This is a genomic window from Microbacterium oleivorans, assembly GCF_023715745.1.
Taxonomy (GTDB): domain Bacteria; phylum Actinomycetota; class Actinomycetes; order Actinomycetales; family Microbacteriaceae; genus Microbacterium; species Microbacterium oleivorans_D.
Window position 1 is genome coordinate 1 of sequence record NZ_JAMBOV010000005.1, and the last position, 56,774, is coordinate 56,774.

50 protein-coding genes, 2 tRNA genes and 1 other RNA gene (1 of these 53 running past the window's edge) are annotated in these 56,774 nt (G+C 70.6%); 30 read left to right on the plus strand and 23 right to left on the minus strand.

The genetic code is table 11. The features are described from left to right. Nucleotides 1-1,925, plus strand: a 1,925-nt coding sequence (locus tag M3190_RS12360; protein WP_251582099.1) for a serine hydrolase, incomplete at its 5' end; no start/stop codon positions are given. Nucleotides 1,926-1,938: 13 nt separating this feature from the next. Here M3190_RS12360 and M3190_RS12365 read toward each other — a convergent pair. After that, a complete protein-coding gene (locus M3190_RS12365; protein WP_251582101.1) occupies nt 1,939-2,562 on the minus strand; it encodes a helix-turn-helix transcriptional regulator in 624 nt (207 codons plus the stop codon). Between the two features lie 72 nt (nt 2,563-2,634). On the opposite strand from M3190_RS12365, the gene M3190_RS12370 reads away from it, so the two are divergent. Continuing rightward, nucleotides 2,635-3,132 carry a DUF427 domain-containing protein gene (locus M3190_RS12370; RefSeq protein WP_251582103.1) on the plus strand — a complete coding sequence of 166 codons (498 nt, stop codon included), beginning with the start codon at nt 2,635-2,637 and terminating at the stop codon, nt 3,130-3,132. 12 nt (nt 3,133-3,144) lie between these two features. Here M3190_RS12370 and M3190_RS12375 read toward each other — a convergent pair whose 3' ends face one another. Then, a complete protein-coding gene (locus M3190_RS12375; protein WP_251582105.1) occupies nt 3,145-3,969 on the minus strand; it encodes an HAD-IIA family hydrolase in 825 nt (274 codons plus the stop codon). A 37-nt stretch (nt 3,970-4,006) separates the two neighbouring features. Next, a complete protein-coding gene (locus tag M3190_RS12380; protein ID WP_251582107.1) occupies nt 4,007-4,657 on the minus strand; it encodes a dihydrofolate reductase family protein in 651 nt (216 codons plus the stop codon). A gap of 175 nt (nt 4,658-4,832) precedes the next feature. On the opposite strand from M3190_RS12380, the gene M3190_RS12385 reads away from it, so the two are divergent. Next, a complete protein-coding gene (locus M3190_RS12385; protein WP_251582109.1) occupies nt 4,833-6,455 on the plus strand; it encodes a DUF6119 family protein in 1,623 nt (540 codons plus the stop codon). Between the two features lie 53 nt (nt 6,456-6,508). Here the strand turns inward: M3190_RS12385 and M3190_RS12390 are convergent, their stop codons facing one another. Both M3190_RS12390 and M3190_RS12395 read right to left on the minus strand, forming a co-directional pair. Next, entirely contained in the window at nt 6,509-7,570 is a 1,062-nt protein-coding gene (locus M3190_RS12390) for an LLM class flavin-dependent oxidoreductase (protein WP_251582111.1), read from the minus strand. A gap of 73 nt (nt 7,571-7,643) precedes the next feature. Beyond that, on the minus strand, nt 7,644-8,504 hold the full coding sequence (locus M3190_RS12395; protein ID WP_251582113.1) for an SDR family oxidoreductase: 861 nt from the start codon (nt 8,502-8,504) through the stop codon (nt 7,644-7,646). A 129-nt stretch (nt 8,505-8,633) separates the two neighbouring features. On the opposite strand from M3190_RS12395, the gene M3190_RS12400 reads away from it, so the two are divergent. The 4 genes from M3190_RS12400 to M3190_RS12415 are packed head-to-tail and all read left to right on the plus strand — an operon-like array spanning nt 8,634 to nt 11,833. Then, nucleotides 8,634-8,975 carry a winged helix-turn-helix transcriptional regulator gene (locus M3190_RS12400; protein WP_285876372.1) on the plus strand — a complete coding sequence of 114 codons (342 nt, stop codon included), beginning with the start codon at nt 8,634-8,636 and terminating at the stop codon, nt 8,973-8,975. Nucleotides 8,976-9,010: 35 nt separating this feature from the next. After that, on the plus strand, nt 9,011-9,949 hold the full coding sequence (locus M3190_RS12405; protein ID WP_251582117.1) for an aldo/keto reductase: 939 nt from the start codon (nt 9,011-9,013) through the stop codon (nt 9,947-9,949). A gap of 40 nt (nt 9,950-9,989) precedes the next feature. Then, the gene (locus tag M3190_RS12410) at nt 9,990-10,721 is read left to right on the plus strand and encodes a sulfurtransferase (protein ID WP_251582119.1); all 732 of its coding nucleotides are present in this window, start codon (nt 9,990-9,992) and stop codon (nt 10,719-10,721) included. A 32-nt stretch (nt 10,722-10,753) separates the two neighbouring features. After that, entirely contained in the window at nt 10,754-11,833 is a 1,080-nt protein-coding gene (locus M3190_RS12415; protein WP_251582121.1) for a DNA glycosylase AlkZ-like family protein, read from the plus strand. Nucleotide 11,834: 1 nt separating this feature from the next. Here the strand turns inward: M3190_RS12415 and M3190_RS12420 are convergent, their stop codons facing one another. The 5 genes from M3190_RS12420 to M3190_RS12440 all read right to left on the minus strand — a co-directional run bounded on the left by M3190_RS12420 (nt 11,835) and on the right by M3190_RS12440 (nt 19,397). Then, entirely contained in the window at nt 11,835-14,831 is a 2,997-nt protein-coding gene (locus M3190_RS12420; RefSeq protein ID WP_251582123.1) for an alpha-mannosidase, read from the minus strand. 40 nt (nt 14,832-14,871) lie between these two features. After that, nucleotides 14,872-15,753 carry a carbohydrate ABC transporter permease gene (locus tag M3190_RS12425; RefSeq protein WP_251582125.1) on the minus strand — a complete coding sequence of 294 codons (882 nt, stop codon included), beginning with the start codon at nt 15,751-15,753 and terminating at the stop codon, nt 14,872-14,874. Then, on the minus strand, nt 15,750-16,694 hold the full coding sequence (locus tag M3190_RS12430) for a carbohydrate ABC transporter permease (RefSeq protein ID WP_251582127.1): 945 nt from the start codon (nt 16,692-16,694) through the stop codon (nt 15,750-15,752). The genes M3190_RS12425 and M3190_RS12430 overlap by 4 nt, the downstream gene beginning before the upstream one ends. Before the next feature lie 4 nt (nt 16,695-16,698). Continuing rightward, complete coding sequence (locus M3190_RS12435; RefSeq protein ID WP_251582129.1) at nt 16,699-18,057, minus strand: extracellular solute-binding protein; 1,359 nt, start codon at nt 18,055-18,057, stop codon at nt 16,699-16,701. Between the two features lie 107 nt (nt 18,058-18,164). After that, nucleotides 18,165-19,397 carry an ROK family transcriptional regulator gene (locus M3190_RS12440; protein ID WP_251582131.1) on the minus strand — a complete coding sequence of 411 codons (1,233 nt, stop codon included), beginning with the start codon at nt 19,395-19,397 and terminating at the stop codon, nt 18,165-18,167. A gap of 101 nt (nt 19,398-19,498) precedes the next feature. On the opposite strand from M3190_RS12440, the gene M3190_RS12445 reads away from it, so the two are divergent. Continuing rightward, nucleotides 19,499-20,017 (plus strand): GNAT family N-acetyltransferase, encoded by a 519-nt coding sequence (locus M3190_RS12445; protein ID WP_251582133.1) that lies wholly within the window; start codon nt 19,499-19,501, stop codon nt 20,015-20,017. A gap of 18 nt (nt 20,018-20,035) precedes the next feature. On the opposite strand, the gene M3190_RS12450 is transcribed toward M3190_RS12445, so the two are convergent. Beyond that, the gene (locus M3190_RS12450; protein ID WP_251582135.1) at nt 20,036-20,839 is read right to left on the minus strand and encodes a hypothetical protein; all 804 of its coding nucleotides are present in this window, start codon (nt 20,837-20,839) and stop codon (nt 20,036-20,038) included. A 145-nt stretch (nt 20,840-20,984) separates the two neighbouring features. Here M3190_RS12450 and M3190_RS12455 point away from each other — a divergent pair, with 145 nt between their 5' ends. The 3 genes from M3190_RS12455 (at nt 20,985) to M3190_RS12465 (ending at nt 22,434) form a co-directional block, all read left to right on the plus strand. Beyond that, on the plus strand, nt 20,985-21,431 hold the full coding sequence (locus M3190_RS12455) for an SRPBCC family protein (protein ID WP_251582137.1): 447 nt from the start codon (nt 20,985-20,987) through the stop codon (nt 21,429-21,431). A gap of 73 nt (nt 21,432-21,504) precedes the next feature. Further along, nucleotides 21,505-22,281, plus strand: a complete 777-nt coding sequence (locus M3190_RS12460; RefSeq protein WP_251582139.1) for an isocitrate lyase/PEP mutase family protein — start codon at nt 21,505-21,507, stop codon at nt 22,279-22,281. Nucleotides 22,282-22,342: 61 nt separating this feature from the next. After that, a tRNA-Ser gene (locus M3190_RS12465) sits at nt 22,343-22,434 on the plus strand. Nucleotides 22,435-22,488: 54 nt separating this feature from the next. On the opposite strand, the gene M3190_RS12470 is transcribed toward M3190_RS12465, so the two are convergent. The 3 genes from M3190_RS12470 to M3190_RS12480 are packed head-to-tail and all read right to left on the minus strand — an operon-like array spanning nt 22,489 to nt 27,011. Next, complete coding sequence (locus tag M3190_RS12470) at nt 22,489-24,729, minus strand: transglutaminase TgpA family protein (protein WP_251582141.1); 2,241 nt, start codon at nt 24,727-24,729, stop codon at nt 22,489-22,491. After that, nucleotides 24,719-25,966, minus strand: coding sequence for a DUF58 domain-containing protein (locus M3190_RS12475; RefSeq protein ID WP_251582142.1), 1,248 nt, complete (start codon nt 25,964-25,966; stop codon nt 24,719-24,721). The genes M3190_RS12470 and M3190_RS12475 overlap by 11 nt, the downstream gene beginning before the upstream one ends. 13 nt (nt 25,967-25,979) lie before the next feature. After that, complete coding sequence (locus M3190_RS12480) at nt 25,980-27,011, minus strand: AAA family ATPase (protein ID WP_251582144.1); 1,032 nt, start codon at nt 27,009-27,011, stop codon at nt 25,980-25,982. Between the two features lie 91 nt (nt 27,012-27,102). On the opposite strand from M3190_RS12480, the gene ffs reads away from it, so the two are divergent. From ffs to M3190_RS12505, 5 genes are all read left to right on the plus strand, one after another. Continuing rightward, nucleotides 27,103-27,199, plus strand: an RNA gene (ffs, locus tag M3190_RS12485) — signal recognition particle sRNA small type. A 51-nt stretch (nt 27,200-27,250) separates the two neighbouring features. Further along, nucleotides 27,251-29,389 carry a phosphate acetyltransferase gene (gene pta / locus M3190_RS12490; protein WP_251582146.1) on the plus strand — a complete coding sequence of 713 codons (2,139 nt, stop codon included), beginning with the start codon at nt 27,251-27,253 and terminating at the stop codon, nt 29,387-29,389. Beyond that, the gene (locus M3190_RS12495) at nt 29,386-30,609 is read left to right on the plus strand and encodes an acetate/propionate family kinase (RefSeq protein ID WP_251582148.1); all 1,224 of its coding nucleotides are present in this window, start codon (nt 29,386-29,388) and stop codon (nt 30,607-30,609) included. The genes pta and M3190_RS12495 overlap by 4 nt, the downstream gene beginning before the upstream one ends. A gap of 46 nt (nt 30,610-30,655) precedes the next feature. Continuing rightward, nucleotides 30,656-31,378 (plus strand): HAD family hydrolase, encoded by a 723-nt coding sequence (locus M3190_RS12500; RefSeq protein ID WP_251582720.1) that lies wholly within the window; start codon nt 30,656-30,658, stop codon nt 31,376-31,378. Between the two features lie 48 nt (nt 31,379-31,426). Beyond that, nucleotides 31,427-34,045, plus strand: coding sequence for a glycoside hydrolase family 65 protein (locus tag M3190_RS12505; RefSeq protein ID WP_251582150.1), 2,619 nt, complete (start codon nt 31,427-31,429; stop codon nt 34,043-34,045). 2 nt (nt 34,046-34,047) lie between these two features. Here the strand turns inward: M3190_RS12505 and M3190_RS12510 are convergent, their stop codons facing one another. After that, entirely contained in the window at nt 34,048-35,154 is a 1,107-nt protein-coding gene (locus M3190_RS12510) for an FAD-dependent oxidoreductase (RefSeq protein WP_251582152.1), read from the minus strand. Nucleotides 35,155-35,247: 93 nt separating this feature from the next. Here M3190_RS12510 and M3190_RS12515 point away from each other — a divergent pair, with 93 nt between their 5' ends. Further along, nucleotides 35,248-37,329: a DNA polymerase III subunit gamma and tau gene (locus M3190_RS12515; protein ID WP_251582154.1), complete on the plus strand. Its 2,082-nt coding sequence runs from the start codon at nt 35,248-35,250 to the stop codon at nt 37,327-37,329. 3 nt (nt 37,330-37,332) lie between these two features. After that, entirely contained in the window at nt 37,333-37,926 is a 594-nt protein-coding gene (recR, locus tag M3190_RS12520) for a recombination mediator RecR (protein ID WP_251582156.1), read from the plus strand. 1 nt (nt 37,927) lies between these two features. Here recR and M3190_RS12525 read toward each other — a convergent pair whose 3' ends face one another. Together M3190_RS12525 and M3190_RS12530 are read right to left on the minus strand one after the other, a co-directional pair. Beyond that, entirely contained in the window at nt 37,928-38,326 is a 399-nt protein-coding gene (locus M3190_RS12525) for a DMP19 family protein (RefSeq protein WP_251582158.1), read from the minus strand. Between the two features lie 30 nt (nt 38,327-38,356). Next, nucleotides 38,357-39,748 (minus strand): threonine/serine ThrE exporter family protein, encoded by a 1,392-nt coding sequence (locus M3190_RS12530; protein WP_251582160.1) that lies wholly within the window; start codon nt 39,746-39,748, stop codon nt 38,357-38,359. A gap of 141 nt (nt 39,749-39,889) precedes the next feature. On the opposite strand from M3190_RS12530, the gene M3190_RS12535 reads away from it, so the two are divergent. Continuing rightward, nucleotides 39,890-41,176, plus strand: a complete 1,287-nt coding sequence (locus M3190_RS12535; RefSeq protein WP_064003044.1) for an aspartate kinase — start codon at nt 39,890-39,892, stop codon at nt 41,174-41,176. Nucleotides 41,177-41,199: 23 nt separating this feature from the next. Here the strand turns inward: M3190_RS12535 and M3190_RS12540 are convergent, their stop codons facing one another. Beyond that, the gene (locus tag M3190_RS12540) at nt 41,200-41,943 is read right to left on the minus strand and encodes an SDR family oxidoreductase (RefSeq protein WP_251582162.1); all 744 of its coding nucleotides are present in this window, start codon (nt 41,941-41,943) and stop codon (nt 41,200-41,202) included. Nucleotides 41,944-41,995: 52 nt separating this feature from the next. On the opposite strand from M3190_RS12540, the gene sigJ reads away from it, so the two are divergent. The 4 genes from sigJ to M3190_RS12560 all read left to right on the plus strand — a co-directional run bounded on the left by sigJ (nt 41,996) and on the right by M3190_RS12560 (nt 46,434). Then, complete coding sequence (gene sigJ / locus M3190_RS12545; protein ID WP_251582164.1) at nt 41,996-42,910, plus strand: RNA polymerase sigma factor SigJ; 915 nt, start codon at nt 41,996-41,998, stop codon at nt 42,908-42,910. A gap of 121 nt (nt 42,911-43,031) precedes the next feature. Next, nucleotides 43,032-44,102, plus strand: coding sequence for an aspartate-semialdehyde dehydrogenase (locus tag M3190_RS12550; protein ID WP_251582173.1), 1,071 nt, complete (start codon nt 43,032-43,034; stop codon nt 44,100-44,102). 133 nt (nt 44,103-44,235) lie between these two features. Next, complete coding sequence (locus M3190_RS12555; protein WP_251582175.1) at nt 44,236-45,786, plus strand: malate:quinone oxidoreductase; 1,551 nt, start codon at nt 44,236-44,238, stop codon at nt 45,784-45,786. 9 nt (nt 45,787-45,795) lie between these two features. Further along, nucleotides 45,796-46,434 carry a thymidine kinase gene (locus M3190_RS12560; protein WP_251582177.1) on the plus strand — a complete coding sequence of 213 codons (639 nt, stop codon included), beginning with the start codon at nt 45,796-45,798 and terminating at the stop codon, nt 46,432-46,434. Nucleotides 46,435-46,440: 6 nt separating this feature from the next. On the opposite strand, the gene M3190_RS12565 is transcribed toward M3190_RS12560, so the two are convergent. The 4 genes from M3190_RS12565 to M3190_RS12580 all read right to left on the minus strand — a co-directional run bounded on the left by M3190_RS12565 (nt 46,441) and on the right by M3190_RS12580 (nt 51,004). Next, a complete protein-coding gene (locus M3190_RS12565) occupies nt 46,441-47,205 on the minus strand; it encodes an HAD-IIB family hydrolase (protein ID WP_251582179.1) in 765 nt (254 codons plus the stop codon). 86 nt (nt 47,206-47,291) lie between these two features. Beyond that, nucleotides 47,292-47,365 (minus strand) — tRNA-Pro (locus tag M3190_RS12570). A gap of 16 nt (nt 47,366-47,381) precedes the next feature. After that, complete coding sequence (locus M3190_RS12575; RefSeq protein WP_251582181.1) at nt 47,382-48,350, minus strand: metallophosphoesterase; 969 nt, start codon at nt 48,348-48,350, stop codon at nt 47,382-47,384. Further along, entirely contained in the window at nt 48,347-51,004 is a 2,658-nt protein-coding gene (locus M3190_RS12580) for a transglycosylase domain-containing protein (RefSeq protein WP_251582183.1), read from the minus strand. The genes M3190_RS12575 and M3190_RS12580 overlap by 4 nt, the downstream gene beginning before the upstream one ends. 97 nt (nt 51,005-51,101) lie before the next feature. Between M3190_RS12580 and M3190_RS12585 the strand changes: the two genes are divergently transcribed. Further along, nucleotides 51,102-51,320, plus strand: a complete 219-nt coding sequence (locus tag M3190_RS12585) for a DUF4177 domain-containing protein (RefSeq protein WP_064003053.1) — start codon at nt 51,102-51,104, stop codon at nt 51,318-51,320. Next, on the plus strand, nt 51,320-51,787 hold the full coding sequence (locus tag M3190_RS12590; protein ID WP_251582185.1) for a RidA family protein: 468 nt from the start codon (nt 51,320-51,322) through the stop codon (nt 51,785-51,787). The genes M3190_RS12585 and M3190_RS12590 overlap by 1 nt, the downstream gene beginning before the upstream one ends. Before the next feature lie 21 nt (nt 51,788-51,808). Here the strand turns inward: M3190_RS12590 and acs are convergent, their stop codons facing one another. Beyond that, a complete protein-coding gene (acs, locus tag M3190_RS12595; RefSeq protein WP_251582187.1) occupies nt 51,809-53,779 on the minus strand; it encodes an acetate--CoA ligase in 1,971 nt (656 codons plus the stop codon). 375 nt (nt 53,780-54,154) lie between these two features. Between acs and M3190_RS12600 the strand changes: the two genes are divergently transcribed. The 5 genes in view from M3190_RS12600 to M3190_RS12620 are tightly spaced (at most 43 nt apart) and all read left to right on the plus strand, a layout consistent with a single transcriptional unit that may run on beyond the window. Continuing rightward, the gene (locus tag M3190_RS12600) at nt 54,155-55,144 is read left to right on the plus strand and encodes a TadA family conjugal transfer-associated ATPase (RefSeq protein ID WP_251582189.1); all 990 of its coding nucleotides are present in this window, start codon (nt 54,155-54,157) and stop codon (nt 55,142-55,144) included. Continuing rightward, the gene (locus M3190_RS12605) at nt 55,141-56,028 is read left to right on the plus strand and encodes a type II secretion system F family protein (protein ID WP_251582199.1); all 888 of its coding nucleotides are present in this window, start codon (nt 55,141-55,143) and stop codon (nt 56,026-56,028) included. The genes M3190_RS12600 and M3190_RS12605 overlap by 4 nt, the downstream gene beginning before the upstream one ends. Before the next feature lie 43 nt (nt 56,029-56,071). After that, on the plus strand, nt 56,072-56,275 hold the full coding sequence (locus tag M3190_RS12610) for a DUF4244 domain-containing protein (protein WP_251582201.1): 204 nt from the start codon (nt 56,072-56,074) through the stop codon (nt 56,273-56,275). Then, nucleotides 56,272-56,610, plus strand: a complete 339-nt coding sequence (locus M3190_RS12615; RefSeq protein ID WP_285876361.1) for a TadE family type IV pilus minor pilin — start codon at nt 56,272-56,274, stop codon at nt 56,608-56,610. Before M3190_RS12610 ends, M3190_RS12615 begins: the two co-directional genes overlap by 4 nt. Further along, nucleotides 56,610-56,774: the 5' portion of an Rv3654c family TadE-like protein gene (locus M3190_RS12620; protein WP_251582205.1), read on the plus strand. The gene runs 162 nt beyond the window's last position; only the first 165 of its 327 coding nucleotides appear in the window; its start codon is at nt 56,610-56,612; the stop codon falls past the right edge of the window. Before M3190_RS12615 ends, M3190_RS12620 begins: the two co-directional genes overlap by 1 nt.

Consider the following 56,774-nt stretch of genomic DNA (forward strand, 5'->3'; position numbering starts at 1 on the left):
CCCCCACCCCGACCCCCACCCCGACCCCCGCGCCCAGCCCCGACGCGGGCGCGCGGCTCGCGGCGCCGGCCGCTCCCACGATGCCGTCCGGGAACCGCCTCAGCGCGGCCACCGCGGCCGACCAGACCGTCGCGGTCAGTAGGGCGCTCTTCCCCGACGGAAGCGCCGAAGTCGTCATCGCGGCGGCAAAGCGTCACGATGCGCAGATCGCCGCAGGGCTCGCCGGAGCCCGTCGCGCACCGATGCTCTACGTCGCACCCGACTCCATCCCCGCGGCGATCAAGAAGGAACTCGCCCGATTGAAGCCGACACGCATCCTCATCGTCGGTTCGACCGCCTCGGTAGGCAGCACCGTCGCACGGGTGCTCGGTCAGACGGCACCGGTCGAGCGCATCTCCGGCGGCGACACCTACGCGCTCTCCCGCGCCGTGTTGCGGTTCCAGGGGGAGGTCGAGCGCGTGTACGTCGCCGACGGACGCACGATGGACACCGCACCGATCGCGGCGGCGGCGGCTGCGGCCACGGGAAGCGGTTTCATGGCCGTCGACGGTCGCGGGACGGCGTCCGATGCCACCATGGCGGCGCTGAAGGACGTCGGTGCGAAGGAGGTGGTCATGATGAACATCGCCTCGATGATGGGCAAGGGCTTCGTCGACCGCATCCGTTCCGCCGGGATCAGCGTGCGGCGCATGGCCGGCGGCACGAGCGAGGCCGTGGCGATCTCCACCGCCGCCGACTATCCGAGCGCGACCACGCGAGGCGTCGTCGTCTCCGGCGTCGCGATCCCCAACCACGAGACCGGCACGGCGGCAGCCGTGGCCGGTGCGCTCCGGCAGCCGTTCCTCTACTCGCGCACAGAGTGCGTGTCGGATGCCACGGCCGCTCTGCTCGACAAACGCAGGGACAGCGTCCTCGCCGTCGGCCCCACCAGCCGCCTGCAGGCGGCCGTGCTCACGGGCGACGGCTGCACCGTCGTCCGCACGGCGGCGGCCGACAGTCTGCGCGACAAGATCGTCGCGACGATGAAGCGGCATCCCTCGTCGTCCTACGCCGTCACCGTGCGCCAGATCGGCGGTCTCGAGGTCCTGTCCGGCAAGACGGGTGCGACGCGGCGCGAACCGGCCAGCATGATGAAGCTCTTCGTCGCGTGGGCGGCGCTCGCACGCGTCGAGAAGAAGCAGGCGTCGCTGTCGACGAAGCTCTCGTCGGGTCTGACCGTCAAGGAATGTCTGCGCGAGCTCATCTGGATGTCCGACAACTACTGCCACACCGACCTCGTGCATTGGATCGGCATCTCGAACCTCAACAAGCAGATCGCCGCGGCGGGTTACTCGCAGACGTCGTACGGTCGTGTGCTGAAGGGGCAGGACGTCCTCTACGGCGGCAACCGCACCACCTCGAACGATCTGAGTCTCCTGGTCGCGCGCCTCGAGAAGGGGCAGATCCTCAACAAAGCGCACACGACGCTGCTGCGCGACCTCATGCACACGCAGTTGTTCCGGTCCCGCATCCCGAACGGCATCCCGGCCTCGGCGTACCAGGCGTCCAAGCCCGGGTCGCTCTGGGTGAAGGGTGGGCTCCTGCAGGCCGACACCGCCATCATCCGCGGCCCCAAAGCGACCTTCGTGCTTACGGTCATCGGCGACGCCGGATCGTCGAAGGCCGGCATCCGCGACATCGCGCGCACGGTGTACTCGCACTTCAACGGCTCCTTCGGAGCCGCGGCGAAGCACTCCGATCTGCACGTCCGCACGACGAAGAACGCGACGTGGCGCAAGACGGCGGGGGGTGCCGTGGGCGGCACGATCCCGAAGGGCACCGCCCTGCAGGTCTCCGACTCCAAGCGGCACTGGTACAAGCTGCACTACCGCGGCGGCTACGCCTGGGTCTGGTACTCATCCCTCCGCAGCAACCTGGCCTACTGAGACCGCCGCGGCGTCACGCCTCGGGGCGCCGCCGGAGGAGCTGGATGACGCACTGCTGCGGGTCGCACGACGAGCGCATGCCGTCGACCGCCAACGGTCCGCCGGCCTCGCTCAGAGCCCCCTGCATCAGTCCGAGGTGCACGTCGCAGAGCGTCTCGCGGTTGTCGGCCTGATCGGCGGCGTGCGCGCAGGGCGTCAGGTCGATCGTGAGGTGGTCCTCGTCGATCTCGGGGTCGAACCCGCCGTCGAGGAGCTGCTCGACCAGGGCGTCGAGCTGATGCTGTTCCTCGCCGGTCAGGGTGCCGGCCGTCTCGGGCATGACCCGACGCATGAGGTCGCCGCGCTCGACCGCGGCCCGCACCTTCCGCCGGTGCTCGGGGCTCGATACGCTCACGCCGTCGACGGCGCGGTAGAACACTCGCGGCCGGCCGCGGGTCGTGCGCTTCTCGATCTCGGTCGCGACGAAGCCGCGCTCGATGAGTCGCTGCAGGTGCTCCCGGACGGTGTTCGGGTGGAGGCCCGTCGCCGCGACGAGCTCGCCGACGGTCTGCTGCGGAGTCGTCTGCAGCAGGTGCAGGATCTCCACGCGCGATGACGTGGAGATCGCGTTGTAGGCGGTCGGGCGCCGGGCCGTCATGTCTTCATTATCGGGGGATCACGGATGCCGCGGGGCGGCCCCCGCTTATGATTCCGCCCGTAATCTGAGACCATGCGGCATCCCACCCCCGACCCCGTCGGACCGGGCCAGGAGAGCGTCTGGGACTACCCCCGGCCTCCCCGCGTCGAACCGGTCGCCGGTACCGTCACGATCACGCTCGGCGGTGAGCGCATCGTCACCACCGACCGCGCCCTGCGTGTGCTGGAGACGAGTCATCCGCCGGTCTACTATCTGCCGATCGACGACTTCGCCGTCGGTGCGCTGACGCCCGGGCAGGGCTCCTCGTTCTGCGAGTTCAAGGGCGCCGCCCGCTACCTCGATGTCCACGGCGGGGGAGTGGCGCGCCCCGCCGCGGCGTGGAACTACCCGCATCCCGAGCCCGGGTACGAGGCGCTCGCGGATCGGGTGGCGGTGTACGCGCAGCAGATGGACGAGTGCACGGTGGCGGGAGAGGTCGTCACGCCGCAGCCCGGACGCTTCTACGGCGGCTGGGTGACCTCTCAGGTCGTCGGACCGTTCAAGGGCGTGCCCGGCTCGATGGGCTGGTGAGGGTGCCGGCCGTCAGAGTCCGAGCGCGGCCTGCACGTCGGGCGAGTCGCTCTCGGTGGGCTCGTCGCGGACCAGGTCCGCGACGGAGCCCAGGATCTCGTCGGGTCGGAACGGGTACCGCTCGATCTCTGCGGCGTCGCTGATGCCGGTGAGGACGAGGACGGTGTGCAGTCCCGCCTCGATGCCGGCGACGACATCCGTGTCCATGCGGTCGCCGATCATCCCCGTGTTCTCGGAGTGCGCGCCGATGCGGTTGAGGGCCGACCGGAACATCATCGGGTTCGGCTTGCCGACGACGTAGGGCTCCTTGCCGGTCGCCTTCGTGATGAGCGCAGAGATCGCCCCCGTCGCCGGCAGCACCCCCTCGGTCGAGGGGCCGGTCGCGTCGGGATTGGTGGCGATGAAGCGGGACCCCGCGCCGATGAAGCGGATCGCCTTGGTGATCGCCTCGAACGAGTAGTTGCGCGTCTCGCCGACGACGACGTAGTCGGGCCGGGTCTCGGTCATGATGAAGCCTGCCTCGTGCAGCGCCGTCGTCAGACCGGCCTCGCCGATCACGAACGCACTGCCCCCGGGCATCTGCGACGCCAGGAAATCCGCCGTCGCGAGCGCCGACGTCCAGATGGCCTCCTCGGGGACGACGAGTCCCGACGCGCGCAGGCGGGCGCTGAGGTCGCGGGGCGTGAAGATCGAGTTGTTGGTGAGGACCAGGAACGGCGTGCCCTCGTCGCGCCACTGCTCGAGGAGCTCAGCCGCCCCCGGGATGGGGGTGTTCTCGTGGACGAGTACCCCGTCCATGTCGGTCAGCCAGCACTCGATGTCCGCGCGGGTCCGCATGCGACCACCCTACGCCCGGCGCGCACCGTGCCCGGGTTCAGGCGCCGCGGCGGAAGGTCGTGTGGACCACGCCGCTCTCGGCGGCTTCCGAGGTCACCGTGTAGTCCGTTTCGAGCCCGCGCAGGTCGTCCCACAGGCGCACCCCGCGTCCGAGCAGGATCGGCACGATGGCGACGTGGAGATCGTCGACGAGTCCCTCGCGCAGGAAGGCGCGCGCCGTCTCGGCGCCGCCTCCGATCCGGATGTCGCGGCCGCCCGCGAGATCGCGCGCGTGTGCCAGTGCCTCGGCCGGCGTCGCGGTGAGGAAGTGGAACTCGGTCCCGTTCGCGAACGCGAGGGGCCGCCGCGGCGAGTGTGTGAGGACGAGGACCGGGAAACCGAACGGCGGCTCGTCGCCCCACCATCCGCGCCAGTCGGGATCGTCGGGGTTCGCGTGCAGACCGAACATGCCGGCGCCCATGATCTCCGCGCCGAGTTCTGCGAAGTACCGCTGCGCGTAGGTGTCGTCGACACCGGTCGTGCCCTGCCCGGAGGTGTCGTGCAGCACGCGCTCACGGAAGGTCCGGGTCGCCGTGTAGTCCCTCGTGAGTTTGCCCCAGTCCTCGCCGAACGGGTTCTCCGGCGTCTGATCCGTCGTCGTGGCGAAGCCGTCGAGCGAGATGTTGAGGTCGACGCGGACACGTGTCATGGCGATCCTTCCGGAGAGGGCCGAGCGCGATCGGCCGCTCCAGTGTCCCGCATACACGGGCCCGCGTCGACGCGTCGGTTCAGGCTGTGGCGACCTCGTACGCCGGTTCGCGCTACTAGGCTTACCCGCAAATGCTAAGGGCCGCGACTTGGGGGAGTACGTGACTACGCGATCAATGTCGATCTACGCGCTAAAACCTGGACTGACCGTCGAAGATTCACTGCGGGATGATCACGGCTACACCGAGACCGCTGCCCACGTAGGTGCTTTACCGGAGCTCCGCGTGTTCATCAAACGGGGCTCTCACGGTCCTCCTTGGTGGAAGGAGTATCTCGATCTGGGCGACGATCTCCTTCAGGGGACTAATTCGGCCGCGGCGTTCGTGCCGTCAGGCAAACGAATCATGGTGCTGACCTTTGGAGCGGGTCAGTTTTTGTTGCGGGATGACTCTTACGAGCACGACTTCGGCACGCGTGTGGTTTTGAATGCGGTGGACCCACGCAAGCTGAAGAGCACGGAGACCCTCGACCCTGACTCGTCGCAGCGGCGTAGAACGCAGATTCCGTACGACGGGGACCTGGCGCTGCTGAGCTTCGCCGGAGACGCGTCGGTACTGAAGAGCCTCACCGGCAAAGCGCGACCAAAGTACAACGACCTGGTCAGGAGCGTGACCGGCTCCAGCAGCCTGCGCGTCACAACTCCAGCACGGGCTGAAGACCTCCCCAGGTTGCTTTCACGACTACACAAGCTCTACAAGTCGGACGACTTCCTTAAGACGTTTCCCGATGTCGCGAAGATTCGTCCCATCACAGACCCGACGTTGATCTCGACCTTGGACGAGAAGCTGTCTGCGGCGATATTCGAGCTTTCCGCTCCGATCGTGCTGACGGTTCCGGACATCCTCGATTATCGAGACGAGTCGTTCATTCAGTTCTCTGGCCGAGGTGTGAGTCCGGTATTCGACGACGTCTATGTGAAGCACTATCGGGAGTACCTGGAAGATCACGGCGTTGTGTCGGATACCATGTCGGTAGACGTCCTCAAGCACGACCATATGTTGCTTCTTGACGGGAGCAACAATCAACGTCAGCGCTGGTCGATTTACAAGTCGCTTGTCTATGAAGTGTCGGACGCAACGGACTACAGCTATCACTTCAGTGATGGGTCCTGGTTCCGAGTGGCCGCCGACCTGATCGTGGCTTTGCGGCAGGATATCGACCCATACTGGGTCGACGCGAATCTCCCGGAGCATAGGTGGCCGTCGGAGGCTGAGTACAACAAGGAGGTCAGCAGGGCGCTGAACGCAGTCTGTCTCGATCAGACGAACGTAAGCCCAAAAGGGCAGACTGCTGTCGAGCCGTGCGACATCCTCCGTGTGGTTGAGGACAAGTTTGAGCTGGTCCATGTCAAGATCGGAACGAGTTCGGCCAATCTAAGCCATTTATTCAATCAAGCAGTCAACTCAGCGGAATTGCTGAGGAGCGAGAAGCGATCGAGTGCAAAACTGCACAAACTTGTTGAAAAGAAAGCGGACTCGGCGACTGCTGACTCACTGATAGAGGCTGTGGAGCGCGACCAGTTCGCAGTCGCGATCGCCATCGTGAGCCACAAGCGGTCTCCCGAGCGCAAGTCGGACAATCTGCCCATCTTCTCCAGGATCTCGTTGCGTCGGGCACTGCGGAGTTTGTCCGCGATGCGTGTGCCGGTAAGTGTCCAGCTGGTTCCAGATGCCACGGACCGCGCTGGCAAGGCGAAACCTCGAAAGCCTCGTACGCCAAAGTTCGTCGTGAACGATTAGGCAGTGTCCATCAAGTTATCGTCAGATGTCGGTCGTGGCCGGGTCTGCGGGCGTCACTTGATCGCAACCGCGTCGTCCCTGACGTCGCCTTCCCAGTTCGGGGTCCAGCCGAGAGACGGCGCGACGTACTTCGCGAAGGACTCGACGAGGCGCAGATTGAACTCCACGCCGAGCTGGCTCGGGATCGTGAGCATGAGGGTGTCGGCCTCGCGGACGGCCGCGTCGTGCTGCAGCTGCTCGACGAGCTCGTCGGGCGTTCCGGCGTACGTCTTGCCGAAGGTCGACCGAATGCCGTCGATGATCCCGATCTGATCGCCGTCGTCGCGGCCGCCGAAGTACATGGCGTCCTCTGCCGTGGTGATCGGGAAGATGCTGCGGCTCACGGAGACGCGCGGCGTCCCCGCGTGGCCGGCCTCGCGCCACGCCGCGCGGAACGCGTCGATCTGCTCGGCCTGCAGGATGTCGAACGGCCGTCCGTCGGCCGAGGTCAGCAGCGTCGAGGACATGAGGTTCACGCCCATCCGGCCCGCCCACTCGGCCGAGTCGCGGTTGCCCGCGCCCCACCAGATGCGCGAGCGCAGTCCGGGGGAGTTCGGTTCGATGCGCTGGAGACCCGCGCCTCCGCCGAAGGGGCTGTGCGGGTCGCGCTCGGCGAGCCCTTGGCCCTCGACCGCGCGTAGGAACAGGTCGAAGTGCTCGCGGGCGATGTCGGCGCCGCGCGGGTCGGTCGAGCCGGTGTAGCCGAAGGTCTCGTAGCCGCGGACGACGCTTTCGGGTGACCCGCGGCTCACGCCGAGGGCGAGTCGCCCGTCGCTGATGAGGTCGACGGCTGCCGCCTCCTCCGCGAGGTAGAGCGGGTTCTCGTAGCGCATGTCGATGACGCCCGTGCCGACCTCGATGCGCGAGGTGCGCGCGGCGATCGCGGCGAGCAGCGGCATGGGCGATGCCTGCTGGCGGGCGAAGTGGTGCACGCGGAAGTACGCGCCGTTCACCCCGAGCTCGTCCATGCCCTGGGCGAGGTCGATCGCCTGCAGCATCGAGTCGCCGGCGGTGAGCTCGCGGCCCCCGCCGAGGGGACCGTAGTGGCCGAAGGAGAGCGTTCCGAAGCGTTGCATACCTGCGACAACGCGACGGCCGCGGCATCCATTCCGATGAATATGGATGCCGCGGTCGCGGAAGCGTGCGTCGTCAGCTGGCGGGAGCCACCGCTCGCAGGGCCTCCGTCCACGAGGTCGTCGGTCGGCCGATGAGGTCGGTCAGGTCCGGGGACGCCACATCGAGCGCACCGCGGGAGATGTCGGTGTCGAGGGTGACGACGAAGCCGACGGTGCCCTCGTCCAGGCCGAACGAGGCCAGCCGCGTCGCCAACTCCTCCGGCGTCGCCGGGGCGTAGACGACCTCTCGCCCGAGCACCTCTCCCATTGCGCCGGCGATGTCGCCGTAGGTGGCGCGGGATCCGCCGAGCTCATACGTGCGACCCAGGTGCCCCTCCTCGAGGAGCACCACCGCGGCGGCCTCGGCATAATCCGCCCGAGCCGCGGCCGCCACCGCACCGTCGCCGACCGCCGCCGAGAAGACGCCCGTCTGCGCCGCGGTGGCGAGGTCGCCGGCGTAGTTCTCCATGTACCAGTTGTTGCGGAGGATCACGGCGGGGAGTCCGCTGGCGGCGATCGCCTCTTCGGTGGCCTTGTGGTCGGGCGCGAGGATCAGGTCGCTCGTGTCGGCGTGCGTCGCGCTCGTGTACACGAGCTTCGCGACCCCCGCGCGGACGGCGGCATCGATGACGTTCCGGTGCCCCTCGAGCCGCCCGCCCGGCTCGGAGCCCGAGACCAGCAGGACGGTGTCGACGCCCTCGAGGGCGGCGTCGATCGAGGCGGGCACGGTGTAGTCGAGGGGGACGACGCGGACGCCCTTGTCGGCGAGGTCTGCGGCCTTCGCGACGGTGCGGGCGCCGGCCACGACGGTGTCGGGTGCGGCGCCGCGAGCCAGCAGAGCGTCGACGACGAGGTGTCCGAGGTGGCCGCCGGCGGCGGTGACGAGGATGGTCATGGTGAGTCCTTTCGGTGATCACGCGATGCGCGCGACAGCCGAGACAACCCCTCCTCGACCCTTGTACATTCCGATCGGAGGGTACCCACTTTCAGGTAAGCTGCTGACGTGTCGGTGAGTTTCGAGCAGATGCGACGCGAGTCGCCCGGGATCTTCAGCGAGGCGTGTCCGTCCCGCGTCGTCCTCGACCACGTCATGAGCAAATGGGGCGTCCTCGTCCTCCTCGCGCTGACGGACGGCACGCGCAGATGGGGTGAGCTTCGACGCAGCGTCGACGGCATCAGTGAGAAGATGCTGGCCAGCACGCTGCGCACCCTCGCTGCCGACGGGATCGTCGAACGAACCTCCCACCCGGAGGTTCCGCCGCGCGTCGAGTACTCGCTGACGCCGCGCGGAGCCGAGCTGATGGAGCGCGTCATGCCGCTCATGACCTGGATCCAGGCGAACGCCGACGAGATCGTCGCGCGCTGAGCCCGGGCATCCTCGCCCGTGTCAGGATCGAGACCATGACTGTTCTCGGTTCCAGTGATCTGAACGTGTTCCCCCTGTCGCTCGGCGGCAACGTCTTCGGCTGGACGGCCGACCGCGACACGTCCTTCGCCGTCCTCGACGCCTTCGCCGCGGCGGGCGGCGACTTCATCGACACCGCCGACGTCTACAGCGCGTGGGTCCCGGGCAACTCGGGTGGCGAGAGCGAGACGATCATCGGGGAGTGGATCGCCTCGCGCCGACCCGAGGGTGTCGTCGTGGCGACGAAGGTGTCGAAGCATCCCGAGTTCCCCGGGCTGTCGAAGGGCAACATCCGCGCGGCCGCCGAGGCCTCGCTCGCGCGACTGGGTGTCGACACGATCGACGTGTACTACGCGCACGCCGAGGACGAGGAGACGCCGCTGGAGGAGACCGTCGCCGCGTTCGGCGAGCTCGTCGCGGACGGACTCATCCGCTACCCCGCGGTGTCGAACTTCTCCGCCGAGAGCACCCGCGAATGGGTGCGTCTCGCCCGGGAGCAGGGTGTCGCCGAGCCGATCGCCACCCAGCCGGCGTACAACCTCGTCGACCGCGCAGTCGAGCGCGAGATCGTCCCTGCGGCGGACGAGCTCGGTCTGACCGTCGTGCCGTACTACGCCCTCGCAAGCGGGTTCCTCACCGGCAAGTACCGCTCGACCGACACGTCCGCGCAGTCCTCCCCCCGCGCCGGCTCGGCGGCGAGGTACGCCACCCCCGACGGACTGGCGGTCCTCTCCGCCCTGGACGACGTCGCTGCCGCGCACGGCGTCTCACCGGCATCCGCCGCCCTCGGCTGGCTGCGCGCAAAGGGCGCCGTCCCGATCGCCTCCGCCTCGCGCACCGAGCAGGTCGCGGGCCTCATCGCGGGCGCGACGCTCGATCTGACGGCCGACGAGGTCGCCGCGCTCGACGCCGCATCGGCTCCGTTCGTCGGCTGATCGCCCAGGACGGATGCCGCCGGTCGCCTAGCCTGGACAGGTGGCATCCGTCCTGAACATCTCCGCCTACCTCTTCACGCCGATCGCCGACCCCGCGTCGCTGCGACCCGTGCTGCAGGAGCGGACCGACCTGCGCGGTCTGCGCGGCACGATCCTGCTCGCCGAGGAGGGGATCAATCTGTTCCTCGCCGGCTCGCCCGAGGACGTCCGCGGATTCGTCGAGGAGCTGCGGGCGGACGAGCGGTTCGCGGCGCTGACGACGAAGGAGAGCTGGTCGGCCGACCAGCCGTTCCGCAAGATGCTCGTCAAGCACAAGCGCGAGATCATCCGGATGGACCGTCCCGCCATCCGCCCGGCAGCGGGGCGCGCGCCGGCCGTCGACCCGATGACGCTCCGGCGGTGGCTGGAGACCGGTCTCGACGACGAAGGCCGTGAGGTCGTCCTGCTCGACACCCGGAACGCCTTCGAGGTCGACCACGGCACGTTCTCGGGCGCGCTGAACTGGCGCATCGAGAAGTTCACGGACTTCCCCGGTGCCGCAGCGGCGCACCGGGAGGAGCTCGTCGGCAAGACGGTCGTCAGCTTCTGCACCGGCGGTATCCGCTGCGAGAAGGCGGCCCTGGTCCTGCGCGAGGACGGGATCGATGCGCGTCAGCTCGACGGCGGCATCCTCGGCTACTTCGAGCACGTCGGCGGCGACGGGTTCGACGGGGAGTGCTTCGTCTTCGACGAACGGCGCACCGTCGACGCGCGCCTGCAACCCGCCGGCTGACCCGCGTCCGAGGCGCACGCTAGCCTCGAGCCATGCACCGGCTCTCGAGGGATGAGGCGCGCCGCATCGCCGTGCGCGCGCAGCTGCTGGACGCGGACCGGCCCGGTGACGTCGTCGAGGTCGCCGAACAGATCGGTGCGATCAAGATCGACCCGACGGCGGTCATCGCGCCCAGCGAGCAATCGATCTGCTGGTCGCGCATCGGCTGGGCGTACGAGCCGGGTCAGCTGGCCAAGGCCGTCGAGGACGACCGGCTGCTGTTCGAGTACGACGGGCACTTCCGCCCGGCATCCCTCCTCCCCGCCCTGCGGGCGATCATGCCGGGGCGCCGGCTGGGCGGGGCGACGCGGCAATACCTCGAGGCCAATGCCGCGTTCCGCGCCGAGATCCTGCGGCGCCTCGATCTGGAGGGGCCGTTGCAGGCATCGGAGATCCCCGACACCAGCGTCGTCCAGGCGAAGAACGAGAGCGGCTGGTACGGCGCGAACCAGGTGCCGCGCATGCTCGAGCTGATGTCGTACCTCGGAGATGTCGCCATCAGCGGGCGAGTCGGCCGGCAGCGCGTGTGGGACCTGCCCGAGCGGGTCTACGGCGGGACGGATGCCGGCATGGATGCGGCGGCCGCCGAGGACGTGCTGGCGGCGCGGCGTCTGCAGGCGCTCGGCATCGCGCGTGAGAGATCGTCATGGTCGGGCGTCGGCACGGCGGGGGAGGCGGCCGAGGTCGAGGGCAGCGCGTGGCGCTGGCGTGTGGACCCCGAGGCGATCGCGGCCCTCGACGACGACCCGGGGGGCCGTGCGGCGATCCTCAATCCGTACGATCGCATGCTCTTCGACCGGCCGCGCCTGACCGAGCTGTTCGACTTCACCTACGTCCTCGAGCAGTTCAAACCGAAGCATCAGCGGGTCTACGGCTACTTCGCGCATCCGATCCTCATCGGCGACCGCTTCGTGGGCCTCCTCGACGCCGCGCTCGACAAGAAGAAGGAGAATCTCCTGGTCACGGCCGTCCACGAGCTCGCCCCGCTCGAGGACGACGAACGCGAGATGGTGCACGCCGAGATCCGGGACCTCGGCGAGTGGCTCGGGGTCCCGGTCCGCGGGCTCGACTGAGTCAGCGCGCCAGACGCAGCGTGACGAGCTGGAACGGCGACAGGTCGAGGCGCACGCCGTCACCGGCGGTGTCCTGCAGCGCCGTCGAGGCGATGGTTCGCTCGAGCAGGTCCGTCTGCACGACGCTGCTCGTCGCGAAGCCGGGCACGAGGTGCGCGGTGCGCGTCGATCCGAGCGCCTCGTAGAGACGCACGATCACGTCGCCGGATCCGTCGTCGGCGAGCTTGACCGCCTCGACGACGACACCCGGGTCGTCGAGTTCGAGGAGCGGGTCGACCTCGTTCGCGCCCTGCACGCTCAGGACGGGGAGGTTCAGGCGCAGCCCCTCGCCGATCGCCGCCGCGACGGTCGCCGCCGGCAGCACCGACAGGCGGAACTCGTGCGCGCCCTGATCGGCTTCGGGGTCGGGGAACAGCGGTGCCCGCACCAGGGTGACCCGCGGCACCGTCCGCGCACCGCCGTCCGAACCGGGGGCGCGCTGGACGTCGTGCCCGTACAGGGAATCGTTGGCGATCGCCACGCCGTACTCACCCTCGGCGACGCGGAGCCAGCGGTGCGCGACGGTCTCGAACCGGGCGGCGTCCCATGTCGTGTTCATGTGGACCGGGCGCGACACGTGGCCGAACTGGATCTCGGACTCGGCGCGCTCCGCGCGCACGCGCAGCGGGAACGCGATCTTCAGCATCTTCTGCCGCTCCCGCCAGTCGAGCCGGAGCGCGACCTCGAGTGCGCCGGAGTGCGGATCGACGCGGTACCGCTGCTCGGCGCGCGACGAGCCGAACCGACGCCTCACGACGAGGTCGGCATCGTCGACGGCGATCTCCTCGACCGTGTCGACGATCGTGCCGAGCGCGCCGTCCTCGACGTCGATGTTCCAGGCATCCCATTCACGTGGTGTGTCGCGGAACAGGTGCAGCGCGCCGCCCGGGTGGGCGGGGTCGATGAGCTCGCGCCCGGTGGCGAGGTCGACTGCTCCCCCCACGAGACCGCGCGCATCGATCGCCCAGTCGACCCGGGGGTGGCGGAACCGCCATCCGTCGCCGTCCCGCTCGGGCAGGACGGGCAGAGCGGATGCCGCGGCCCCGACGCCGAGCCCCGGCACGCCCGAGAGCGTGACCGGCGCGGCATTGGCCGCGAGGGCGCGCTCGCCCTCGCCGATGAGCGAGCGCAGCGCGGTGCCGATGATCTCCTGCAGCTCACCCGCGATGCGCGCGTACGTGGCTTCAGCCTCCTGATGCACCCACGCGATCGAGGTGCCCGGGAGGATGTCGTGGAACTGGTGCAGCAGGACCGTCTGCCAGATCGCGCGCAGCCGATCCGCGGGGTAGGGCGCGCCGGTGCGGACGCTGTCGAGTGTCGCCCACAGTTCGGCCGCCCGCAGCAGGTGCTCGCTGCGTCGGTTGCCGCGTTTCGTGCGCGCCTGGGCGCTGTAGGTCCCGCGGTGGTACTCGAGGTACAGCTCGCCCGACCACACCGGCGGGGCGGCGTACTCCGCTTCGGCGTCGGTGAAGAACTGCGCGGGTGAGCCCAGGCGCACCTTCGGCGATCCTTCGAGGTCCGCCGTGCGGCGCGCGGCGGCGATCATCTCGCGCGTCGGCCCGCCGCCGCCGTCGCCCCAGCCGAACGGGACGAGGGAGTGCGAGGCGTGCGCCTTCTCGGCGAACTGGCGCTCGGCGCGGGCGAGGTCGGCCGCCGACAGGTCGGAGTTGTAGGTGTCGACCGGCGGGAAGTGGGTGAAGACACGGGTGCCGTCGATGCCCTCCCAGAGGAAGGTGTGGTGCGGCATCCGGTTCGTCTCGTTCCACGAGATCTTCTGCGTGAGGAACCAGCGGGATCCCGCCGCCGTGATGATCTGCGGGAGAGCCGCCGAGTAGCCGAACGAATCGGGCAGCCACACCTCGAGCGGCTCGATCCCGAATTCTTCAAGGAAGAAGCGCTTGCCCTCGATGAACTGGCGCGCGAGCGCCTCGGATCCGGGCATGTTCGTGTCGGATTCGACCCACATCCCCCCGACGGGTGCGAACCGGCCCTCGGCCACGGCCCGCCGCATCCGCTCGAACAGTTCGGGATAGTGCTCCTTCATCCAGGCGTACTGCTGCGCGGATGAGGCGGCGAAGACGAAATCCTCCTCCGTGCGCATGAGGTCGAGCACGTTGGAGAAGGTCCGCGCGACCTTGCGGACGGTCTCTCGGACGGGCCAGAGCCACGCCGAGTCGATGTGCGCGTGTCCGACGGCGGTCAGCTGGTGGGAGGAGGTGGATGCCGGTGCCGCGAGCGCCGCGCGCAGTTCGGCCCGTCCTGCCGCGGCCGTGCCGGCGACGTCATCGGGGTCGACGGCGTCGACGGCGCGGCCGAGGGCCGTGAGCACACGGGCGTGACGGGAGCGGTCGGGATCGAGCTGGTCGACGAGTCCGCGGAGGGTCCAGACGTCCTGCTGCAGCTCCCACACCGTCTCGTCGAGCAGTGCGAGCTCGAGCCGCCGCAGACGGTAGATCGGCTCCGTCCCCGCGGTCCGCTTGTCGCCCAGCGGAGTAGCGGCGTAGGTGAAGGCGCCCGCGACGCTGGGGTTGCCGGCGGCCTCGATCCACAGATCGATCTCGTCGCCCTCCACGGGCACGGTCGTGTTGCGCGGCTCGACGGCCTTGACGATCGACCCGTCCGGGCGGAAAACGAGCGCTTCGGCCTGGAAGCCCGGCACCGATCCGTCGAAGCCGAGATCGACGACGATCTCGGGGCGGGTGCCCGCCGTCTCACGCCAGGCCGCCGGAACCCGCCCCGTGACGTGGAACCACACCGTGCCCCAGGGCTTGCCCCACTCGCCGCCGAGCGGGAACGGAGCGAAGGACTGGCCGACCGCCTCGGCGAACGGCACCGGCTCGTCCGGGACCTCCCACGCCTCGATCCGCAGCGGTGCGGTCTCGCGGTGGAGCGCAGGGGGGAGCCGATCGCGCACGAGCCGGTCGATGCGCTGCAGGGCCAGTCGGTCGTCGCGGTGCATGCGGATTCCTTCGGGGTGGGGGCGGTGGGAGGTCTGTGGGTCAGCCCTTGACGGCGCCCGAAAGGGCGAACGAGCCCCCGAGGCCGCGGGTGACGAGGAGATACAGCCCGAGGACCGGGAGGGAGTAGAGGAGGGAGTACGCGGCCAGACGCCCGTAGGCCACGGTGCCGTACTGCCCGAAGAAGGCGTAGATCGAGACGGCCGCCGGCTGCCAATCGGGGGTGAGCAGCAGCACGAACGGCACGAAGAAGTTGCCCCACGCCTGCAGGAACACGAAGACGAACACGACGCTGAGCGCGGGGCGCATGAGCGGCACGACGATCGTCCACAGCGCGCGCAGGGCACTCGCCCCATCGACCCAGGCCGCCTCCTCGAGGCTGACCGGGACGGAGTCCATGAAGTTCTTCGTCATCCACAGCGCCATCGGCAGCGCGCTCGCGGCGAGGAAGAGGGCGACGGCCCACGGCTGGTTGATGAGCCGTACCTGCACGAACAGGCTGTAGACGGGCACCATGATCGCGGTGATCGGCAGGCAGCTCGCGAAGAGGACCGAGTACAGGAACGGTGCGTGGAACCGTGAGCGGTACCGCGAGAGCGGATAGGCGGCGAGCACCGATGCGACGACCGTCACCGCGGCCGCCGCGGTGGACAGCAGCAGGCTGTTCGCAAGCGGGCGCAGCGTCAATTCGGGTGTGAGGACATCGGCGAAGTTCTCGAGTGTCGGACTCGTCGGCCACGCCACCCGGTACGTCGCCGCGGAGTCGATCGACGCGAGGACGACCCACGCGAGAGGCGCGGCGAACAGGATCCCGATGACGATGAGGACGAGGTTCGCCCAGAAACGGGTCGCCCCGCGTCGCGGCGCGGCGACACTCGGCGGACGAAGGCGCGGCGGCGCACCCGCCGTCGTGGCGGCGCTCATTCGAGGTCGCCCCGACGTCGCAGGGAGACGACGTACGCGATCGAGAAGGCGGCGCCCAGGGCGAGCATGACGATCGCGATCGCATTCCCGTAGCCGATGTCCCCGAACGAGAACGCCTCGCTGTAGGCGAGTACGGGGAGGGTCCGGGACAGATCGCCGGGTCCGCCCTTGGTCATGACCCAGATCAGGGTGAACACCGAGAGGGTCTGCAAAGTGGTGAGCAGCAGATTGGTGAAGATCGTCCCCGAGATCATGGGAAGGGTGATGTACCGCAGCCGCTGCCAGGTGCCGGCACCGTCGATCATGGCCGACTCGGTGACCTCGGGGTCGACGTCGTCGAGCGCGGCACGGTAGATCATCATCGAGAACGCCGTGCCCCGCCACGTGTTCGCGAGGATGATCGCCAGCAGCGGCAGCGTGTAGAGCCAGTTGGGCCCCTGGATCCCGAACAGCGACAGGGCGCCGTTGAGGGTGCCGTCGGTGGACAGGAAGGCATAGCCCACGAACGCCGCCACGATCTCGGGCAGGACCCATGCCGTGACCACGAAGAGCCCGACCGTGCCCGCGACGGCACGGCTGCCCACCCGGAAGAGGACGGCGAGCAGCAGGCCGACGATGTTCTGTCCGATGATCGCCGAGCCGACGACGAAGACCACGGTCAGCAGGATCGACAGCGGCAGGACCGGATCGCCGAACAGACGTGCGTAGTTGTCGAGGCCGATGAACTCCGGCTTGGCCGCTGCCACGCCGGTGAGCGCGCGGTCGGTGAACGAGCCGACCGTCGCCCACACGATGGGCCCCGCGAGGAAGACGAGCAGGAGGCCGACGGCGGGGACGAGCGGGAGCGAGCGCGCCGGTGACAGCGCGAGGCCGACCCGGCCGCGGGCGCGTCGACGGGGCGGCGCGCCGGGCTCCGACGGCAGCGCGAGCGTCGAGGTCACTGCGTCATCCGGTGGTCACCCCGTCGTCGCCGACGATCTCCCGAACGGCATCGTCGTACGCGGCCGCCGCTTCTGCCGGGGACTGCTGTCCGGTGATGACCGCCTCGGTCGCCTGCTGAGCCGCGACCGAGATCTTGGGGTAGTCGCTGTTCGCCGGGCGGAAGTGGGTCACCGAGACGGCATCCGTCACGGCGCCGACGAACGGGTTGGACTCGAGGTACGACGGGTCCTCGGCGACGTCGGTGCGGACGGCGATCTGCGCGTTGTTGACCGCGTACCAGAGCGCGTTCTCCTTGCTCAGGACCGTCGTCATGAAGTCGAAGGCGAGGTCGGGCACGTCGGTCTGCGCCGAGGCCGCCAGGGTCCAGCCGCCCGACATGCTCACGCCGCCGGGTTCCTGGCCGTCCTGCGTCGGGAACAGCGCCACGCCCATCGTGTCGGCGTATTCGGGCCACGGGTACGAGCCGCCCTCGGCCCAGAACGACGGCGTGTAGGAGCCCTCGACGGTCGCGCCGAGCGTGCCCGCCGGGAACCACTCCCCGAACACGGCCTGCCAGACGTTCGGGTCGAGCGCCTGGTCGGGGCTCACCGCGTAGCCCTCGTCATAGAGGGTCTGCAGGAACGTCAGGGAGTCGATGAAGCCCTGCGATCCGACGACCCACTTGCCCGACGCGTCATCGTAGAGGCCGGTGCCGTCACCCGTGCCGTAGAGGAGCTCATAGAAGCTCTGCATGACGGTGCCCTCACCGGTGCCGGTGCCGGCGTACATCGAGAACGGGACGACGTCCGGCTGGCTCTGCGTGATCGCGGCGGCAGCGGCGAGGATGTCGTCCCAGCTCTCGGGCTGCCACGGCGCCGCGATCCCCGCCTTCTCGAGGACGTCCTTGTTGTACCAGATCACGCGCGTATCGGTGCCGAGCGGAAGGGCGTACGTCCCGCCGTCCTCGCCCCTGCCCGCGTTGCGTCCGGCCTCATCGAACATCTGCCAGTCGTCCCACTCGGCGAGCTTGTCGTCGAGCTTCAGCAGGTAGCCCGCCTCGACGTCGCTGCGCACGTTGAAGGTGTCCTCGTAGAACACGTCCGGGGCGGTGTCGGGGGAGGCGAGCGAGAGCTGCAGGCGGGTCTTGTAGTCGTCGTCGGTGGCGGTGATGGGCTGCAGGTCGACCGTGATCCCCTCGTGGGATGCCTCGAACTCCTTCTTCGCCGTCTTCATGAGGGTGTCGAGCACCTCGAACGAATCGGTCTTCGCGTACACCACGGTGACGGTGTCCCCGTTCCCGCCGTCATCGGCGGAGCAGCCTCCGAGGAGGAGGGCGGCGACGGCTGCCGTGGCGATGGACGTGACGACGGTGCGAGCTCTCACGGTGCCCCCTTGCTCCGGATCGTGGCGTCCGCGCGAGATGGCCGGACACGGTAAGTCAAACCGATGGACATAGCAGAGTCAAGCGCCGACAGCCAGGGTCGCCGGGGTCACGCAGACGGCACCAGCAGGGACGTCGGGCGGGGGGTGAGGGCCTCGTCGAGGATGAGGCAGGCGGCTCCGATGGCGCCGACGTCCGAGCCCAGTGCCGTTCCCGCGACCGCGAGCGGATGGACACCACGGGCGACCCGCATGTCGTCCAGGAGTTCGGGGATCGCCGTGGTGAATCGCGGTCCGATCCGGTCCCACAGCGGTCCTCCCATGACGATGCGGTCGACGTCGAGCAGGTTGGAGACCACCGCAAGGGCGCGCGCGACGTGGACGGTGCAGCGCTGCAGCAGATCCTGCGCGCCCGCGTCGCCGTCGTCCGCGAGCCGGACGAGCCGCGTGAGGGCGGCATCCACCTGCGTGGGTTCGTCGCACTCCCGCTCGCGGGTCAGGACCCCGCGACGTTCGGCCTCCTCGACGATCGGAAGCGGTGCGCAGGTGACGGCGATGCACCCGCGGAGCCCGCACGAGCACGGCGGGCCGTCGGGATCGACGACGATGTGCCCGATCTCGCCCGCGTTGCCCGATCCGCCGCGGACGACCTCATCGCCGACGACGAGGCCCACCCCCAGACCGGTGCCGAGGTACAGGAAGGCGAAGTTCGGCGCCCCGCCGGGTGCGGCGACCCACTTCTCGGCGACGGCTGCCGCGGTCACGTCCTTGTCGAGCATGACGGGAAGTCCGGTCGCCTCGGCGATCGCGTCCCGGAGCGGGACGTTGTCCCAGCCGAGGAGGTTGGGCGGGTCCACCACGATGCCGCGATCCGCATCGATCGGGCCGGGCGCGGCGATGCCGAGCCCGACGATGCGGCTGCGGTCGATGCCGGAGTCGGACAGCACCTCTTCGATGTCCTCGATGAGGACGGCGACGGTGTCCGACGGAGCCTGCGCACGAGGGGTCGCGCGCGCATGCCGGGCGACGACCTCTCCGTCGATGGACAGCACGGCGACGGTGATGAGGCCGGGATCCAGGTGGACGCCGACCGCGTACCGGCTGCTGCCGACGAGCCGGAGCGTCGTGCGGGGCTTGCCGCGTCCCGAGCTGGTCCGGCCGGCCTCCTCGACGATCCCGGCATCGAGCAGGCGCTGCACGATGTTGGACACGGTCTGCGCGGACAGCCCGGTGGCGTCGGCGAGCTCCACGCGACTGTGGCCGTGGGACCGGCGGATCTGGTCCAGGACGACAGCCTCGTTGTAACCACCGACGCTGGGTTGATTGGCGCCGCGTCTGGCCATGGGTGAACCTGCTTTGCTCCGGGGGGCGGTTGCTAGAGCGTAGCGCGCCGAGTGAGGGGCGGCGATCTCGTGGTGAGGGGGGGCGCCGGTACATTCGAGGCATGCCATCTTCCCCTCCGCTTGCGGCCCGCACCCTCGATGACGGCGCCGTGCTCCGAGCCGCCGCGCCCGGCGACGAGGCCGGCATCCTGGCCGCCATCCAGGCCCTGGCCGTCTACGAACGCGAACCGGATGCCGTCCGGACCACGACCGCCGATCTCACCGCCGCACTCTTCGGCGACGATGCCAAGGCGTTCGCCCACGTCGTCGAGCGCGACGGCGGCATCCGTGCGATCGCTGTGTGGTTCCTCACGTTCTCGACGTGGACCGGGCGCCACGGCATCTGGCTCGAGGACCTCTTCGTCGATGAGGCGGACAGGGGTCGCGGGTACGGCACCGCGCTCCTGTCCTCGCTGGCAGCCGTCGCGATCGACCGCGGCTATCCGCGTCTGGAATGGACCGTGCTGGATTGGAACGCGCCCGCCGTCGGCTTCTACCGCTCCATCGGGGCCGAGGCCATGGACGAGTGGACGACCCAGCGGATGACGGACGAGGCGCTCGCCGCGCTCGCACGCCGCTGACGCCTCACCGTCCGCGGGTCAGGACAGCGGGGTGATCGAGACCGGTTCGCCGAGACCCGACAGCTGCTGCGTGAGCGTCGCACTGCGGCCGAGGAAGCCGGTGGTCGATTCCGACGCGACCGGGCGGTAGTCCTCGGTGAGCCACAGGGTGTACGCGTCGATCGGGATGTCGTACCACCGGTACGGCGCGGTGCTCTCGACGCGGTAGGCGTCCACGGGGCCCTCGGGTGTCTCCACCGGCTCGGGGGCGGCGGAGACGCTCCAGGTGTCGCTGCCGCCGATGAGGTCGCCGATGAAACCGGGGTCCGAGAAGACCCGGTAGATCTCGGCGGTCGCACCCGCCTCCTGCTCTGCCGGATCGGCGGCGTCGACGTCGGCGATGACGGGTCCCCTCCCGTCGTCCAGCAGCATGACACCGTCGACGAAGCTTATGGATGCCGGTCCCGCGCCGGTCTCGAGGTCGCCCCGGAACTCGAACGTGGGGTCGTAGTGATAGGCGACGGAACCGGCGAGCTCGTCGCCCGAGATGGTCAGCGTCCCGCTGTCGTAGCGCACGAGCACCGCCTGGATACAGGGGCCGAGGTCGGATCCGGCCGCCGTTCCGGCGGTCAGGTCGACGGTCTCGCACTCGACGGGCGTCTCGACGACGGGAGCGGCGGAGGTGGCCGTCGGTGTCGGCGCGGCGGAGGCGGACGGGCCCGCTGCGGGTGTCGTCCCCGAGGGGCTCGGACTCTGCTCCGGGGCAGGGTCGGCCGAGCACCCGGCGAGGGTGAGGACGAGAGCGGCCGACGCGGCGAGCAGAGGCGGGGCGGGGATGCGCACGATACGGCTCCTTGCAGGGACGGGGCGGGAGTCGCGAACGAGCCTAGCCGTCCGTTGTATCGGTCGGATCTCGCCGATGCAAGCCCCTGGAAACCGTCTGCCGGAACGCCCGATCATGGCGTCAGAACACGACGAGAGGAAAACCATGGCCAGCATCATCCAGACCGTCGACGTCGAGGTCCCGGTGTCCACCGCGTACAACCAGTGGACGCAGTTCGAATCCTTCCCGCACTTCCTGAGCTACGTGCAGTCGATCACCCAGATCGACGACACGACGAACCGCTGGAACGTGAAGATCGGCGGTGTCGAACGCGAGTTCACCGCCCACATCACCGAGCAGCACCCCGACGAGCGCGTCGCGTGGAAGAGCGTCGACGAGGACCACGCCGGCGTCGTCACGTTCCACCGGCTCAGCGACACCGAGACCCGTGTGACCGTGCAGCTCGACTGGAAGCCCGAGGGGTTCGTCGAGACCGTCGGTGCCGTCTTCGGCGTGGACGACCACGCGGTCAAGAAGGACCTGCAGAAGTTCAAGGAGTTCATCGAATCCCGCGGCGCTGAGACCGGTGCCTGGCGAGGCGACGTGGGCTGAGCGGACGGCCCGTCCATCCGCTCGCGACGGCCCGGTGGTGCATTCCACCGGGCCGTCGTGGCACGGTGGGGGGATGACCACTCTCTCCCTCGAAGGCCGCGCTCGCCGCCTTCGCGAGCTCCACGCCGCCCCCGAGATCCTCCGCGTCGTCAACGTGTGGGACGTCGTCTCCGCCAAGGCGGTCCTGGCTCTCCCCGAGACCCGTGCGCTCGCCACCGCAGGACATTCCATCGCGGCATCCTTCGGCTACGACGACGGCACGATCCCGCTCGAGACGACGCTCGACATGGTGGGGCGCATCGTCGCCGTCGCCGGCGACGTCCCCGTCACGGCGGACCTCGACGACGGGTACGCCGACACGGCGGCCACCACGCGCCGGGCGATCGGCGTCGGAGTCGTCGGGGCGAACATGGAGGACCGGTTGCGTCCGCTGGAGGAATCCGTCTCCCGGGTCGCGGCCGTCGTCGCCGCCGCGGAAGCCGAAGGTGTGCCGTTCGCGCTGAACGCCCGCACCGACGCGTTCGTCCGTGCCGGCGGGCGTCCGGTCGAGGACTCCATCGCCGACGCGATCACGCGCGGGCGCGCCTACCTCGACGCCGGTGCGGATGTCGTCTTCGTTCCCGGTGTGCTCGACGCCGAGACCACCTCCCGCCTCGTGGAGGGCATCGGCCGCGTCAGCGTCATCGGACTGCCGGGCGCGCTCACCGCCGCGGAGTACGAGCAGCTCGGCGTCGCCCGAATCTCCTACGGCCCCCTGACGCAGCGCGTCGCGCTCACCGCCTTCCAGGACGTCGCGGCCGATCTCTACCGCGACGGGGTCATCCCCGAGGGCACACGCGCCCTCAACTGAGGACGGATGCCGCGTCCCGCCGCGCGGGGCGGGAGGAGCCGCCGTGGTAGGCTCTCCCGTTGGAAGCGTGTCCGAGCGGCCGAAGGAGCATGGCTGGAATCCATGTAGGCGGGGTAACTCGTCTCGCAGGTTCAAATCCTGTCGCTTCCGCCAGATCGAAGCCCCGCACCGAACAGGTGCGGGGCTTCGTCGTCTCCCGGCGGCGGCTCAGCGGCGCAGCGGAGCGTCCTCGGCGAAGGTCGACCCCGGGCGGATCACGAGCGACCGCGGCAGCAGGCGTGCGATGCGGCGTCGCGGCGGCGCGACCGCGGAGAACAGGCCCGCGCGGACGGCCGCGGCATCCGTCGCCATCGTCGCACCCTCGTCGCCGAACGATCCCGGGGGAGCGTAGCTCACGCGTTCGACGGCGTCGACGAGTCGTTCGACGGCGTCGGCGGGGGCACCGTGGTGGCGACGCAGACGGTACCCGAAGGCGCGCGGCGACTCGGAGTCCGGGACCGGGATGCCGAGATCGATCGCGGCATCCTGCACGAGGCGCCATGCCGCCACCGCGCTGCCGGCGCGCGCCTGCGCGGCGCGGCGGCGGGTGACCGCGGCGCTCGTGAGCGCGGGCACGGCGAGCACGACGAGGATCGCCGCGACGATGCCGACGACGGGGAGGGCCCGCGCGACCGAGGCGGTCGAGGTTGGCGTGGTGCCGGCGGTGGGGTCGTCCTCGGGTCGAGGCGCAGCCGACGCGCTCGAGGTCGGCTGCGGGGTCGAGGTCGCCGTCGGCTGCGGTTCGGGCTCATTCGAGCCGTCGTCGTCGGAGGAGAAGCGCTGCGCCGTGCCCAGGCTCTTGGTCGGCTCGAAAGCGACCCAGCCGATCCCGTCGAAGAAGACCTCCGGCCAGGCGTGCAGCTGCGCCGTCGTCGCCTGGTAGACACGTTGCTCGTCGACGACGTCTCCGGTCGCGGTGCCCGGGAGGAAGCCGACGACGACGCGCGAGGGCATGTCGAGGCTCCGCGCCATGAGGGCGAAGGCCGAGGCGAAGTGCACGCAGTAGCCGGAGCGCACCTGGAGGAATCGGGAGACGGCCTCGACGCCCGACCCGTCGAAGCCGTCCTCGACGGGGGCCTCGAGGGAGTACTCGAAGTCGGTGCCCCGGAACCACGACTGCAGGGCCAGCAGGCGGTCGTAGTCGGTGCCGGCGTCCGCGGTCACCTCGGCCGCCAGCGAAGCGACATCCCCCGGGGTCTCCGCCGGGAGCCCCAGGGCTTCGTCGGGACCGCCCCGCGCCGAGGAGGCGCGGGCCTGCTCGATCGTGGGTTCGGGGCTGCGGGTGACGACCTCGAAGCGCTGGCCGCGGGCTGCCGACGAGGGGGAGACGACGGTGCCGTTCTCGCCCGCGATGCGCCACGCGCCGCTGAGGCCCTCGAACGACACCGCGTCGGCTGGGACGGGCAGCTGCGCCGACGAGAGATCCAGCACCTCGACGGTCCGCGAGGACTCGACGATCTCGATCCCCTCCGCAGCGGAATCCTCGGGTGCCCACTCCTCGACGGGGACGGTGCGGGTCCGGTCCGGCCGCCACGACCCTCCCTCGAGCTCGGTGAGGGTGGCGACCCGCAGGTAGGACGGACCCCCGCTCGCGCTCCATTGGCGGACGACGGGGACCTCGGCCGGGCGGCGAAGGTCGTCACCGAGGTTCAGACTCGGATCGATCCTGGTCCCGCCGCCGAACCCGCCGACGGGTGCGACGGCCGTCGGCAGGACGGGTGCGACGATGACGGCGACGACGACGGCGGATGCCGCGATCACGGCGGCGACGCCCCCGACACCGCCCCGGGGCGCCGTGGGCTGCAGAGCACGGTGCCGCGCTCGCGTCTCGGTGCGCATGAGCCACAGAAGCGCGAGGGCGAGGAGCGTGAACGCCGCCAGGTCGACGGCGCGCGGGACGGCGATCGTCGGGATGAGCCAGACGGCGATCAGCGCGATGCCGCCGAGCAGCGGCATCCGCGCCGTGAGGACGACGTGATCGAGCGCGATCGTCAGCAGTCCGACGGCGCCGACGATCAGGAAGGTCAGCGACGCCGATGCCTGCAGAGGGGCCACGCCGACAGCGATGTCGGAGCTCGCGATCTCGAGCAGCCGCGGCACGCGCGCGAACGCCTCACCCGACGGGATGACGAGGAGCCAGGCGACGTCGGAGAAGAACACCGCCGTCATGACCGCCGTCCACAGAGCCAGCAGGGCGAGCGTCACGAGGCCGGCCATGAGGCGGACGCGGCGCAGCAGGTAGCCCGCCGCCAGGAGGAGCCCGGACAGCACGAAGGCGAGCGCCGCCCAGGCGCCGCCGGCGATGACGGAGAACAGCGGGATGAGGGCCGCAGCGATCGCCAGGGCGAGGGCGACCGTCGACGGCCCGTCGTGGCGCGGCCGTCCCGCATCGAGCCGGTCAGTCGACATGACCGCGGCTCTCGCTGATACCCGCCATGCCCGACCACAGGGTGTCGATCTCGTCCTCGGGTTCGAGTCGGTGGATGCGCCAGCCGCCGTCGCGAGCGATCCGCAGCGCCTCGGCGGACCCGCCGAGGGCGAACAGCACCGGGAGACTGCTGTGGGGGACGATCGGCAGGAGGGCCGTGGCATCCTCGACGTCGATCTCGCCGGTGGCGACCACCACGGGGCCGAGGGTCGTGCCGGCGAACAGCGTCGACAGGGTGCGCAGGTCCCCGTCGCGCCGTGCGGTCAGGGTGGCGAAGCCGGTCGTCAGCGCCTCGAGGGCCGTCGTGTCGCCGCCGTCGATCGGCTCCGCGATCTCGGACCCGTCGACGTCGACGATCGCCACGCTGTAACCCTCGTGAACGAATCGGTGCGCGGCCGAGACGACGATGGAGACGGCCGCCTCGAAACCGGCATCCTCGCCGGGGGAGCGCAGGGCGTCCCCGCTCCATCGGGTGACGCTCCGGTCGAAGACGATCACGGCCTCCGGGTTCGACTCCCTCTCCTCCTGGCGCACCATGAGCTCACCGCGGTGCGCGCTGGCGCGCCAGTGGATCCGGCGCATCGAGTCGCCGGGCGCGTAGACCCGCGGGATGAGGTTGTCGGCGCCCTGCCCGAGCTTGTCGGTGACGGACTGCATGGTGCCCCCGGCGGCGCCCGGGAGTTCCTCGAACGCCTCGAGCGGGAGGACGGCGGGCGCGATGGTCAGCGGAAAGGTGCCGCCGAGCTGCTGACGCCGCCGGCTCAGGCCGAAGGCGTCGGTCGTCTCGACGACGAGCGGACCGATGGGACGCACGCCCCGACGCCGTGCCTGCACCCGATAGGAGATGTCGACGTTGTGACCGCCCGAGACGAGTCCTGACCGGAGCGCGGGATAGACACCGCTCGGTTCGCCGTCGACGCCGCGGGGGAGCCGGTCCCGCCACGTACCGACCGCGGTGGGGAGCAGGGTGCGCGCCTCGACGTGGGCGCGCACGTCGACGTCGCCGCCGACGTTCGCCACGGCGGGCGCGAACGACCGGCGCACGCCGTCGTCGCGGTGCCCCAGCCACAGCGATGCGAACGAGACGCCGACCGCGGCCAGCAGAAGCACGCCGAAGAAGACCAGAGCCGGGACGGAGAACACCTGCGCGCAGACGAACGAAGCGAGCCCGACCAGGACCGCTCCTGTTCCCCGGGGGGTCAGGGGCCAACGCGTCATGTCGTCGGACCGCTCAGCGCGCGGCGACGGGGACGCGCACCGAGCGCACCACCGAGTCGAGCACCGACGTCACGAGGTCGGCGCCGCCCCGACCGCGCGCCATCGCGCCGCCGCGGGCGGCGATGAGGCGGTGGGCGAACACGGGTTCGAGCAGCGTCACGAGGTCGTCCGGGATCACGTACTCGCGCCCTTCGAGCGCAGCCCACACCTTGGCGGCCCGCACGAGCTGCAGCGTCGCGCGCGGGCTGGCGCCCAGGCGGAGGTCGCTGTGCTCGCGCGTGGCCCGCGAGAGCGCCACGGCGTACTCCTCGACCGCGGGGGAGACGTGCACCGAGCGTGCCCACGCGATGAGGGCGGCGACGCGCTCGGCCGAGATGACGGGACGGATCGCGTCGAGCGGGTTGGCGGTGTCGCGCTGGCGGAGCATGAGCGCCTCGTTCGCGGCATCCGGATATCCCATCGAGATGCGCATCATGAAACGGTCGCGCTGCGCTTCGGGCAGGGCGTAGGTGCCCTCCATCTCCATCGGGTTCTGCGTCGCGACGACGAGGAATGGATCGGGGAGGCCGCGGCTCGTGCCGTCCACGGTGACCTGGCGCTCCTCCATCGCCTCCAGCAGTGCCGACTGCGTCTTGGGCGACGAGCGGTTGATCTCGTCGGCGATGACGACGTGCGCGAAGATCGCTCCCGGTTTGAACTCGAACCGGCCCTCCGACTGGTCGTACACGCTGACGCCGGTGACATCGCTCGGGAGCAGATCGGGCGTGAACTGGATGCGGCGCACGGTCGCCCGGATGGACGCGCCGAGCGCCCGGGCGAGCATCGTCTTGCCCACACCGGGGACGTCCTCGATCAGGAGGTGTCCTTCGGCGAGCAGGCACACCAGCGCGGCACGGACGGCGTCGGGCTTGCCGTCGATGACCTGCGACACCGAGGCGATGAGTGCTCCGGTGGTCTCGGCGAACACCCCGGCGTCCACCCGGTTCGCCGCTCGGGACGCGGCGGCGCCCCCCGGCACCGTCATGGTCGTCTGGTCGTCGGTCATCCGTCCCCCTCACGCGGTCGGCGCATCAGCGCGCCCGACCCGATGCTAACCCGACCGTCACGGGCGGGCGCCGGACGTCGGGTAGACTGGCAGCAGCTCTCCGCGAGACGGCATCCAGGCCAACTCCCCCAGGACGGAAACGTAGCAAGGGTAACCAGGCTCTGCCGGGTTCGCGGAGAGTCTTTCTTTTGCCCGGGCGCTCCCAGCCCGTGCATGGACCGCGAGCCTAGGCTGGAGGCGTGGCTCAGAGCATCTACATCACGTCCGCCGAAGGTCACTCCGGCAAGTCGACGATCGCCCTCGGCGTGCTCGACACCCTCAGCCGGCGCTCGCCGCGCGTCGGCGTCTTCCGGGCGATCGCGCGGTCGACGGAGGAGCGCGACTACGTGCTCGAGATGCTCCTCGACCACGACGGCGTCGACCTCGGTTACGACGAATGCATCGGGGCCACCTACGACGAGGTCCGCGCCGACCCCGAGGCGGCGCTCGGCCGCATCGTCGAGCGCTACAAGGCCGTCGAGGCCCAGTGCGACGCGGTCGTGATCGTCGGCAGCGACTACACCGACGTGGGCAGCCCCGCCGAGCTCGGCTACAACGCGCGCATCGCAGCGAACCTGGGTGCCCCGGTCCTCGTGGTGCTGTCGGGGCAGCCCGCCGACGGCGAGCGGACGCCGGATGCCGGTGGGCTGACGCCCGCCCAGGTCGGCAACCTCGCGACGCTCGCGCTCGCCGAGCTCAAGCACGAGCGCGCGGGCATCTTCGCCGTCGTGGTCAACCGGGCCGACCCGGCGCACCTCGACGACATCGTCGCGGCCGTGCGTGCCGTTCCGGCGGCGTCGGGCGACATCGGGGTCTGGGCCATCCCCGAGGACGCCTACCTGGTCGCGCCCTCGGTCGCCGACGTCGCGCGCTCGCTCGGCGCGACGCTCGTGAAGGGCGATGAGGCGCTCCTCGATCGTGAGGTGCTCCACGTCGTCGTGGCGGGGATGTCGCTGAACAACGTCCTGCCCCGGCTCGAGGAGGCGGCGATCCTCGCCGTCGCCGCCGATCGCACCGAGGTGCTCCTGGCGGCGCTCCTGGCCAATGCGTCGGGCACGTTCCCATCGCTGTCGGGCATCGTCCTGTACGGCCCGTTCGAACTGCCCGAGCATGTCGAGCGGCTCATCGACGGACTCGATTCGAACCTGCCGATCCTCGCGACCGATCAGGGCACGTACGAGACGGTGCGCGGCATCATGAGCGCACGCGGACGGCTGGCCGCGCACTCTCAGCGCCGCTACGACACCGCCCTGGCGCTGTTCGAGCAGCACGTCGACACGGACGACCTCCTGCGCCGTATCGGTCTCGCGAGCTCCCAGGTCGTCACGCCCCTCATGTTCCAGTACGGGCTCATCGAGCGCGCGCGGCGGGAGCGTCGGAGGATCGTGCTGCCCGAGGGCGGCGACGATCGCATCCTGCGCGCCGCCGCGACGGCCCTCGCGCGCGGCATCGCCGACATCACCATCCTCGGCGAGCCCGTCGAGGTCCACTCGCGCGCCCTCGAGCTGGGTCTCGACATCCGGGCCGCCGAGGTGCTGAGCCCGTTCGACGCCGTGCACGTCGAGAAGTTCGCGCGCGAGTACGAGCGCCTGCGCGCACAGAAGGGCGTCACGTTCCGGCAGGCCGCCGACACCGTCACGGACGTCTCCTACTTCGGCACGCTCATGGTCCACCTCGGCCTCGCCGACGGCATGGTCTCGGGTGCTGCGCACACCACGGCGCACACCATCCGTCCGGCCTTCGAGATCATCAAGACGAAGCCCGGCGTCGACGTCGTCTCGAGCGTGTTCCTCATGGCGCTCGCCGATCGGGTGCTGGTCTACGGCGACTGCGCCGTCGTCCCCGACCCGACCGCACCGCAGCTGGCCGACATCGCGGTGTCGTCGGCGGCGACCGCCGAGCAGTTCGGCATCTCGCCGCGCGTCGCGATGCTCTCGTACTCGACCGGCGAGTCCGGCTCGGGTGCCGATGTCGAGAAGGTGCGCGAGGCGACGGCCCTCGTCCGGGAACGCGCGCCGCGGCTGCTCGTCGAGGGGCCCATCCAGTACGACGCCGCCACCGATGCGGCCGTCGCGGCCACGAAGATGCCGGACTCCGACGTCGCCGGTCGCGCGACGGTCTTCGTGTTCCCCGACCTGAACACCGGGAACAACACCTACAAAGCCGTGCAGCGTTCGGCGGGCGCCGTCGCGATGGGCCCCGTGCTCCAGGGACTGAACAAGCCCATCAACGACCTGTCCCGCGGAGCGCTCGTCGAGGACATCGTCAACACGATCGCCATCACCGCGATCCAGGCTCAGAACGCCGCGGATGCCGCGACGCCGGAGGCCCGCGCATGACCCCCGTCCTCGTCATCAACAGCGGTTCGTCGTCGTTCAAGTACCAGCTCGTCGACGTCGACACGGATCGGCCGCTCGCATCCGGCCTGGTGGAACGGATCGGGGAGGAGTCCGGCCTCGCGACGCACACGGTCTTCTTCGCCGGTGACGGAGCGACCGTGGCGGCGACGAAGGCGACCTCGCGCATCGAGCGGGAGATCCCGGACCACACCACGGGCTTCGCCGTGATGCTCGAGGCGTTCGCCGCACAGGGACCGTCGCTCGAGGGCGCGCGGCCGGTCGCCGTCGGTCACCGCGTCGTGCAGGGTGGGGCGCGCTTCTTCGAGCCGACCCTCGTCACGCCCCTCGTCGAGATCAACATCGACGAGCTCTCCGCCTTGGCCCCGCTCCACAACCCCGGAGCGCTGCAGGGCATCCGTGCGGCCCGGGCCGCGTTCGCCGACGTCCCGCACGTCGCGGTGTTCGACACCGCGTTCCACCAGACGATGCCCCCGGAGGCGTACACCTACGCGATCGACCGTGACACGGCGCAGAAGCATCGCATCCGCAAGTACGGCTTCCACGGCACGAGTCACAAGTTCGTGAGCGAAGCCGCTGCTGCCTTCCTGGAGCGGCCGCTGTCGGAGCTGTCGCAGATCGTCCTCCACCTCGGCAACGGCGCGTCGGCGACCGCGATCCGGGGCGGCGCCTCGGTCGACACGTCCATGGGTCTCACACCGCTCGAGGGTCTCGTGATGGGCACCCGCTCGGGTGACATCGATCCGTCGGTGTTGGGGGTGCTCGCTCGCCGTGAGGACATGACCCCCGGCGAGCTGGACGCCTTCCTCAACAAACGCAGCGGGCTGCTCGGCCTCGCCGGTGCGTCCGACATGCGGGACATCGACGCCCGCCGTCGGTCGGGGGATGCCGACGCGCAGCTCGCCTTCGACGTCTACATCCACCGGCTCCGTGCGTACATCGGCGCCTACCTGGCCCAGCTGGGCGGCGTCGACGTGATCTCGTTCACCGCAGGTGTCGGGGAGAACTCCGCCGTCGTGCGCGCCGCGGCACTCGAGACCTTCGGCTTCGCGGGTGTGCGACTGGACGCCGAGCGCAACACGTCGGGGGAGCGCGGCATCCGCGTCATCTCGACGGACGACTCGCCGGTCACGGTGCTCGTCGTGCCCACCGACGAGGAGCTGGAGATCGCCCGTCAGGCGCACGCCGTCGCCACGGCGTGACCGAGGCTCGGTGCGGGGCCGTGACGGATACGCTGGTGCGGTGACGATGGACGAGCTCCCCGACCTCACCCGTTTCGACGGTGTCCTCTTCGACCTCGACGGCGTCCTGACCCCGACGGCCGAGGTCCACATGCACGCCTGGCAGAGCATGTTCACCGAGCTGTTCCGGTCATGGGGGGTGGAGCCGGCGTACTCCGAAAGCGACTACTTCGAGCACCTCGACGGCAAGAAGCGGTACGACGGAGTGGCGAGCCTGCTGCGATCCCGCGACGTCGAGGTGCCGTGGGGCGACCCGTCCGACGATCCGTCCCTCGACACGGTGTGCGGGATCGGCAACCGCAAGAACATCGTGTTCGAGCGCGTGCTTCGTGCCGACGGCATCGCGCCGTACCCGGGCTCGCTCGCGCTGGTCGAGAAGCTGCAGGCCGCCGGCGTCCCGATCGCGGTGGTCTCGAGCTCGAAGAACGCCCGCGAAGTGCTGACCGTGGCCGGCATCATCGACCGCTTCCCGGTCATCATGGACGGCGTCGTCGCCGAGGCCGAGCATCTGGCGTCGAAGCCCGCCCCCGATGTGTTCGCGCGGGCCGCGGAGATGCTGGGCGTCGACCCTGCGCGCAGTGCCGCGGTCGAGGACGCGCACTCCGGCGTGCGGTCGGCCGCCGCCGCCGGGTACGGTCTCGTGGTGGGCGTCGACCGCGGCGCGGGTGTCGACGCCCTCCGCGCAGCCGGCGCCCACGTCGTCGTGGACGACCTCGCCGCCTTCGCCTGAGCCCCGGCATCCCCCTCTTTCCGTCCTGACACCCGTAGAAGGACCCGCATGATCGATCGTCACCGCTTTCCCGTGGACCCGTGGCGTCTCGTCGAGACGTCGTTCTCGCTCGACGACCCCGGCGTCACCGAGACCCTGTTCGCCGAGGGCAACGGCTACCTCGGCCTGCGCGGGAATCACCCCGAGGGGCGCCACGCGCACGAGCACGGGACCTTCCTCAACGGCTTCCACGAGGTCTTCCCGATCCGGCACGCCGAGCGCGCGTTCGGCTTCGCGGAGGTCGGGCAGACGATCATCAACGCGCCCGACAGCAAGGTCATGCGCGTGTACGTCGACGACGAGCCGCTCTCGCTCGACATCGCCGACCTGCGCGAGTACGAGCGCGCCCTCGACATGCGCCGGGGAGTGCTGACCCGCCACGTCCGATGGATGACGCCGAGCGGCAAGGACGTCGTGATCGACTACGAGCGCATGGTCTCTTTCGAGGAGCGCCACGTCGCGGTCATGCGCATCTCGGTCACGGTGCTGAACGCGGATGCCCCGGTCACGATCAGCTGCCAGATGATCAACCGGCAGGACGGTCAGGACGTGTACGGCGGTCCGGGGCTCGGCAAGCAGGCCGACGCCGGGTTCGACCCGCGCAAGGCCGACGGCTTCGCGAACCGGGTGCTGCAGCCCGAGGACTACTGGCAGGACGGCACCCGCGCCGCGCTGTCGTACAAGGTGACCGACTCGGGGATGACCGTCGCCGTCGTCGCCGACCACCTCGTCGAGACCGAGAACGAGTACTCGTCGCGTTCCCTCGTCGAGCCCGACGTGGCCAAGAACGTCTTCCGCGTGCAGGCCAAGCAGGGTGTGCCGGTCACCATCACGAAAGCCGTCGCCTACCACACGTCGCGCGGCGTCCCCGCGCGCGAGCTCATCGAGCGCGGCCGGCGCACGCTCGACCGCGTCGAGCACGAGGGCATCCAGCGGCTCTTCGACCGCCAGGAAGCCTGGGTCCAGGCGTTCTGGGAGCGCTCGGACGTCGTCATCGAGGGTCACGACGATCTGCAGCAGGCGACGCGCTGGTGCCTGTTCCAGCTCGCGCAGGCAGCGGCCCGCGCCGATTCGCTGGGTGTGCCCGCGAAGGGTGTGACGGGGTCCGGCTACAGCGGCCACTACTTCTGGGACACCGAGGTCTACGTCCTGCCGTTCCTCGCGTACACGACGCCGCTCTGGGCGCGGAACGCGCTGCGGATGCGCTACCTCATGCTCCCCGCCGCTCGCCGGCGGGCCGGGCAGCTCAACGAGGCCGGCGCGCTGTTCCCGTGGCGGACGATCAACGGCGAGGAGGCCTCGGCCTACTACGCCGCGGGCACCGCGCAGTACCACATCAACGCGGACGTCGCCTTCGCTCTCGGCAAGTACGTGCGGGCCACGGGCGACATCGACTTCCTCCACCGGGAGGGTGTCGACATCCTGGTCGAGACGGCACGGCTCTGGGCGACCCTCGGGTTCTGGCGCTTCACCGAGACGGGGGACCCCGAGAGTTTCCACATCCACGGTGTGACCGGTCCCGACGAGTACACGACTGTCGTCAACGACAACCTGTTCACGAACGTCATGGCGCGGTACAACCTGCGGTACGCCGCCCGCGTCGTCCGCGAGATGGCGGTCGACCAGCCGGATGCGTACCGTGCGATGGTCGACCGGCTCGACCTCGACGAGGCGGAGCCGATCGCGTGGCAGAGCGCCGGCGAGGCGATGCACATCCCGTACAGCGAGGCCCTCGGCATCCATCCGCAGGACGCCGTCTTCCTCGAGCGCGAGGTCTGGGACCTCGAGAACACGCCCGCCGAGCAGCGCCCGCTGCTGCTGCACTTCCACCCGCTCGTGATCTACCGGTACCAGGTGCTCAAGCAGGCCGACGTCGTGCTCGCGCTCTTCCTGCAAGGCAACCAGTTCACGCCGGCGGAGAAGCTCGCCGACTTCGAGTACTACGACGCCCTGACCACGGGGGACTCCACGCTGTCGGCGGTCGTGCAGGCGATCCTCGCCGCCGAGGTCGGGTACCAGGACCTTGCGCTGGAGTACTTCCGCGAGTCGGCGTTCGTCGACCTCGGCGACCTGCACCGCAACGCCTCCGACGGCGTCCACGTCGCCTCCGCCGGAGGTGTCTGGACCGCGCTCGTCGCCGGCTTCGGCGGCATGCGCGACCACCGCGGCGCGCTCAGCTTCGACCCGCGCCTGCCCGCGGACTGGCCGTCGCTGTCGTACACGCTCCACTGGCACGGCACCCGACTGCAGGTGACGGTCCGTCGTGACGAGATGACGGTCGCCGCCGGCGAGGGCGAGGCCGTGTCGTTCACGGTCCGGGGCGCCGGATACACGGTCGCGGCCGGTGAGACGGTCACGGTGCCGCTCGAGGGTCAGGGCCCCGTGATCCCGGGGCGTCCGACACTCCGACAGATCGGGGAGCAGCTGCGCGAGGACGGCACGCTGCTGTCCGCGTCGGTGCCCGACGCGACGGCGGCGACCTCCGTCCCGGTGCACACGGGCACGATCCCGATCGTGACCGCCGAGGAGCAGCCGACGGATGCCGGGGAGCAGGCGGCGCCCGAGCCCGACACCCGCACGCGGCAGTTCCCCGCGGTCGACGCGGGCGATGTCACCGCGACGGTCTGAACTCAGACCGTCGCGGCGGCGCGCTCACGCACGATGGCGCGGACCGCGTCGCGGCCGGCGCGGTTCGCGCCGACCGTCGACTGCGACGGACCGTAGCCGATGAGGAACAGCCGGGGTTCGTCGATCGAGCGGGTGTCGCGCACACGCACACCGCCGGCGGGGGTGCGCAGCCCGAGCGGGGCGAGGTGCGCGATGTCGGCGCGGAACCCGGTCGCCCAGAGGATGACGTCCGCCGGCTCGAGGGTGCCGTCCGGCATCCGTACCCCATCCGGCTCGATGGCGGTGAACATGGGATGCCACACCAGGGCGCCCCGGTCCTTCGCCGCCTGCGCCCACGGTGACCAGTGCGCCCCGGTGACCGAGACGACGCTGCCCGGCGGCAGCCCCTGCCGGACGCGTTCCTCGACGCCGGCGATCGCCTGGATGCGCGCGGCGGTGTCGAAGGCGGTCGCGTCCCACTGAGGTTCGGCGCGCGACACCCAGAGGGTCTCGGTCACCTGCGAGATCTCGTCGAGCAGCTGGATCGCCGAGACACCCGCGCCCACGATGACGACGCGCCGGCCGCGGAACTCCTCCGCCGTGCGGTAGTCGTGCACGTGCAGCTGCCGACCGGTGAACGTCGCCTGCCCGGGGTAGGTCGGCCAGAAGGGCTTCCGCCACGTGCCCGTGGCGTTGATGACGTACCGCGCCGCCCAGGCGTGGGCGCCGTCGCTGGTGTCCGCCTCGACGATCAGCCGGCCGCGCGGGTCGTCGTCGGCTCGTCGGACGGCGCGCACCTGCACGGGGCGACGGACCGCGAGCTCGAACCGCGCCTCGTAGGCGGCGAAGTACTCCGGCAGGACCTCCCGGCTGGCCGCCCGCGGATCCGCCGGCGGCACGGCGTAGCCGGGGAGCTCGTGGATGCCGTTGACCGTACCCATCCGCAGCGACGGCCACCGGTGCTGCCACGCGCCCCCGGCATGCGTCTCGGCGTCCACGACGACGAACGTGGGCGCCTCCGCCCCGGCGTCCCCGAGTGGGACGAAGCCGCGGTGACGCAGATGGTAGGCAGCGCTGAGCCCGGCCTGCCCCGCGCCGATCACGGCGACGTCGACGGGCTCGGGGGACATGACGGCTGCAACGTGAGACCGACCCCGGCTGTTCCCGGTGCCCGGAGCCTCGGCGCCGGATCGGATGTCGGCGCCACGCCGTAGTCTGTTGTGGTGACCACCGCCCTGTACCGCCGCTATCGCCCGGAGACCTTCGGCGAGATGATCGGACAGAGCCAGGTGACCGACCCGCTCATGACGGCGCTGCGCAGCGACCGGGTCGGCCACGCCTACCTCTTCTCGGGCCCGCGCGGCTGCGGCAAGACGACGTCGGCGCGCATCCTCGCGCGCTGCCTCAACTGCGCACAGGGGCCGACCGACACCCCGTGCGGCGAGTGCGACTCCTGCAAGGAGCTCAGCCGCGGCGGCGGCGGGTCGCTGGACGTCGTCGAGATCGACGCGGCCTCCCACAACGGCGTCGACGACGCCCGCGACCTGCGCGAACGCGCCGTGTTCGCTCCCGCGCGCGACCGGTTCAAGATCTTCATCCTCGACGAGGCGCACATGGTGACGGCGCAGGGGTTCAACGCCCTGCTCAAGCTCGTCGAGGAACCGCCCGCGCACGTCAAGTTCATCTTCGCGACGACCGAGCCCGAGAAGGTCATCGGGACGATCCGCTCCCGCACGCACCACTACCCGTTCCGTCTCGTGTCCCCCGCAGCGATGCTCGAGTACGTCGAGCAGCTCTGCCGGAGCGAGGGTGTGACGGTCGAGCCCGGTGTCCTGCCGCTCGTGGTCCGCGCCGGCGGAGGGTCTCCGCGTGACACCCTGTCTCTCCTCGACCAGCTGATCGCCGGTTCCGAGGACGGCGCCGTCGGTTACGAGCGCGCCGTCGCGCTGCTGGGCTACACGCACGCGGAGCTTCTCGACGAGGTCGTCGACGCGTTCTCCTCGCATGACGCGGCGGCCGCCTTCGGCGCCGTCGATCGCGTCGTGCAGACCGGTCAGGATCCGCGCCGGTTCGTCGACGATCTGCTCGAGCGGCTGCGCGACCTCATCATCGTCGCGGCGACCGGCGAGGGGGCTCGTGCCGTGCTGCGCGGCGTCCCCGCGGACGAACTCGAGCGCATGGGCCGCCAGGCGGCCGCCTTCGGCACCGACCGGCTCTCGCGGATCGCCGACCTCGTCGTCACCGCACTCGACGACATGACGGGGACGACGTCGCCGCGCCTGCAGCTCGAGCTGCTCGTCGCCCGCGTCCTCGCCGCGACGGATGCGGCGGCTCCCGCGCCCGCCGCGGGGTCAGCCGCCTCGGGGTCGGCCGCCTCTGCCCCTCCCGGGTCGGAGCCCGCGCCGCGTCCGGTCGCGTCCGCGCCGGCCCCGGCGTCCGCTCCGGTCCCGGCATCCCCCGCGTCGACGCCGGCGCCGGCCGCGCCCGAACCGACGCCCGCGGTGGTGCTGGACCCGCCCGTCCCGACCGGGCCGGTGACCTTCCCGCAGATCCGCGACTCGTGGCCCGAGATCCTGCGGCGGCTCGAGGACATCAGCCGCACCTCGTGGATGATCGCGAGCGCCTCGCGCCCGGTCGCATATGCGGAAGGCGACATCCTCACGCTGTCGTTCCAGAGCCACGCGGACGTGCAGTCGTTCAAGAAGCTGAACGCGGGCAAGGGTCCCAGTGAGGACCTGCGCACGGCGATCCTGTCGGTGCTGGGCGTGCGGGTGAAGTACCTCACCCGTCACGACACCGATCCCACCCCGCCGCCGCCCGGCGGTGTCGGCCCCGAGGTCCCGCCCGCGCCGACCCCCGATTCCGGCGGAGCGGTCGCGCCCGCGGCATCCCGTCCCGCGCCGGCCGCCCCGGCGCGGCCCGCGCCCGCGGCCGCCGCTCCCGTCACCGAGTGGGCGGTCGCCCCGATCCCCACGGACGACGGGGCACCGTCGGCGCAGTTCGCGGTCGACGACGAGCCCGAGGATGCGGCTCCTCTGCCCGTGCGCACGCTCACCGCCCCGCGGGAGGGCGATGTCCTGCCCGCCGAGGCCCCGGACGACGATGAGGACGATGTGCCGCCGCCGGTGGATGCCGATGCCCCTGTCCCGGTGCACACGCCGCCGCCCACCACGCCGGCCCCCGAGTCGCCGCGAGCGCCCCGCCCGGGCGGCATCGAGCGCGTCGGTGAGGCAGCGGTGCGCCAGCTGCTCGGCGCGCGCTTCGTCCGCGAAGAGCCGTACACCCCGCCGACGAGGTTCAACTGACCCATGTACGACGGCATCGTCCAAGACCTGATCGACGAGTTCGGACGCCTCCCCGGCATCGGCCCGAAGTCGGCCCAGCGCATCGCGTTCCACATCCTGCAGACCCCGTCCTTCGACGTGTCGCGGCTCGCCCACCTGCTGTCCGAGCTGCGGGAACGGGTGAGGTTCTGCGAGATCTGCGGGAACGTGTCCGAGCAGGCGCAGTGCTCCATCTGCCGCGATCCGCGGCGCGACCGCACGTTCATCTGCGTCGTCGAGGATGCGAAGGACGTCGCGGCGATCGAGCGCACCCGCGAGTTCCGCGGGCTCTACCACGTGCTGGGCGGCTCGATCAGCCCCATGGCGGGCATCGGACCCGACGACCTGCGCATCGCCCAGCTCATGCAGCGCCTCGCCGACGGCACCGTGACCGAGGTCATCCTCGCGACCAACCCGAACCTCGAGGGCGAGGCGACGGCGACCTACCTCAGCCGGCTGCTCCACACCCTCGAGATCAGTGTGACGCGCCTCGCGTCGGGTCTGCCGGTCGGTGGCGACCTCGAGTACGCGGACGAGGTCACCCTCGGTCGGGCGTTCGAGGGGCGCCGCGCGGTCTGATTCAGTCCGTCGGGGCGAAGAGCGCGGGCTCCTCGGTGAGCGTCCGCTCGATGGCCGCGGTGATGTCCTCGTCCACGGCGCGGTACTCGTCGTTGACGCGCTCCTCGGCCTCGCCCCAGGCCTCGTCGTCTCCCACGCCGGCCGTCTGGTCGTACTCCGCAGCCGCGCGGTCGATCGCCTCCGCCGTGGATTCCAGCCCGAGGGTGCGGTACCCGTCGGCCACGGCGTCGAGGGGGAACTCCTCGTCGGCCGCGTGGGTCTCGACGGCGTACCAGAACCCGCCGTTGTGGACCATGCCGTGGAACGTCAGGACGCGGCGGACGGCGAGGTCGCCGGGATGCGTCGCGGGTACGTCGTACTCCAGTGCGCGGTTCCAGATCTCGTCACTCGGGGAGCTCATGCCGCGAGCATACTTCGACGGACGGAGGCGTCATCCGCGTTCGCGCGCGCGGGCGCGGATGACGGTGCCCAGGGTCGCGCGGAGCGGCTGGCCGACGTAGATGCCGAGGGAGGCGCCGACGGCCAGCGCGATCCCCACCGTGGCCGCCGACGCGAGGGTCGTGAACCCGATGAGCAGGGTCACCGTGCTCTGACCGGACTCGACGACCCCGAGGAGGCCCCGGAACACCGCCGCCCCCGGCACCATCGGCAGGATCGCGGCCGTCGTGATCGCCACCGACGGCACGTGCAGCTTGTAGGCGGCGAGGATGCCGAGGAGGCTCCCGGCGAACGCCCCGACACCGCTGGCGGCCGCGGACTCGAACCCGAGAGCGGATGCCGCGGTGTACCCCGCCCACGCGACGACGCTCAGCCCGACGCTGACGGCGACGACCCGCAGCCCCGCGCCGTTGTAGATCGTCACGGAGACGGCGATGAGTGCTGCTCCCGCGAACTGCAGCGGAATCGGGCCGAAGGGGAGCGGGTCGTTCGGGGCGTCCATCCCTGCGCCGACGACACGTGCCGTCTCGAGGCCCGCGAGGATGCCCAGCACCACCCCGAGGGTCTGCGTCGTGAGTTCCAGGATGCGGCCGGTCGCCGTCAGCGCGAAGCCGTCGATCGCGTCCTGCGCCGCCCCCACCACGGTGAGCCCGGCGAGCATCAGCACGATGCCCGAGGCCACGATGACCGACGGACGGATCTCCTGCGCCGCCATCCAGCCCGTCGCCTCGAGCCGCGGTGCGACGGCGGCGATGAGGGTCAGGACGAAGGCGCCGGCGACCTGGCTGAAGAAGAACGGCACGCGCGCGCGGCCGAGCAGGAATTGCGTGACCGCCGCGCCGCCGGCGGCGATGAACGACAGCAGGATCACGAGCCAGTTGGCCCCGAACATGAGGGCGACGCCGACGGCCAGGAGGGCCTGAGCCGCGACGATGACGGGCGGGTGGTAGGCGAAGGGCGTGCGGCGCACGACGCGGAATTCGGCACGAGCGGATTCCAGCGGCATCCCGCCCCGGATCGCCGCGACCAGCGCCTGCAGCCGTTGCAGTCTCGCGTGGTCGGGGGCCTGGCTGCGCACGACGCGCATCAGGGTGATGGGACGGTCGGCGCCGCTGCGGTGATGCGCGACCGTGATGGAGTTGTAGCTCACGTCGACGTGGACGGGGTCCAGTCCGTAGACACCCGCGACCCGCACGATGGTGAGCGTCACTTCGCTGGCGGGTGCGCCCGAGGCGAGCATGGACTCGCCGATCCGGATGGCCAGGTCGAGGACGCCGACGGCGAATGCATCGTCGATGACGGGCAGCATCTCGGTGTGCGGAGTCGAGCTCTCCGGAGCACGGACGAGGGCCTGCAGCGACGTGAAGAACTGGCGTCGTCCCATATGCTCCAGCCTAAATCAGGGCTCCCGGCGGTCCGCCTGCGTCACATGGCCGTGGCGGCACGGGCCGCTCCGTAGGATGGTGCGCGGGCGTGAGTCTCCGCCCGCCGGCTGCGCCCGGCATCCACCCGGGAGTATCCGACCATGGCCCTGATCGTCCAGAAGTACGGCGGTTCGTCCGTCGCCGACGCCGAGAGCATCCGTCGCGTCGCGAAGCGGATCGTCGACGCCCGCCGTGCCGGCCACGACGTCGTCGTCGCCGTCAGCGCGATGGGCGACACCACCGACGAGCTGCTCGACCTCGCGTCGCAGGTCTCGCCGTTGCCCGCGCCGCGCGAGCTCGACATGCTGCTCTCCAGCGGTGAGCGGATCTCGATGGCGTTGCTGGCGATGGCGATCAACTCGATGGGCTTCGAGGCGCGCTCGTTCACCGGCAGCCAGGCCGGCATGATCACCGACAGCTCGCACGGCGCCGCCCGCATCGTCGACGTCACCCCGGTCCGGGTGCGCGAGGCACTCGACGAGGGCGCGATCGTCATCGTCGCGGGCTTCCAGGGCTTCAGCCGCGACACCCGCGACATCACGACCCTCGGTCGCGGGGGATCCGACACGACCGCCGTCGCGCTCGCCGCCGCTCTGAACGCCGATGTCTGCGAGATCTACAGCGATGTCGACGGCATCTTCACCGCCGACCCGCGGGTCGTCCCGAAGGCCCGGAAGCTCGCGACCGTCCAGTCCGAGGAGATGCTCGAGCTCGCCGCGAACGGCGCCAAGGTGCTCTACATCCGCGCCGTCGAGTTCGCCCGCCGTCACGGCGTCATGATCCACGCCCGCTCGACATTCAGCTCGGGCGTCGGCACGTACGTTCTCGGTCCGGGGATGACCGCCCCCGACCACGAAGAGGGAGAAGAGATGGAAGAGCCCATCGTCACCGGTGTCGCCACCGACCTCAGCCAGGCCAAGATCACCGTCGTCGGTGTGCCCGACGTCCCCGGCAAGGCCGCCGAGATCTTCAAGATCGTCGCCAAGTCCGGCGCCAACGTCGACATGATCGTCCAGAACGTCTCGGCGGCGGCGACCGGCCGCACCGACATCTCGTTCACGCTCCCCAAGGCCGAGGCGTCGACGGCGCTGCGTGCGCTGTCGGTGGAGCAGGGGAGCGTCGGCTTCGACAAGCTCGTCCACGACGACCAGATCGGCAAGCTGTCCGTCGTCGGTGCCGGCATGCGGACCCACTCCGGTGTCTCGGCGACCCTGTTCGAGGCGCTGTCGACGACCGGTGTGAACATCGAGATGATCTCGACCTCCGAGATCCGCATCTCCGTCGTCGTCCGCGGAGACGACCTCGCCGAGGCGGCGCGCGTCGTGCACACCGCGTACGGTCTCGACGGCGACACCGAGGCCGTCGTCCACGCCGGTACCGGACGCTGACGACGACCCCGGGGCCTCCCGGCTCAGCGCTGCGCGGCGAGCCAGTCGTCGAAGGACGGCCCGGCGAGCGTCGCCCCTGCGCTCGGCAGGTTGGCGCCTGACCGCATCCCGCGCATCTGCGCGCCCGGGACGCTGACGGGGATGACGGGACGCCGTGATCCGTCGCGGCGCACCCACTCCCGGATCATCCGATCGAGCCGCTCCTCGCGCGGCCCTGCGAGGTCCGCGACGCGACCCTGCGGTCCGGTGAGGGCCAGCGTGACGAGCCGCGCCGCGACCTCCGCGGCGGCGACCGGCTGCACGCGGGCGCGCGGCGCCAGCTGCAGCGGCCCGAGACGCGCCTGTGCCGCCACCTGGCCCGCGAACTCGTGGAACTGCGTCGCCCGCAGGATGCTCCACGGCACCGTGTTGCGTTCGAACAGGTCCTCCTGAGCGATCTTGCCGGCGTAGTAGCCGTCGGGGTTGCGGTCGATCCCCACGATCGACAGCAGCACGGCGTGGGCGGTTCCCGCGGTCGCTGCCGCCGCGAGCAGGGTGCCGGATGCCGCGCGGAAGAACTCCGTCGCTGTCGCCGCGCTCGTGGTCCCGACGCTCGCCGCGTCGATGACGGCGGTCGCCCCCGCCAGTGCGCGGTCCACTGCTGCCCGGTCGCGCAGGTCGACTCCCGCCGCCCGCGAGAGGACGACCGCGTCGTGCCCCTCCGCGCGCACCCGCTTCACCACGAGCCGTCCGACCGTGCCCGTTCCGCCCGTCACTGCGATCTTCATGTCGCCCCTTCCGATGGTGTGTCACTGTGGTGACGACGCAGCCTCCGCGAATGTGAGGCCGAGGACGGAGATCGCGATGACGGATGCCGCGACGCAGACGGATGCCGCGATCGGCGAGGTCGACGCGCATCGCCGCATCCTGGTCGCCGCGGCCCATCGGATGCTGGGAACGCTCGCGGAGGCCGAGGACGCCGTGCAGGAGGCGTTCGTCCGGTGGATCCGGCTGCACCCCTCCGAGCGCGCCGCGATCGCGAACCCCGCGGGATGGCTCATGCGGGTGACCGGCAGGATCTGCCTCGACACGCTCGGCTCGGCGCGGGCGCGACGCGAGACGTACGTCGGGGAGTGGCTGCCCGAGCCGGTGCCGGCGGACCTCTCGAACGGCGACCCGGCCGAGGCCGCTCTCGCCGCCGAGAGCGTCTCGACGGCGCTCCTTCTCGTCCTGGAGACGCTCACGCCGGCGGAGCGCGTGGCCTTCGTGCTGCACGAGGTCTTCGCGGTGCCGTTCGGCGAGATCGCCGAGGTGCTCGGCCGTTCGCCCGCCGCGTGCCGGCAGCTCGCCGCATCCGCTCGTCTTCATGTCGGACGCCGGAGCGGTGCCGCCGTCCCCCGCAGTCGCCACGACGAGGTCGTCGCAGCGTTCGCCGCCGCAAGCGCGACGGGCAGGCTCGATGCCCTCGTGCGGGTGCTCGCGCCCGACGTCGTACTCGTCTCGGACGGCGGCGGGGTCGTCTCGGCCGCCCGGCGGCCGGTGCGCGGCGTGGACCACGTGGCGAGGTTCCTGCTGGGTCTCGCGCGGAAGCAGCCGACCGCGGCCTATGAGCCGATGGTCACCGGCGACGGGCTCGGATTCGTGATCCGGCTGAACGGCACGGTGGCCGCCGTCGTGACGTTCGCGACCGACGGGGAGCGGATCACCGACGTCTGGATGATGCGCAACCCCGGGAAGCTCCGAGCGTGGGTGTGACGGCCGGACGACACATGCGGGTCACGGCACGCGCCGCGCCGGTAGAATCGCCGGAACCCGCTCTTCTGCGCCCTGTCGCGACGCCCCGTCGCGCGGCGCCGCACCCTCGAGGAACCGCACCATGACCGTCTTCTCCGATTCGGGATTCTCCGTCGCCGTCGTCGGCGCCACCGGCCAGGTCGGGACGGTGATGCGCGACATCCTCGTGGAGCGCGCGTTCCCCATCCGTGAGCTCCGTCTGTTCGCGACGGCGCGGTCCGCCGGCTCCACCATCGAGGTGGACGGTCGCGAGATCGTCGTCGAGGACGTCGCGACGGCTGATCCCGCGGGCATCCAGATCGCGCTGTTCTCCGCCGGCGCCACGGGCTCGCGCGCGCACGCACCGCGGTTCGCCGAGGCCGGCGCGGTCGTCATCGACAACTCCAGCGCCTGGCGCATGGACCCCGAGGTGCCGCTCGTCGTCAGCGAGGTCAATCCGCACGCGATCGAGGACCTCCCCAAGGGGATCATCGCCAACCCCAACTGCACGACGATGGCCGCGATGCCGGTCCTGAAGCCGCTCCACGTCGAGGCGGGACTCGTGCGTCTCACGGTCAGCACCTACCAGGCCGTCTCAGGGTCGGGACTGGCAGGCGCGGAGGAACTGCTCGGCCAGGTCGAGTCGGTCGTCGCACAGGGCGGGGCGATCGGCCTCGTCCACGACGGCGCCGCCGTCGACTTCCCGGCGCCGCAGAAGTACGTCGCCCCGATCGCCTTCAACGTCATCCCCTTCGCGGGCAACCTCGTCGACGACGGCGAGGACGAGACCGACGAGGAGAAGAAGCTCCGCAACGAGAGCCGCAAGATCCTCGAGCTGCCCGAGCTCCGGGTCGCCGGCACCTGCGTCCGGGTGCCGGTTTTCACGGGTCACTCGCTCTCGATCCACGCGGAGTTCGTGCAGGACATCACGCCCGCCCGCGCGCGGGAGGTGCTCGAGGGCGCCGCTGGTGTCGCCCTCGCCGACGTGCCGACGCCGCTGGCGGCCGCCGGCGCCGACCCGAGCCTGGTCGGCCGCATCCGTGCCGATCAGTCCGCCCCCGAGGGCAAGGGTCTCGTCCTGTTCATCAGCAACGACAACCTCCGCAAGGGGGCCGCGCTGAACGCCGTCCAGATCGCCGAGCTCGTCGCCGCGAACCTCGCCGCCCGCGTCTGAGGACGGATGCCGGGTCCCCGCCCTCGCGCCGGGGCACCCGGCATCCGTGTTTCACCTGGGGAAAGAACCCTCATTCCTGCATCGTCGAGGGGGCCGCGGCGGCGATCGCCCGCGGCCCGGCGACGTAGACTGGATGACCGTGACTGACAATCCCGGAGCAGACGATCACGCCGTTGAGGATGCCGCAGCGAGCAGCCCCGCCGCAGTGAGTCCGACGGAGACGTACGACGCCCTGCTGATCGGCGGCGGCATCATGAGCGCCACCCTCGGCACCCTCCTGCAGCAGCTCGAGCCGGGATGGAAGATCGGCGTCTTCGAGCGTCTCTCCGAGGTCGCGCAGGAGTCGTCGAACGCCTGGAACAACGCCGGCACGGGGCATGCCGCTCTGTGCGAGCTGAACTACACGCCCGAGGGTCCGGACGGCACGATCGACCCCGCGAAGGCGATCGGGATCAACGAGCAGTTCCAGCAGTCGCGGCAGCTGTGGAGCGCCCTCGTCGAGCGAGGTGTCCTCGATGAGCCGACCACATTCATCAACGCGACCCCGCACATGACCTTCGTCCGCGGTGAGAAGGATGTCGCCTTCCTGAAGAAGCGGTACGAGGTGCTCAGGGAGAAGCCGCTGTTCGCCGGCATCGAGTACTCCGAGGACTCGCGCGTCATCAACCAGTGGGCCCCGCTCCTGATGCAGCAGCGTCGCAAGGGCGAGCCCTTCGCGGCCACCCGTGTTCCTGCGGGCACCGACGTCGACTTCGGCTCCCTCACCCGTCAGCTGTTCGACCACCTCGCCGCGCAGGGCGTCGACGTCGAGACGAACCGCGAGGTGCGCGATCTGAAGCGTCAGAAGGACGGCACGTGGGAGGTCACCTATCGCCACACGGTCGGCCGGACCCCGGGCAAGGTGCGGGCGCGGTTCGTGTTCGTCGGCGCCGGCGGATGGGCCATCAAGCTTCTGCAGCGCTCCGGCATCCCCGAGATCTCCGGGTACGGGGTGTTCCCGATCGGCGGCCAGTGGCTGAAAACCTCCAAGCCCGAACTCGTCGCGCAGCACAAGGCCAAGGTGTACTCGCAGGCCTCGGTGGGCGCGCCTCCCATGTCTGTGCCGCACCTCGACACGCGCGTCGTCGACGGCGAGGCGTCGCTGCTGTTCGGCCCGTTCGCGACGTTCAGCCCGAAGTTCCTCAAGAACGGGCGGATGACCGACATCATCGCCCAGGTGCGCCCGGGCAACATCCTTCCGATGCTCAAGGTCGCGATCGACAACCCCGGCCTCATCAAGTACCTCGTCGGCGAGCTCCTCAAGGGGCACGGCAAGAAGGTGGACTCGCTCCGCGACTTCATGCCGAGCGCGCGCGACGAGGACTGGGAGCTCCTGCAGGCCGGTCAGCGTGCCCAGGTCATGAAGAAGGACCCCAAGAAGGGCGGCGTGCTCCAGTTCGGCACCGAGGTCGTCAGCTCGGCAGACGGCTCCATCGCCGGCCTGCTCGGGGCGTCCCCGGGCGCGTCGACAGGTGCGTCGATCATGCTGGGCCTGCTCAAGACATGCTTCGCCGACCGCCTGCCGGCGTGGGAGCCGACGCTGAAGGAGCTCATCCCGACGTACGGGCAGACCCTCAACGATGCACCCGAGACGGCGCACGAGGTTCTGCGGTCGACGGCCGCAGCCCTCAAGATCAACGCCTGAGACGCATCCGTGGCGAAGCTCTACTTCCGCTACGGCGCGATGAACTCGGGCAAGTCCACGGCGCTGCTGCAGGCCGCGTTCAACTACGAGGAGCGCGGCCAGCACGTCCTGCTCGCGAAGCCCGAGATCGACACGAAGGGTGCCGATCAGATCTCCAGCCGTCTCGGCGTGGAGCGCAAGGTCGACTTCCTCATCGGTCCGGACGACGACGCCCGCGCCCTGTTCGCCGAGCACCGGCGTCGGGTGCAGATCGAGGCCGAGGCGGCGCTCGTGCCCGACACCCGGACGGACGTCGCCTGCCTGCTGATCGACGAGGCGCAGTTCCTCGCGCCGGATCAGATCGACGACCTGCTGCGGATCGCGGTGAACGACGGCATCCCGGTCCTCGCCTACGGCATCCGCACCGACTTCCAGACCCGGGCCTTCCCGGGCTCAGCGCGCCTCATGGAGCTCGCCCACAGCCTCGAAGAGCTGAAGACCATCTGCCGCTGCGGCAGCAAGGCGCTGTTCAACGCGCGCCTCGTCGGCGGCCGGTTCGTCTTCGACGGGGATCAGGTCGCGATCGACGAGCTGTCGGCCGACCGCGTCACGTACGAGTCGATGTGCGCGCGCTGCTATCTGCGGGAGTCCGGCGGACGGCTGCGCTGACTCCGCTCAGCGGGCCGGCAGCGTCGGGATCAGCTCGTCGAGGTAGGCGGCGGTGTCCTCCCAGCCCTCGACGGCGTGGCAGGTGACACCCATCGCCAGGACGGGGTAGTCGTTGCCGTGCTCATCGAGGCGGTCGCCGACGAAGAGCATGTCGTCGAGGGGGATGCCGGTCTGCTCGGCGAGCTTGCGCATGCCGTACGCCTTGTCGATCCCGCGGTGGGTGATGTCGACCGAGGTGGAGCCGCCGGAGCGGACCTCGAGATCCGGGATGCGAGCGGCCACCGCGTCGCGCAGGGCGTTCTTCTTCTCGCCGGAGGGGTCCCACGCGGTCTTGGCGTCGAGGGGAGCGGACTGTCCGAGGGCGGAGAAGGTGATCTGCGACCCGCGGTCCTCGAGGATCGGACCCCACGTCTGCTCGGCCCAGAGGCCCAGTCGCCTCGCCTCCTCCTCGACCGCTGTGAGGGCGCGGTGCTTCTCGTCGGCGGTGAGCGAGAGGGCGTAGACCGTCTCGACGCCGTCCTCGGTGAGGCGGTAGTACTGCGTGCCGCAGGTCGGCATGAGGTGGATGTGGGCGAGGAGGTCGGCGCTCGCCTCGGGGAGGCGCTCGACGACCTGCGAGCGGAACTGCTGCAGCTGGCCGCCGGAGATGATCGCGACCTCGACGCGCTCCGCCAAGCGCAGCAGCTGCTCGCCGATCCGGGGGTCGATGGCGCTCTTGGACGGCGCGAGGGTGTCGTCGAGATCGAAGGCGACGAGGCGGGGAGAGGTCATGGTGCTCCGTTCGGCGGGAGATGCGATGGCCCCTCCGAGGAGGGATGAGAAAGGCCCCGCCGGTGTCCGGCGGAGCCTCTCTGCGGTCGGGGTGACAGGATTTGAACCTGCGGCCTCGTCGTCCCGAACGACGCGCGCTACCAAGCTGCGCCACACCCCGTGGCAACCCTCCGAGTCTACCCTGCCGAGGCCCCGTCCGGCGAATCGGCGGCGCGTCGCGCACGGAGGATCAGCACCGACGCCTCGGGCCGGCACGCGAAGCGCACCGGGGCGTAGATGGAGTGGCCGAGGCCCGCGCTGACGTTCAGCGGCACCGTGCGGCCGCCGTGCGTCCACGAGCTGAGGCCGCGCGCCTTCTCGAGCGGGATGTCGCAGTTCGACACCAGAGCCTTCTTCGCGAAGGGGATCCGGACCTGGCCGCCGTGGGTGTGCCCGCCGATGAGGAGGTCTGCACCGGCATCCGTGAACGCGTCCAGGACCCGACGGTACGGCGCGTGCGTCACGCCCAGGCGCACGCGGGCGCCGTCGCCGAGCGAGCGCAGGGCGTCCCCGGCCGCCTCGAGGTCGTCGAAGTCGCGGTGCGCGTCGTCGACACCGAACCCGTCGATGCGGATGCCGCTGACGCGGACGCTCGCGGCGGTGTTGTCGATCAGCGTCTCGCCGAGACCGGTCAGGTACTCGTCGAGCGCGTCGGTGTCGAGCGACGGGGTGAAGGACTCGTGGCTCTGCGGGCCCGAGGGGCCGAAGAGGTATCTGATCGGGTTCCGCGCGCTGGGGGCGACCTTGTCGTTGGATCCGTGCACGAAGAAGCCGGGGACGCCGCGCAGGGGGGCGAAGGCCGCCCGGATGCCGCGCAGCCCGTCCGCGTGCCCGAGGTTGTCGCCTGTGTTGACGACGAGGTCCGGTTGCACGCGATCGGCGATGTCGGCGATCCAGCGCTGCTTGCGGTGCTGCCAGGGCGCCATGTGGGCGTCGGAGAGGTGCAGGACGGTCACCGACGGAGTGCCCGGCGGCAGGATCGCGAGTTCGTGCTGTCGCAGCGTGAAAAGGTAGCGCTCGATCCCGACGCCCCAGATCCCGGCGGCGGCGCCGACCGCCCCCACCGCGCCGAGCGCGGTGAGGGCGGTCTGTCCTGCCGGCCTCACGGACCGTTGCCGTTGCCGGGACCGTTGCCGCGGCCGTTGTTGCCGCCGCCGTTCCCGTCACCGTCGCCGTTGCCGTCGCAGTCGGAGGACTGGTACTCGATGGTGATCGTGGCGTCTCGGCTCACGGTCTCGCCCGCAGCGGGATCCGTGCCTGTGACAACGCCCTCCGCGGGCGCGCCGTCGTTGTCCTCACAGCTCTGCGCGACGTTGCGGAACCCGGCGTCGGACAGCGCCCTCGCCGCCTGCTCCGGGGTGCCGCTCACACCGGGCACCACGACACCCTCGCCGTTGCTCGGGTTGATGGTCACCGTCGTTCCCGCGACGACACGTCCGGCACCGGGCGTCTGCGACACGATCGTACCCTCGGACTCCGGCGACGCCACGGGTTCGCCGACGATGACGCTGAAGCCGGCGTCCTCGATCCGATCGGTCGCGGCATCGACGTCGAGGCCGATGACGCTCGGCAGCTGCGCGTAGCTGCGTTTGGTGAGCTCCGGCGACGGCTGAGGGAAGGCCGAGCCGCCGAACTCGGCATTCGCGGCTCGCTGCATGGCGGGCCAGATCGAGTTGCGGATGCGCGAGAGGCGATAGCCGCTCTCGTAGTGGTTCTCGAGGCGCTCCTGACCCTTGACGTTGCCGACCCAGACCGCGGTCGTGACCTCGGTGCTCGAGCCGATCATCCACGTGTGGAGGAACTGGTGGATACCGGTCTTGCCAAAGATCGGCACACCGTCGAACGTGCGGGCACCGCTGCCGGTGCCGCTTGCGGTCATGACGCTCTCCAGCACGAAGGCCGCCGTCGCCGCGACGTCCTCGCTGAGCTTGCGCTCGCACTTCGTGTCGGGGATGGGCTGCTCCTCACCGTCGGCGTTCACCACGCGATCGATCGCCTTGGCGGCGCACAGGGTGCCGTTCGACGCGATCGCGGCGTACGCGTTCGCCATGTCGATGGGCGCGACGTCCTGCGACCCGAGGACGTCGTAGGGGTTGTTGTTCTGATCGAGCGGCTGGCCGTTGCCGAGCGTGACGCCCAGGTCACCGGCGACACGGTTCGTCGTGCACACCGGGATCTTCTCCGCCATGGTCAGGAAGCCGGAGTTCAGCGAATCCTTCGTGAAACGTGCCACCGTTCCGGTGTAGCCGCGGTTGCCCTCGAAGTTGCCGATCCGGGGGTTCCCATCGGGTCCCGTTCCCTCACCGGTGTACACGGTCTGCGTCGCCCCGTCGCACGTCTGCACGGTCTTCGTGCCGACGCGCCCGTTGAGCGTCTCGTTCACCGAATGGCCCTGCTGCATCCAGTTGATGAGGCTGAAGACCTTGTAGGTCGAGCCCGCGGAGTGACCGCCGCCACCGTTCTTCACGGGGACGTTGTAGTTGACCTGCGTGGTCGTCGTGTCGTCGGCCTGATCAGCCCAGGGGCGGTTCTGCACCATGGAGAGCACGCGACCCGTGCCGACCTCGACCTGGACACCGGAGGCTCCGAGGTTCATGTAGTCCACACTGGCGGGAACGACGGAGATCGCCTCGTTCGCGGCCTCCTGCAGCGAGACATCGAGCGTCGTGTACACGCTCAGTCCGCCGCGACGGAGGGCCGCGATGCGGTCGTTCGGCTCCTCGCCGAACGCGGGGTCGCTGCGGATGATCGACGTCACGTAGGCGCAGAAGAACTCGGCACCCTTGGCGACAGAGCAGCCCTGCGGGCGGGTCGTGATCTTCGGCTCGATGGGCGCGGCGACGGCCTCGTCGTGCTCCGCCTTCGTGATCTTCTTGTCCTCGAGCAACCGGTTCAGGACGTAGACCTGACGCGTCTTGGACAGCTTGTAGCCGTCGTCGGCACCGTTGAGAGGGGTGCCGTCCTTCGCAACCGTCGAGCCGCCGGGCTTGTCGATGCGCAGAGTGTTGGGCTCCTGCACCATGCCCGCGATGACGGCTGCCTGCCCGATGGTGAGCTTGTCGGGTGTGGTGTCGAAGTAGTGGCGCGCCGCGGCACCGATGCCGTAGACCGACCCGCCGAAGTGCGCGATGTTGAGGTACCCGAGCAGGATCTCGTCCTTCGAGTACTCCTTCTCCAGCTGGATGGCGTAGCGCATCTCCTGGATCTTGCGCTGGTAGCCCTCGGTGCCCTGGTTCGCGGTCGATTCCTTGAAGCAGGCCTCGACCTCCTCCGTGCTGACGGCCTTCGCCTCGCAGGTCTGCTGCAGGACGTTCTTGACGTACTGCTGCGTGATGGAGGATCCACCGCGGTTCGAGCCGGAGCTCGCGTTGCGTGCGAGGGCGCTCAGCGTGCCGAGCAGGTCGATGCCGCCGTGCGTGTAGAAGTTCTTGTCCTCACTCGAGAGGACTGCGTCGTACATCACCGGATTGACCTGGTCGAAGGTGACCGGGATGCGGTTCTGGTCGTAGAACTCGGTGAGCTTGACGTTCTTGCCGTCGTCGTTCTTCGCGTAGATCGTCGTCGGGAGCATGAGCTTCTCGATCTTGAGATAGCTCGGCATGTTCTCGAACATCTTGATCGCGCTCGTCGCGGCGTAGCCGGAGACGGCGATCGCGGGGGTGATGGTCGCCGTGACGAGAAGAGCAGCCACGGTGCTCAGACCGATGAGGCCCAACAGGCCTCCGAGCACACCGGTGGCCGTGCGTTTCGAGTGGGGCATAGGCTGATCGTAAGGGAGATAGCTGGGTGACGCCTCGGTGACGCTCCCGTCGTCGCGCCCTTCAGGGCCGCCCCGCCACGACCTCCGGGAGCACCGCATGACCACGTGGGAGTACATGACCACGCCCCTGCTCATCCACAACACCGCTGCCATCCTCAACAACTGGGGCAAGCAGGGGTGGGAGCTCGTCCAGGTGGTGACAGGTCCCGAGGGTGGCCTCGTCGGCTACTTCAAGCGCCCCTCGGGCGGCGACGGTTCCGCCAACGCGGGACTGGATGCCGCGGCCCAGGCCGCCCGTCAGTTCGGGCAGGGCTGATGTCGGTCTCGGCGCGGCTCGCCGAACTCGGGATCGAACTGGGTGCGGTCGTCCCGCCCCTCGCGGCCTACATCCCCGCGAAGGTGCACGGCGACCTCGTCTACACGTCGGGCCAGCTCCCGATGATCGAGGGCGCGCTCCCGACCACCGGCAAGGTCGGCGAGGGCGACGGTCTGGTCTCCGCGGACGACGCCGCCGCACTCGCACGTCAGTGCGCGCTGAACGCCGTCGCGGCGGCGGCCTCCGCGGTGGGCGGTGTCGACCGGCTGACCGGCGTCCTGAAGGTGACCGGATTCGTGGCATCCGTCCCCGAGTTCACCGGGCAGCCCGCCGTGATCAACGGCGCGAGCGGTGTGCTCGGCGAGATCTTCGGCGATGCCGGCCGCCACGCGCGCTCCGCCGTCGGCGTCCCCGTCCTGCCGTTGGACAGTCCGGTAGAGGTCGAGGTCGTCTTCTCGCACGCGTGAGCGGCCGGCCGGCCGGTCTCGCTACTTCTGGGTGACCTGGCCCTTGATCGTCGACATGACCATCGTGTCGGCGAGGGTCGTGGTGTCACCCACCTCGCGCCCCTCCGCCACGTCGCGCAGCAGGCGGCGCATGATCTTGCCGCTGCGGGTCTTGGGCAGTTCCGTGACGATGTAGACGTCGCGCGGCCTCGCGATGGGGCCGATCTGCTCGCCGACCCACGCGCGCAGCTTGTCGACGAGGCCGTCGAGCGAGTTCGCCTTCATGTACGACTCCTTGATGACGCAGAACGCCACCACCGCCTGACCGGTCGTCTCGTCCGACGCGCCCACGACCGCGGCCTCGGCGACGGCTTCGTTCCCGACGAGGGCGGATTCGATCTCGGTCGTCGACAGCCGGTGCCCCGAGACGTTCATGACGTCGTCCACGCGCCCGAGGAACCAGACGTCGCCGTCCTCGTCGAGACGGGCGCCGTCGCCGGCGAAGTAATAGCCGAGGTCGGCGAACTTGTCCCAGTAGGTCTCCTTGAACCGTTCCGGGTCGCCCCAGATGCCGCGCAGCATGCTCGGCCACGGCTCGGTCAGCACGAGGAGGCCCCCGTTGCCGTTGCCGACGACCTGACCCTTCTCGTCGACGACGTCGAGGCTGATCCCCGGGAGCGGCACCTGGGCGCTGCCCGGCTTCGTCTCGGTGACGCCGGGGAGCGCCGACACCATGATCGCGCCGGTCTCGGTCTGCCACCACGTGTCGACGATCGGGGCGGTGTCGCCTCCGATGACGTGCCGGTACCACATCCACGCCTCGGGGTTGATCGGTTCGCCGACGCTGCCGAGCAGACGGAGCGACGACAGGTCGTGCTGCTCCGGGATGCTGCGTCCCAGCTTCATGAACGAGCGGATGGCCGTCGGGGCCGTGTAGAGGATCGTGACGCCGTACTTCGCCACGATCTCCCACCAGCGACCCGGGTGAGGGGTGTCGGGCGTGCCCTCGTAGATCACCTGTGTCGCGCCGTTGGCGAGCGGGCCGTAGGTGACGTAGGTGTGCCCCGTGATCCAGCCGATGTCGGCTGTGCACCAGTAGACGTCGGTCTCGGGGTGGATGTCGTGCACGACCTTGTTCGTGAACGCGGCCTGCGTAAGGTACCCGCCGCTCGTGTGCAGGATGCCCTTCGGCTTCCCGGTCGTCCCGGACGTGTAGAGGATGAAGAGGGGGTTCTCCGCCGGGAACGGCTGGGCGACGTGATCAGCGGATGCCGCCGGCACGAGGTCGTGCCACCACAGGTCGCGCCCGTCCTGCCAGCTCACCTCGTTGTCGGTGCGCTTGACGACGAGGACGTGCTCGACGGTCTCCTGCGGTCCGTGCCCGCGGTCCGCGAGCGCCTGGTCGACGGCGGGCTTCAGCGGTGACACCTTGCCCTTGCGGTAGCCGCCGTCGCTGGTGATGACGAGCTTCGCACCGGCGTCGTCGATGCGCGAGCGCAGACTGTCGGCGGAGAACCCGCCGAAGACCACCGAGTGGATGGCCCCGATGCGGGCGACGGCGAGCATCGAGGCGACCGCCTCGGGGATCATGGGGAGGTAGATGGCGACGCGGTCCCCGGCTTCGACGCCGAGGTCGGTGAGGACGTTCGCCAGGCGCTTCACCTCGTCGGTGAGCTCGGCGTACGTCACGCGGCGCTCGTCTCCGGGCTCGCCCTCCCACAGGAGCGCGACCCGGTCGCCCAGGCCCGCCTCGACGTGGCGGTCGAGGCAGTTGTAGGCGACGTTCAGCTCGCCGTCCTCGAACCAGGTCGCGAACGGGGGCTTCGACCAGTCGAGGTTCTTGGTGAACGGGGTGTGCCAGTGGAGCGCTCGCGCCTGCTCGGCCCAGAACGCCTCACGATCCGCGGCGGCCGCCTCGTAGAGGTCGGCGTGGGCGTTGGCCCGGGCCGCGAACTCGGCGGACGGCCCGAAGCGGCGGGTCTCGGTGAGGAGGTGATCGATCTGGCTGCTCATGCGGCGCTCCTTTGCGTCGGGCCGTCGTGGCCTCGTCCTGCGATGCGGTCACTCTAGGATCGCCGATCATGCAGGACTACCGCCGATAGTGGGGGTGCGGGGCGTCCATCGGGTCTCTGTGAACGTGCACCCCTCCGGTGTGCGTAAGATACTTATCGCCCGAACATCGATTCGGCTTCGCGGCCCCGCTGATCCCCCCTGAAGCGCGGTCGCGTGGGCGGCATCCTTTCCCCCAGAGGATGCCGCCCTTCTTCTTTCTCCGACGGCCCACGCCGCAGGGCCTCGGCTCCTGCACACGTCCGCTCGCCGGCTCGCCCTCCACCGGTGCCGGCCGGCGGTGACGACGCGGACCGCCCCCGGCTTAGCGTCTCGGGCATGCCGCATCCGTTCATCGTCGTTCCGCGTGACAGCTCGGCCCCCGCTGAGCCGCGGCCGGTGCCGAGGCATCCCGTCGTCGCGCCGCTGCGCCGATGGCTCGCGGACCCCGACGTGACGGACGTGTTCGTCAACGGCACGCAGGGACTCTACGTCGACCGTGGCGCAGGGACGGAGCGTGTGCCGACGTGGAGCCTCGACGACGCGGCGGTCCGCGAGCTCGCCGTCGGGCTCATCGCGCTGGGCGGGCGCCACCTCGATGATGCGACGCCGTGCGCGGACGTGCGGTGGGAGCACGGGGTGCGCGTGCACGCCGTCCTCCCGCCGATCGCGTGCACGGGGGCCACCATCTCGATCCGCCTGCCGGGCACCGGGATGGCGGACCTCGATGAGCTCGGTCGACGCGGCACCTTCGACGCGGCGACGGGTTCCCGACTCGAGAGACTCGTCGACGAACGCACGAACATCCTCGTGACCGGAGCCACCGGCGCCGGGAAGACGACCCTGCTCGCTGCCCTGCTCGGCCGGGTGCCGGTGTCGGAGCGGATCATCACGATCGAGGACGTGGCGGAGCTCCGCATCGCCCACCCGCATCACGTGCGCCTGGAGGCGCGGCAGGCGAATCTCGAGGGTGTCGGAGCGATCCCGCTCGGTCGTCTGCTGCGGGAGGCCCTGCGGATGCGGCCCGATCGCCTCGTCGTGGGGGAGTGTCGCGGCGAAGAGATACGCGAGCTGCTGACCGCGCTCAACACAGGTCACGACGGAGGTGCGGGAACCGTCCACGCCAGCGGGGTCGGCGACGTCCCCGCGCGTCTCGAGGCCCTCGGCGCGCTTGCCGGCATGGACGATCGCGCGCTCGCCCGGCAGACCGCCAGCGCGATCGGCGCCGTCGTGCACATCGAACGCGGATCCGACGGTGTGCGCCGCGTGAGCGGGATCGCCCGTCCCGTCGCCCGCGGCGACCGGCTGGGCATGGAGGAGCTGCCGTGAGACGCGGGAGAGGGGCGGATGCCGCGCCCGATGCCGCATCGGTCGCGGCGGTCGTCCAACGCCTCGCCGTCCTGCTGCAGGCGGGTATCGCGCCGACGGCGGCGTGGCGGCACCTCGCGGTGACCGGCGATCCGACCGCCGCGGCGGTGTGCGCGCGGCTCGATGCGGGGGAGACCCCGGCGTCCGCTCTCACCGACCGGGGGGAGGCGTGGCGGCAGATCGCGGTCGCGTGGCAGGTGGCGACCATCGTCGGCGCACCGTTGGCGGTGAGTCTGCGCGGATTGGCTGAGGCGCTGCGCGACGCCCATCAGGCGCGGGACGACGTGCGCACCGCACTCGCCGAGCCCCAGACGACGGCTCGCCTGATCGCGTGGCTGCCTCTCGTGGCACTGGGGCTCGGGGCGGCGCTCGGTTTCGACCCGTTCACGGCCCTCGCCACGCCTGCCGGCGCGGTGTGCCTCGTGGCGGGCGGAGCGTTGATGCTCCTCACGCACCGGTGGACCCGCGCGCTGGTGGCCCGGGCGCAGCCCGGCGACGACATCCCGGGACTCGACGCCGAGGTCATCGCCATCGCACTGTCGGGCGGAGTGTCGATCCCGCGGGCGACCGAAGTCGTCACGGCGACGTCGGGCATCGCTCCCTCCGCCGAGACCGAGACGGTGCTCGCGCTGTCCCGCTCCGCCGGTGCCCCCGCCGTCGAGTTGCTGCGGGCGGATGCCGCGGCCCGCCGTCAGGCGGCGCGGACGGATGGGCGACTGCGTGCCGCCACGCTCTCGGGACGGCTGCTGCTGCCGCTGGGGGTCTGCACCCTCCCGGCGTTCCTGCTGCTCGGTGTCGGACCGATGCTGCTGTCCGTCCTGACGACGACCCCGCTCACCCTGTGAGCGTCCAGACGTGCCCACACCACCACACCCATCGGAGGAGACCATGACACCCCACGACCTGCCCACCCTGACCCGCCGCCGCGCGGCGGAACTGTTCGCCGACGAGACCGGTGCGGCGACCGCCGAGTACGCCATCGCGACGATGGCGGCGGTCGCCTTCGCCGGCCTGCTCGTCATCATCATGCGCTCGGACGAGGTGCGCGGCATCCTCACCGACCTCGTGCGGCGCGCGCTGACCGTCTCATGAGGCGGGACGAGCGGGGGTCTGTCGCGGCGGAGTTCGCCGTGACGGTCCCCGCCGTCGTCCTCGTCATCGTTGTGGCCGTCTCCGCTCTCTCGGTCGGCGGCCGGCAGGTGCGACTCGAACATGCGGCCGCGCAGGCGGCACGCCTGGCGGCCCGCGAAGAGCCCGCCGAGCGCGTCGTCGCGGCAGCGCGTGGGTTGGCCTCCGGATCTCAGGTGCGCAGCCGCCGCGACGGGGACCTCGTGTGCGTCGACCTGACCGCGCCGGCAGGCGTTCCGCTGCCGCTGCCCGCCCTGCGCGCGACCTCCTGCGCGCTGCCTGCCCCGGAGGCCGACTGATGGCGGGTTCCGCGACGACCATCGGAGTCGTGGCCGTCACGGCGACACTCGCGGTCGGGTTCCTCGCGGCCGGCGGCGCTGCGACGGCCGCTGCGCGCGCGGCCGGGGCCGCGGACGCGGCGGCTCTCGCGGCCGCCGACACGGCCTCGGGACTGGTCCCCGGC

What these genes read in the sequence shown, in the direction of transcription:
- M3190_RS12505 (WP_251582150.1), top strand. Translation starts at nt 31,427, where the DNA reads ATGATCGATCGTCACCGCTTTCCCGTGGACCCGTGGCGTCTCGTCGAG.
- M3190_RS12475 (WP_251582142.1), bottom strand. Translation starts at nt 25,966, where the DNA reads ATGACGCGTTGGCCCCTGACCCCCCGGGGAACAGGAGCGGTCCTGGTC.
- M3190_RS12460 (WP_251582139.1), top strand. Translation starts at nt 21,505, where the DNA reads ATGACCACTCTCTCCCTCGAAGGCCGCGCTCGCCGCCTTCGCGAGCTC.
- M3190_RS12565 (WP_251582179.1), bottom strand. Translation starts at nt 47,205, where the DNA reads ATGACCTCTCCCCGCCTCGTCGCCTTCGATCTCGACGACACCCTCGCG.
- M3190_RS12500 (WP_251582720.1), top strand. Translation starts at nt 30,656, where the DNA reads ATGGACGAGCTCCCCGACCTCACCCGTTTCGACGGTGTCCTCTTCGAC.
- M3190_RS12600 (WP_251582189.1), top strand. Translation starts at nt 54,155, where the DNA reads ATGCCGCATCCGTTCATCGTCGTTCCGCGTGACAGCTCGGCCCCCGCT.
- acs (WP_251582187.1), bottom strand. Translation starts at nt 53,779, where the DNA reads ATGAGCAGCCAGATCGATCACCTCCTCACCGAGACCCGCCGCTTCGGG.
- M3190_RS12530 (WP_251582160.1), bottom strand. Translation starts at nt 39,748, where the DNA reads ATGGGACGACGCCAGTTCTTCACGTCGCTGCAGGCCCTCGTCCGTGCT.
- M3190_RS12585 (WP_064003053.1), top strand. Translation starts at nt 51,102, where the DNA reads ATGACCACGTGGGAGTACATGACCACGCCCCTGCTCATCCACAACACC.
- M3190_RS12375 (WP_251582105.1), bottom strand. Translation starts at nt 3,969, where the DNA reads ATGCGGACCCGCGCGGACATCGAGTGCTGGCTGACCGACATGGACGGG.
- M3190_RS12445 (WP_251582133.1), top strand. Translation starts at nt 19,499, where the DNA reads ATGCCATCTTCCCCTCCGCTTGCGGCCCGCACCCTCGATGACGGCGCC.
- M3190_RS12510 (WP_251582152.1), bottom strand. Translation starts at nt 35,154, where the DNA reads ATGTCCCCCGAGCCCGTCGACGTCGCCGTGATCGGCGCGGGGCAGGCC.
- M3190_RS12370 (WP_251582103.1), top strand. Translation starts at nt 2,635, where the DNA reads ATGCGGCATCCCACCCCCGACCCCGTCGGACCGGGCCAGGAGAGCGTC.
- M3190_RS12380 (WP_251582107.1), bottom strand. Translation starts at nt 4,657, where the DNA reads ATGACACGTGTCCGCGTCGACCTCAACATCTCGCTCGACGGCTTCGCC.
- recR (WP_251582156.1), top strand. Translation starts at nt 37,333, where the DNA reads ATGTACGACGGCATCGTCCAAGACCTGATCGACGAGTTCGGACGCCTC.
- M3190_RS12395 (WP_251582113.1), bottom strand. Translation starts at nt 8,504, where the DNA reads ATGACCATCCTCGTCACCGCCGCCGGCGGCCACCTCGGACACCTCGTC.
- M3190_RS12480 (WP_251582144.1), bottom strand. Translation starts at nt 27,011, where the DNA reads ATGACCGACGACCAGACGACCATGACGGTGCCGGGGGGCGCCGCCGCG.
- M3190_RS12550 (WP_251582173.1), top strand. Translation starts at nt 43,032, where the DNA reads ATGACCGTCTTCTCCGATTCGGGATTCTCCGTCGCCGTCGTCGGCGCC.
- M3190_RS12440 (WP_251582131.1), bottom strand. Translation starts at nt 19,397, where the DNA reads ATGGCCAGACGCGGCGCCAATCAACCCAGCGTCGGTGGTTACAACGAG.
- M3190_RS12420 (WP_251582123.1), bottom strand. Translation starts at nt 14,831, where the DNA reads ATGCACCGCGACGACCGACTGGCCCTGCAGCGCATCGACCGGCTCGTG.
- M3190_RS12470 (WP_251582141.1), bottom strand. Translation starts at nt 24,729, where the DNA reads ATGTCGACTGACCGGCTCGATGCGGGACGGCCGCGCCACGACGGGCCG.
- M3190_RS12540 (WP_251582162.1), bottom strand. Translation starts at nt 41,943, where the DNA reads ATGAAGATCGCAGTGACGGGCGGAACGGGCACGGTCGGACGGCTCGTG.
- M3190_RS12425 (WP_251582125.1), bottom strand. Translation starts at nt 15,753, where the DNA reads ATGAGCGCCGCCACGACGGCGGGTGCGCCGCCGCGCCTTCGTCCGCCG.
- M3190_RS12415 (WP_251582121.1), top strand. Translation starts at nt 10,754, where the DNA reads ATGCACCGGCTCTCGAGGGATGAGGCGCGCCGCATCGCCGTGCGCGCG.
- M3190_RS12385 (WP_251582109.1), top strand. Translation starts at nt 4,833, where the DNA reads ATGTCGATCTACGCGCTAAAACCTGGACTGACCGTCGAAGATTCACTG.
- M3190_RS12610 (WP_251582201.1), top strand. Translation starts at nt 56,072, where the DNA reads ATGACACCCCACGACCTGCCCACCCTGACCCGCCGCCGCGCGGCGGAA.
- M3190_RS12365 (WP_251582101.1), bottom strand. Translation starts at nt 2,562, where the DNA reads ATGACGGCCCGGCGCCCGACCGCCTACAACGCGATCTCCACGTCATCG.
- M3190_RS12455 (WP_251582137.1), top strand. Translation starts at nt 20,985, where the DNA reads ATGGCCAGCATCATCCAGACCGTCGACGTCGAGGTCCCGGTGTCCACC.
- M3190_RS12535 (WP_064003044.1), top strand. Translation starts at nt 39,890, where the DNA reads ATGGCCCTGATCGTCCAGAAGTACGGCGGTTCGTCCGTCGCCGACGCC.
- M3190_RS12405 (WP_251582117.1), top strand. Translation starts at nt 9,011, where the DNA reads ATGACTGTTCTCGGTTCCAGTGATCTGAACGTGTTCCCCCTGTCGCTC.
- M3190_RS12615 (WP_285876361.1), top strand. Translation starts at nt 56,272, where the DNA reads ATGAGGCGGGACGAGCGGGGGTCTGTCGCGGCGGAGTTCGCCGTGACG.
- M3190_RS12390 (WP_251582111.1), bottom strand. Translation starts at nt 7,570, where the DNA reads ATGCAACGCTTCGGAACGCTCTCCTTCGGCCACTACGGTCCCCTCGGC.
- M3190_RS12580 (WP_251582183.1), bottom strand. Translation starts at nt 51,004, where the DNA reads ATGCCCCACTCGAAACGCACGGCCACCGGTGTGCTCGGAGGCCTGTTG.
- M3190_RS12525 (WP_251582158.1), bottom strand. Translation starts at nt 38,326, where the DNA reads ATGAGCTCCCCGAGTGACGAGATCTGGAACCGCGCACTGGAGTACGAC.
- M3190_RS12590 (WP_251582185.1), top strand. Translation starts at nt 51,320, where the DNA reads ATGTCGGTCTCGGCGCGGCTCGCCGAACTCGGGATCGAACTGGGTGCG.
- M3190_RS12495 (WP_251582148.1), top strand. Translation starts at nt 29,386, where the DNA reads ATGACCCCCGTCCTCGTCATCAACAGCGGTTCGTCGTCGTTCAAGTAC.
- M3190_RS12400 (WP_285876372.1), top strand. Translation starts at nt 8,634, where the DNA reads ATGCGACGCGAGTCGCCCGGGATCTTCAGCGAGGCGTGTCCGTCCCGC.
- M3190_RS12555 (WP_251582175.1), top strand. Translation starts at nt 44,236, where the DNA reads ATGACCGTGACTGACAATCCCGGAGCAGACGATCACGCCGTTGAGGAT.